The 57671-nt window shown below is 33.5% G+C and carries 46 protein-coding genes, 1 tRNA gene, 1 rRNA gene and 2 pseudogenes (1 of these 50 running past the window's edge); 32 read left to right on the top strand and 18 right to left on the bottom strand.

Features of this window, described 5'->3' with window-relative positions; genetic code table 11:
• The 6 genes from kynU to BM246_RS17050 form a co-directional block, all read left to right on the top strand.
• Positions 1-827, top strand: partial view of a kynureninase gene (kynU, locus tag BM246_RS17075; RefSeq protein WP_074939645.1) — the 3' portion only. It extends 445 nt beyond the left edge of the window; 827 of the gene's 1272 nt are visible here — the last part of the coding sequence; its start codon lies off the left edge, out of view; it ends in the stop codon at positions 825-827.
• A complete protein-coding gene (locus BM246_RS17070) occupies positions 820-2208 on the top strand; it encodes an FAD-dependent oxidoreductase (protein ID WP_074939642.1) in 1389 nt (462 codons plus the stop codon). The genes kynU and BM246_RS17070 overlap by 8 nt, the downstream gene beginning before the upstream one ends.
• Positions 2209-2308: 100 nt before the next feature.
• On the top strand, positions 2309-2842 hold the full coding sequence (locus BM246_RS17065) for a 3-hydroxyanthranilate 3,4-dioxygenase (RefSeq protein WP_042499819.1): 534 nt from the start codon (positions 2309-2311) through the stop codon (positions 2840-2842).
• An 87-nt stretch (positions 2843-2929) separates the two neighbouring features.
• Positions 2930-4012, top strand: a complete 1083-nt coding sequence (locus BM246_RS17060; RefSeq protein ID WP_074939640.1) for an amidohydrolase family protein — start codon at positions 2930-2932, stop codon at positions 4010-4012.
• 90 nt (positions 4013-4102) lie between these two features.
• The gene (locus tag BM246_RS17055; RefSeq protein WP_074939638.1) at positions 4103-4744 is read left to right on the top strand and encodes an O-methyltransferase; all 642 of its coding nucleotides are present in this window, start codon (positions 4103-4105) and stop codon (positions 4742-4744) included.
• A 50-nt stretch (positions 4745-4794) separates the two neighbouring features.
• On the top strand, positions 4795-5223 hold the full coding sequence (locus BM246_RS17050) for a DUF4268 domain-containing protein (RefSeq protein ID WP_074939635.1): 429 nt from the start codon (positions 4795-4797) through the stop codon (positions 5221-5223).
• An 8-nt stretch (positions 5224-5231) separates the two neighbouring features.
• Here BM246_RS17050 and BM246_RS17045 read toward each other — a convergent pair whose 3' ends face one another.
• Genes BM246_RS17045 through BM246_RS17035 form a run of 3 tightly spaced genes read right to left on the bottom strand, consistent with a single transcriptional unit; the run spans position 5232 to position 6991 of the window.
• Entirely contained in the window at positions 5232-5723 is a 492-nt protein-coding gene (locus BM246_RS17045; RefSeq protein ID WP_074939632.1) for a GNAT family N-acetyltransferase, read from the bottom strand.
• Positions 5720-6346 (bottom strand): PAQR family membrane homeostasis protein TrhA, encoded by a 627-nt coding sequence (trhA, locus tag BM246_RS17040; protein ID WP_042505706.1) that lies wholly within the window; start codon positions 6344-6346, stop codon positions 5720-5722. Before trhA ends, BM246_RS17045 begins: the two co-directional genes overlap by 4 nt.
• A 3-nt stretch (positions 6347-6349) precedes the next feature.
• Positions 6350-6991, bottom strand: coding sequence for a DUF4294 domain-containing protein (locus BM246_RS17035; protein ID WP_042499828.1), 642 nt, complete (start codon positions 6989-6991; stop codon positions 6350-6352).
• A 138-nt stretch (positions 6992-7129) separates the two neighbouring features.
• Between BM246_RS17035 and BM246_RS17030 the strand changes: the two genes are divergently transcribed.
• The 6 genes from BM246_RS17030 to BM246_RS17005 all read left to right on the top strand — a co-directional run bounded on the left by BM246_RS17030 (position 7130) and on the right by BM246_RS17005 (position 13223).
• Entirely contained in the window at positions 7130-8218 is a 1089-nt protein-coding gene (locus BM246_RS17030; protein ID WP_042499830.1) for a M42 family metallopeptidase, read from the top strand.
• 60 nt (positions 8219-8278) lie between these two features.
• A complete protein-coding gene (locus BM246_RS17025; protein ID WP_074939629.1) occupies positions 8279-8827 on the top strand; it encodes an NUDIX hydrolase in 549 nt (182 codons plus the stop codon).
• A gap of 36 nt (positions 8828-8863) precedes the next feature.
• Positions 8864-9544 (top strand): PrsW family intramembrane metalloprotease, encoded by a 681-nt coding sequence (locus BM246_RS17020; protein WP_042499831.1) that lies wholly within the window; start codon positions 8864-8866, stop codon positions 9542-9544.
• A gap of 163 nt (positions 9545-9707) precedes the next feature.
• Positions 9708-10193 (top strand): acyl-CoA carboxylase biotin carboxyl carrier protein subunit, encoded by a 486-nt coding sequence (locus BM246_RS17015; protein ID WP_074939626.1) that lies wholly within the window; start codon positions 9708-9710, stop codon positions 10191-10193.
• Positions 10194-10205: 12 nt separating this feature from the next.
• Positions 10206-11648 (top strand): acetyl-CoA carboxylase biotin carboxylase subunit, encoded by a 1443-nt coding sequence (accC, locus tag BM246_RS17010; RefSeq protein WP_074939624.1) that lies wholly within the window; start codon positions 10206-10208, stop codon positions 11646-11648.
• Between the two features lie 33 nt (positions 11649-11681).
• Positions 11682-13223 carry an acyl-CoA carboxylase subunit beta gene (locus BM246_RS17005; RefSeq protein ID WP_074939621.1) on the top strand — a complete coding sequence of 514 codons (1542 nt, stop codon included), beginning with the start codon at positions 11682-11684 and terminating at the stop codon, positions 13221-13223.
• Between the two features lie 2 nt (positions 13224-13225).
• Here the strand turns inward: BM246_RS17005 and BM246_RS17000 are convergent, their stop codons facing one another.
• The 3 genes from BM246_RS17000 to BM246_RS16990 form a co-directional block, all read right to left on the bottom strand.
• Positions 13226-13837 carry a DEAD/DEAH box helicase gene (locus BM246_RS17000; protein ID WP_042499837.1) on the bottom strand — a complete coding sequence of 204 codons (612 nt, stop codon included), beginning with the start codon at positions 13835-13837 and terminating at the stop codon, positions 13226-13228.
• A 128-nt stretch (positions 13838-13965) separates the two neighbouring features.
• On the bottom strand, positions 13966-14544 hold the full coding sequence (locus BM246_RS16995) for a YceI family protein (RefSeq protein ID WP_074939619.1): 579 nt from the start codon (positions 14542-14544) through the stop codon (positions 13966-13968).
• Positions 14545-14694: 150 nt separating this feature from the next.
• Positions 14695-15282: a Crp/Fnr family transcriptional regulator gene (locus BM246_RS16990; RefSeq protein WP_042499841.1), complete on the bottom strand. Its 588-nt coding sequence runs from the start codon at positions 15280-15282 to the stop codon at positions 14695-14697.
• A gap of 98 nt (positions 15283-15380) precedes the next feature.
• Between BM246_RS16990 and BM246_RS16985 the strand changes: the two genes are divergently transcribed.
• From BM246_RS16985 to aspS, 5 genes and pseudogenes are all read left to right on the top strand, one after another.
• Complete coding sequence (locus BM246_RS16985; protein ID WP_074939617.1) at positions 15381-16586, top strand: multidrug effflux MFS transporter; 1206 nt, start codon at positions 15381-15383, stop codon at positions 16584-16586.
• 262 nt (positions 16587-16848) lie between these two features.
• Positions 16849-17118: an Asp-tRNA(Asn)/Glu-tRNA(Gln) amidotransferase subunit GatC gene (locus BM246_RS16980; protein ID WP_042505694.1), complete on the top strand. Its 270-nt coding sequence runs from the start codon at positions 16849-16851 to the stop codon at positions 17116-17118.
• 2 nt (positions 17119-17120) lie between these two features.
• Positions 17121-18521: an amidase family protein gene (locus tag BM246_RS16975; protein WP_074939615.1), complete on the top strand. Its 1401-nt coding sequence runs from the start codon at positions 17121-17123 to the stop codon at positions 18519-18521.
• Positions 18521-19891, top strand: a pseudogene (gene gatB, locus BM246_RS20260) (Asp-tRNA(Asn)/Glu-tRNA(Gln) amidotransferase subunit GatB); the annotation flags it as partial. The gene BM246_RS16975 and the pseudogene gatB, both read left to right, overlap by 1 nt.
• A 135-nt stretch (positions 19892-20026) precedes the next feature.
• Positions 20027-21856: pseudogene (gene aspS / locus BM246_RS20255) on the top strand (aspartate--tRNA ligase); the annotation flags it as partial.
• Between the two features lie 175 nt (positions 21857-22031).
• Here the strand turns inward: aspS and BM246_RS16965 are convergent.
• Positions 22032-22334, bottom strand: coding sequence for a DUF202 domain-containing protein (locus BM246_RS16965; RefSeq protein WP_042499842.1), 303 nt, complete (start codon positions 22332-22334; stop codon positions 22032-22034).
• Between the two features lie 156 nt (positions 22335-22490).
• On the opposite strand from BM246_RS16965, the gene BM246_RS16960 reads away from it, so the two are divergent.
• The 7 genes from BM246_RS16960 (at position 22491) to BM246_RS16930 (ending at position 33523) form a co-directional block, all read left to right on the top strand.
• Complete coding sequence (locus BM246_RS16960; RefSeq protein WP_074939609.1) at positions 22491-23033, top strand: DUF2911 domain-containing protein; 543 nt, start codon at positions 22491-22493, stop codon at positions 23031-23033.
• A 204-nt stretch (positions 23034-23237) separates the two neighbouring features.
• Positions 23238-23651, top strand: a complete 414-nt coding sequence (locus tag BM246_RS16955; protein ID WP_074939606.1) for an HYC_CC_PP family protein — start codon at positions 23238-23240, stop codon at positions 23649-23651.
• Positions 23652-23768: 117 nt separating this feature from the next.
• Positions 23769-27512, top strand: a complete 3744-nt coding sequence (locus BM246_RS16950) for an efflux RND transporter permease subunit (protein ID WP_074939604.1) — start codon at positions 23769-23771, stop codon at positions 27510-27512.
• 16 nt (positions 27513-27528) lie between these two features.
• The gene (locus BM246_RS16945) at positions 27529-28770 is read left to right on the top strand and encodes a TolC family protein (RefSeq protein ID WP_074939601.1); all 1242 of its coding nucleotides are present in this window, start codon (positions 27529-27531) and stop codon (positions 28768-28770) included.
• Positions 28771-28772: 2 nt separating this feature from the next.
• Positions 28773-31277 carry a heavy metal translocating P-type ATPase gene (locus tag BM246_RS16940; RefSeq protein ID WP_074939598.1) on the top strand — a complete coding sequence of 835 codons (2505 nt, stop codon included), beginning with the start codon at positions 28773-28775 and terminating at the stop codon, positions 31275-31277.
• A gap of 4 nt (positions 31278-31281) precedes the next feature.
• Positions 31282-33051 carry an efflux RND transporter periplasmic adaptor subunit gene (locus BM246_RS16935; RefSeq protein ID WP_074939594.1) on the top strand — a complete coding sequence of 590 codons (1770 nt, stop codon included), beginning with the start codon at positions 31282-31284 and terminating at the stop codon, positions 33049-33051.
• Between the two features lie 73 nt (positions 33052-33124).
• On the top strand, positions 33125-33523 hold the full coding sequence (locus BM246_RS16930) for a heavy-metal-associated domain-containing protein (RefSeq protein WP_231961874.1): 399 nt from the start codon (positions 33125-33127) through the stop codon (positions 33521-33523).
• Positions 33524-33583: 60 nt separating this feature from the next.
• Here the strand turns inward: BM246_RS16930 and BM246_RS16925 are convergent.
• Positions 33584-33659 (bottom strand) — tRNA-Phe (locus BM246_RS16925).
• A 190-nt stretch (positions 33660-33849) separates the two neighbouring features.
• Here BM246_RS16925 and BM246_RS16920 point away from each other — a divergent pair.
• The 6 genes from BM246_RS16920 to BM246_RS16890 all read left to right on the top strand — a co-directional run bounded on the left by BM246_RS16920 (position 33850) and on the right by BM246_RS16890 (position 41854).
• Positions 33850-34578, top strand: a complete 729-nt coding sequence (locus BM246_RS16920; protein ID WP_074939589.1) for a type III pantothenate kinase — start codon at positions 33850-33852, stop codon at positions 34576-34578.
• The gene (locus tag BM246_RS16915; RefSeq protein ID WP_042505684.1) at positions 34578-35876 is read left to right on the top strand and encodes a BamG family beta-barrel-assembly machinery protein; all 1299 of its coding nucleotides are present in this window, start codon (positions 34578-34580) and stop codon (positions 35874-35876) included. Before BM246_RS16920 ends, BM246_RS16915 begins: the two co-directional genes overlap by 1 nt.
• 18 nt (positions 35877-35894) lie before the next feature.
• On the top strand, positions 35895-37277 hold the full coding sequence (locus BM246_RS16910; protein WP_042505681.1) for a tetratricopeptide repeat protein: 1383 nt from the start codon (positions 35895-35897) through the stop codon (positions 37275-37277).
• Positions 37277-37831, top strand: a complete 555-nt coding sequence (lptC, locus tag BM246_RS16905; protein ID WP_074939586.1) for an LPS export ABC transporter periplasmic protein LptC — start codon at positions 37277-37279, stop codon at positions 37829-37831. The genes BM246_RS16910 and lptC overlap by 1 nt, the downstream gene beginning before the upstream one ends.
• A gap of 316 nt (positions 37832-38147) precedes the next feature.
• The gene (locus BM246_RS16895) at positions 38148-39437 is read left to right on the top strand and encodes a hemolysin family protein (protein ID WP_074939580.1); all 1290 of its coding nucleotides are present in this window, start codon (positions 38148-38150) and stop codon (positions 39435-39437) included.
• Between the two features lie 287 nt (positions 39438-39724).
• On the top strand, positions 39725-41854 hold the full coding sequence (locus BM246_RS16890) for a peptidylprolyl isomerase (RefSeq protein WP_074939577.1): 2130 nt from the start codon (positions 39725-39727) through the stop codon (positions 41852-41854).
• 114 nt (positions 41855-41968) lie between these two features.
• Here BM246_RS16890 and BM246_RS16885 read toward each other — a convergent pair whose 3' ends face one another.
• The 6 genes from BM246_RS16885 to BM246_RS16860 all read right to left on the bottom strand — a co-directional run bounded on the left by BM246_RS16885 (position 41969) and on the right by BM246_RS16860 (position 47683).
• On the bottom strand, positions 41969-42877 hold the full coding sequence (locus tag BM246_RS16885) for a GYDIA family GHMP kinase (protein WP_074939574.1): 909 nt from the start codon (positions 42875-42877) through the stop codon (positions 41969-41971).
• Positions 42878-42900: 23 nt separating this feature from the next.
• The gene (locus BM246_RS16880; RefSeq protein WP_042499866.1) at positions 42901-43881 is read right to left on the bottom strand and encodes a YitT family protein; all 981 of its coding nucleotides are present in this window, start codon (positions 43879-43881) and stop codon (positions 42901-42903) included.
• A 12-nt stretch (positions 43882-43893) separates the two neighbouring features.
• Positions 43894-44451 carry a hypothetical protein gene (locus BM246_RS16875; protein ID WP_074939571.1) on the bottom strand — a complete coding sequence of 186 codons (558 nt, stop codon included), beginning with the start codon at positions 44449-44451 and terminating at the stop codon, positions 43894-43896.
• Between the two features lie 43 nt (positions 44452-44494).
• A complete protein-coding gene (locus tag BM246_RS16870; protein ID WP_074939568.1) occupies positions 44495-46033 on the bottom strand; it encodes a helicase HerA-like domain-containing protein in 1539 nt (512 codons plus the stop codon).
• A 102-nt stretch (positions 46034-46135) separates the two neighbouring features.
• Complete coding sequence (locus tag BM246_RS16865) at positions 46136-46909, bottom strand: hypothetical protein (RefSeq protein ID WP_139221920.1); 774 nt, start codon at positions 46907-46909, stop codon at positions 46136-46138.
• A gap of 75 nt (positions 46910-46984) precedes the next feature.
• Positions 46985-47683, bottom strand: coding sequence for a hypothetical protein (locus BM246_RS16860; RefSeq protein ID WP_074939562.1), 699 nt, complete (start codon positions 47681-47683; stop codon positions 46985-46987).
• Positions 47684-47784: 101 nt separating this feature from the next.
• On the opposite strand from BM246_RS16860, the gene BM246_RS16855 reads away from it, so the two are divergent.
• Positions 47785-48414, top strand: a complete 630-nt coding sequence (locus tag BM246_RS16855) for a 7-carboxy-7-deazaguanine synthase QueE (RefSeq protein WP_042499874.1) — start codon at positions 47785-47787, stop codon at positions 48412-48414.
• An 85-nt stretch (positions 48415-48499) separates the two neighbouring features.
• Complete coding sequence (locus BM246_RS16850; RefSeq protein ID WP_139221919.1) at positions 48500-50515, top strand: tetratricopeptide repeat-containing sensor histidine kinase; 2016 nt, start codon at positions 48500-48502, stop codon at positions 50513-50515.
• 218 nt (positions 50516-50733) lie between these two features.
• Here the strand turns inward: BM246_RS16850 and BM246_RS16845 are convergent, their stop codons facing one another.
• From BM246_RS16845 to rrf, 4 genes are all read right to left on the bottom strand, one after another.
• The gene (locus tag BM246_RS16845) at positions 50734-52254 is read right to left on the bottom strand and encodes a reverse transcriptase family protein (RefSeq protein ID WP_074939548.1); all 1521 of its coding nucleotides are present in this window, start codon (positions 52252-52254) and stop codon (positions 50734-50736) included.
• Between the two features lie 261 nt (positions 52255-52515).
• Positions 52516-54144 (bottom strand): SWIM zinc finger family protein, encoded by a 1629-nt coding sequence (locus tag BM246_RS16840; protein WP_074939545.1) that lies wholly within the window; start codon positions 54142-54144, stop codon positions 52516-52518.
• 4 nt (positions 54145-54148) lie between these two features.
• Positions 54149-57193 carry a WGR domain-containing protein gene (locus BM246_RS16835; protein ID WP_074939542.1) on the bottom strand — a complete coding sequence of 1015 codons (3045 nt, stop codon included), beginning with the start codon at positions 57191-57193 and terminating at the stop codon, positions 54149-54151.
• A gap of 171 nt (positions 57194-57364) precedes the next feature.
• Positions 57365-57472, bottom strand: a 5S ribosomal RNA gene (gene rrf, locus BM246_RS16830).
• Between the last annotated feature and the right edge of the window lie 199 nt (positions 57473-57671).

Here is a 57671-nt window from a genome sequence, read left to right as displayed (position 1 = left end):
ACGGATATGATGATAAAGAAGGTGTTGTACTTTGGAAACCTAGAGAAGGCGAAGAACTTTTAAATTATGATGATTTAGAAGCTATTTTAGAAGCTCAAGGCGATGAAATTGCCCTAATTATGCTTGGTGGCATAAACTATTATACCGGTCAATTTTTCGATTTAAAACGTATTGCAACGTTAGGCCATAAATATGGTTGTAATGTTGGTTTCGATTGTGCTCACGGTGCAGGAAATGTTCAATTAAATTTACACGATTCTGGTGCCGATTTTGCTGTTTGGTGCACTTATAAATACTTAAACGCTGGTCCTGGTAGCTTGGCGGGCTGTTTTGTACACGAGCGCCATGCCCATAATAGAGAGTTAAATAGATTTACAGGCTGGTGGAGCCATAATAAAAAAACACGTTTTAATATGCGTGGTGAATTCGACCAACTTCCTGGAGCAGAAGGTTGGCAACTTAGTAACCCGCCTATTTTATCTATGGCAGCAATAAAAGCTTCTTTAGATATGTTTCAAGAAGTTGGTATAGAAAAACTCACAGCAAAATCTAAAAAACTAACTGGTTATTTCGAGTTTTTACTTAATGATTTAAGCGAAGATGCTATTAAAATCATTACACCAACAAACCCAGACGAGCGTGGTTGCCAGCTTTCTATTCAAGTTAAAAATGCAAACAAAACATTACATAACAAACTCACCGAAGCTGGTGTAATTAGCGATTGGCGCGAGCCCGATGTAATTCGCTGTGCACCTGTACCTCTATACAATTCTTTCGAAGATGTATACCAATTAGTTGAAAAATTAAAAACTATTTTAAATGAGTAAACAGCAAAACGTAATTATTATAGGCGCAGGACTTTGCGGAAGTTTACTTGCTTTACGCATGGGGCAGCGCGGATATCGCGTTTCGGTTTTCGAAATGCGTCCCGATTTACGAAAAGTAGACATTAGTGCAGGCCGCTCTATAAATTTAGCCTTTTCCGATCGTGGTAACAAAGCCATGAAACTTGTTGGTTTAGAAGATAAAGCGCAAGCCTTATCCATTCCCATGCATGGCCGTATGATTCATGATAAAGAAGGTAACACCTTTCAATCTAATTACAGCGGAAGAACTCACGAATACATTAACTCCATTTCTCGTGGCGATTTAAACAGCCTTCTTTTAAATGAAGCCGAACGACACGAAAATGTATATATATATTTCAATAAAAAATGTAAATCAGTAGATTTTGAAAACACTTCTGCCTTATTTAAAGATTACGAAACCAAACTCGATTTTACAGAAAACGCCGATATTATAATTGCTACCGATGGCGCAGGATCTGCTTTAAGAAAAAGTTATTTTTTAGGTAAAAAATTCCTATTTAGTTTTTCGCAAGATTACCTATCTCACGGCTATAAAGAATTAAGCATACTTCCAACAAAATCGGGCGATTACAAAACACACAAAAACGCATTGCATATTTGGCCTCGAGGCGATTTTATGCTTATTGCTTTACCTAATTTAGACGGAAGTTTTACCGTCACTTTATTTTTAAGTTACAGCGAAGGCGAATATAATTTTGATAATTTAACCACACCAGAACGAGTAGAAACCTTTTTCCACAAAGAATTCCCAGATGCTTTAGAGCTCATGCCGAATTTAACACAAGACTTTTTTGAAAATCCAACCGCCGCATTAGGCACCGTAAAATGTTCGCCATGGCATTACAAAGGCAATACGCTTTTAATGGGCGATGCAGCTCACGCTATTGTCCCTTTTTACGGCCAAGGCATGAACGCTGCTTTTGAAGATGTTGTAGAATTTGATGCTATTTTAGATGACCATGAAGGCGATTGGCAAACCGTTTTTGAACGTTACGAAAACCATCGTAAAAAAGACACTGATGCTATTGCAGATTTAGCACTCGATAACTTTTTAGAAATGCGCGATCATGTGGCACATCCTGTTTTTCAAGAAAAGCGTAAAATAGAAATGGCTTTAGAAAAAGAGTTTCCTACCAAATACTCTTCAAAATATAGCTTGGTCACTTTTAACGAAAACATAGGCTATCAAGAAGCTATGCTAAAAGGGCGTGCTCAAGATAAAGCCATTCTTAGTCTTTTAAAGAATCAAAGTATAACGCCATCAGAAAACTTAAATAGTATTCTAAAAAAGGTGCAACAAGAAACCGAAAACATCTTAAATCTAAATTCTGCTTTTTAGAATATTATAGTTCCAAAAACCAATTAATATTTAACATTTGGAATATATAGAATTCATTATAAATTGTAACTTTATAAAAACTTAATTCAAAATATAAAAAATGAGTAAACTAGTTTCTCCTTTAAATTTTAAAGCTTGGATTGAAGAAAACAGACATTTATTAAAACCACCCGTTGGTAACAAAGTGGTTTGGAAAGATGCCGATTTTATTGTTATGGTTGTTGGAGGTCCAAACAGCCGAAAAGATTATCATTACAATGAAACTCCAGAGTTTTTCTATCAAATTGAAGGCGATATTGTTTTAAAAATTATTGATAAAGGCACGCCTAAAGATGTACATATAAAAGAAGGTGATATTTATTTATTACCAGCAAAAGTGCCACATTCTCCGCAACGTGGAGCCAACACTGTTGGTTTAGTTATCGAGTACAAACGCCCAGAAGGTACTAAAGATGCTTTAGTTTGGTTTTGCGAAAACTGTGTAACCAAACTTTACGAAGAAGATTTTACACTAGAGAATATTGAAACCGATATGCCTAAAATTTTCGATAATTATTACAGCGATCAGCACAAACGCACCTGCCCAAATTGCAGTGAAGTTATGCAACCTCCTAAAAAGGTTAAAATTGAATAGCACTTTTTAAAACTTTAGATATTCCTGTTTGAAGTCGTATTTTCTAAACAACATAAAACTTTTTTCGCTTTCGCTGAAACAAAACACATGAAACGTAAACTTAGAATTAACGGACATTCCCACTTACTTCCCTATCCGGAAGAAATACCTGATTACATGCAAGAAAAAGGCATTTTTTGGGTGGATAAAGACCGGAAATTTATGCTTCAAAAAGATTGGAAACGCCCCGTAACCGACTCTAGTTTTTTCCTAGACGAAAAATTAGAATGGATGGAGCGCAACAAGCTAGATCATGCTGTGGTGTTAAATCTATCGCAACTTTATGGCAATGGTTTACGTGTTGAAGAAATGAAAAAAGCGTTACGTTTTCAAAATGATTTTAACGCACGTATTCAGCGAGAACACCCTAGTAAATTCACTTGTGGCTTTGTGGTGCATCCAGGTTTTATTCGTAGTGCCTGTTGGGAAATTGAACGTTGCGTAGAAACGCATGGCATGCAATTGCTTTGCTTACCAACGCACTACATGGATACCATTGGCACATGGCGTTGTATTTTTGATGAAGAAAACGAACCTATTTTCGAGTTGGCTAACAAATACAATTTAGCCGTTGAAATTCACCCTTACGATGGTGAAAAATTTATAAAATTAGAAAACACATCTTGGCGTTTTCATCTTATTTGGATGTTGGCACAATGTGGCGATGCATATCATTTTTTAACATTAAACGGTTATCAAGAAAAATACCCAAATATACGTACTTGCTTTGCTCATGGTGGGCAATTGGCACAAATTAATTTAGGGAGACGTATACAAGGTTTCGATGGTAGACCCGATTTATTTGAAGGCAAACACCACCCTAGAAAAGCCGTGGGGCATAAAAACATATTTTTTGATACTTTGGTGCACGATACTGGCGGTTTGGAATTACTTATTAGAAATCATGGTTCTAAACAAGTTATCATGGGGCTAGACGATCCGTATCCTTTGGGAGAAATGGAAAGTGATAAACAATCATCATACCCAGGGAAAATTTTAGATTTAGCCGTAGAACGCGACATTATTACCACTACAGAATACGACGATATTTGGGAGAACAACGTGGTGCAATGGCTTTGTGGTGATGATGATATTGCAAAACAAAAACTACTCAATCGAATTTTAGGATAACCAAAACCTGCTTTTAATTATCAGAAGACTAAAGATTGTAAAAAAGTAATACTTTTGTGTTTTATTCATTACGAAAAGAACAAATTCTAAATGCACTTTTTACCCGAAGAATTAGACGCCTATGTTGTAAACCATTCTGAAGACGAACCTTCATTATTACAGCAACTTACCCGCGAAACGTATCAGAAAATTTTACAGCCTATTATGCTCAGCGGTCCCTACCAAGGGCGCGTTTTAAGCATGATTTCTAAACTTAAAAACCCAAAAAACATTTTGGAACTCGGCACTTTTACAGGTTACGCCTCTTTATGTTTAGCTGAAGGTTTACAAAAAGATGGTGAGTTACACACTGTTGATGTGAATGAGGAACTATTTGATTTTCAACGTAAATATTTCGATAAATCGGAATACGGAAACCAAATTTTTCAGTATCTCGGTAATGCTATTGATATTATTCCAACGCTCGATAAAACTTTCGATTTAATTTTTATTGATGCCGATAAACCTAACTACGTCAATTATTTTCATTTAATTATTGAAAAGCTAAATCCCGGTGGTATCATTATTTCCGATAATGTGTTGTGGCATGGTAAAGTAATCGAGCCTCTAGACCCTAAAGATAAATCGACTAAAGCTGTTTTGGATTACAACACACTTTTAAAAGAAGACCCAAGAATAGAAACCGTTGTTTTACCTATTCGTGACGGTCTGACTGTGAGTAGAAAACGATAAAAATTAATAAGATTTTCGCTTTCGCGGAAATTAGAAAACATATATTTTAAATGTTTAGTAAAGAAGAATCAAGAAAAATGAGAGAAGAATTCTGGACCAGTTTCGGAAAATCTTTCCCACGAAAGTGGATTTTATACAACACAAAATTAAAAGGGTTAAGCTTTAAATTTCATTTTGATAACCGAAGTGCTTTAATCGCTTTAGATCTTGAAGACGATTTGGAACACCGCATTAATCATTGGGAAAAACTAGAGGCTTTAAAATCTATTTTGTTAGATGAATACTTGCCTGACGCCATTTACAACGAAGCTTATTTTTTAGATAATGAAAAAGAAATTTCGAGAATTTATGTTCCGTTAGAACAAAAAGTTTCTATCCACAACAAAAACACATGGCGCGATGTGATGGAGTTTTTTAATGTAAACATGAATTTATTTGAAGCTTTTTTCGAGGAATACAAAGATGTTATTGAAGGTTAACACTTCAACTAAAACAACTTTTCCATTTCGAAATCGTCCATAACAAAGCCGTTTCCAATATCGGTAACAGATGCTTTTACGTTTTTAAAGCCTAATTTTTCGTAGGCTGCAATAGATGCTGTATTATATTTATTCACCTTCAACCTTATGCCTAAAAGTTGTTGTTTTTTTGCCTCTTCATCTATAAAATTTAAAGCAACCCGACCAACACCTTTTCCTCTAGAAGTTTCTGCAACGTACAATTTACTTAAAAATAAAAAATCGCCTTCTGGCTTAATTGCCATATAACCAACAGGTGTTTCGTTATGGGTTAAACAGTAAAACTGCGCACCTAAACCCACCTGATCTTCAATCGCTTTCGCGGAATTAAATTTTGCTAGCATATACTCTACCTGCTCTAAACCGATAATATCAGGATAATGCTGATGCCAAATTTGGCTCGCTAAGGTTTCTACTAACTTAAAATCCTCTTGAGTTTTTGCACTTTTAACTGCTATCATATCACGTAATTAAAAATCATGAAAAAATGAAAAACGGCTCCCGACAGAACAAACAAATGCCAAATAACATGGTTGTATGGAATTTTTTGAATGGCATAAAAAATAATACCGATGGTGTAAGATAAACCGCCTGCAAACAAAAACAAAATTCCATCGCTTCCTATGCCTTCAGATAAAGATGTGAAATCGAAAACAATAAGCCAACCCATGACTAAATATAGTAAGGTTGAAAAGAGTTCAAACCTTCCTGTAAAGAAAATTTTTAAAACAACTCCAAAAAGAGCAATACCCCAAACAACCCAAAACATTGGCCACCCAAAACTTTGGTCGAGTGTAATTAAACAAACAGGTGTGTAAGTTCCGGCTATAAGTACGTAAATACTAATGTGATCTATAATCCGGAATATATGTTTTTGCTTCTCTTTTATAACAGAATGGTACAATGTTGATGCGGTAAATAAAACAATAATAGAAATGCCATAAACAATAACGCTAAACAAACTCCATGGCGTTTTGTGCGCATTATATTTTATCAATAAAATTAACGCTACAACACCTAAAACAGCACCAATACCATGGGTTAGAGCATTCAGTTTTTCTTCAAAAGGTGTTTGAATTCGCATAATTTATGGTTTTTCGGGTGTGTTTCGCCACTTTTCTGTTAGGGTATAAAAATCGAACGGAATAGCCGATTTTTGACGCACTAATCGTCCGCTTTGAAAGTTTCGCTGTAGGATATCTTCAATTAAATAATCCTCTTTTTCATTTTCAGGATCGAATTCTCGTTTTAGTGAAATATCGAACATACTTGCCGTGGTATTATACCAAAAGGCACGCCAACCGTTTCGTAATTCTTTCACTAATTCAAACGTAGTAATTCCGGTTTGTCGATGTATTAATTTCACGAGTATTTGCCCTTCAGTACGACTCATTTTCTTTAATTCATCTGAAAATTCACCTTCAATATATTTCTGTATTTTTCTAGTATACTTTTTCTTTTCCCGATTTTTAGTAAGTGTCGCTAAATGCTTAGTTAGTGAATCTAATCGATCTGCAGCCATTTTTGCATACGGGTATACTTTTAACGTTTTTCGGCGCAAAATTAAATACCGAATACGTGCCTCTCTATTCTCAAATTTAAGCCGAGGTAAAATCATTACAGCATCTAAATCTATAGTGGTTCGCGGAATGCTATCGCCTTTTATTATTAAATATTTACCTACAGTAGTATCTTGCTCCACATCGCTAACTTGCGCGATAAGTAACATCGGGAATATGAAGAATATGTATTTAAAAAATGTCGTCAAAATATCACAAGATAATTAGTATGTCAAAATTAATAATTTACTCCCTTTAAAACATTTTTTTTCTATTTATATTATTATTTTAGTGCAAAACTTAATAAAATGGCAAAGAAGAGTATACTGAACGAAAAGTCTATGGACTTTCTTGAAAAATATTTAAATAATGCAGCTCCTACCGGATACGAATGGGAAGGACAGAAAATATGGATGGATTATTTAAAACCGTATGTAGATACTTTTATCACAGACACCTATGGTACTGCGGTTGGGGTAATTAATCCGGATGCAAAATACAAGGTTGTGATTGAAGGTCATGCCGATGAAATTTCGTGGTATGTTAATTATATTTCTGATGACGGACTTATTTACGTGATTAGAAACGGTGGTAGTGATCATCAAATTGCACCAAGTAAAATTGTAAATATCCATACTAAAAATGGTATTGTAAAAGGTGTTTTTGGTTGGCCAGCCATACACACAAGAAATAAAGCGAACGAAGAAGCTCCAAAACCTGACAATATTTTTATCGATTGTGGTTGCAAAACTAAAGAAGAGGTAGAAAAATTAAACATTCATGTTGGTTGTGTAATTACGTATCCGGATGAATTTCATATTTTAAATGGCGATAAATTTGTGTGTCGTGCATTAGATAACCGTATGGGTGGTTTTATGATTGCTGAAGTAGCTCGTTTACTAAAGGAAAATAAAAAAGAATTACCATTTGGACTATACATTACAAATTCTGTACAAGAAGAAATTGGTTTACGTGGTGCCGAAATGATTACCCAAACCATTAAACCAAATGTGGCTATTGTTACCGATGTAACACACGATACAACCACACCAATGATTGAAAAGAAATCTCAAGGTGACTTACAAATTGGTAGCGGACCTGTAATTGCTTATGCTCCTGCAGTACAACAAAAATTACGCGATTTAATTACAGAAACAGCCGAGGCTAAAGGCATTCCTTTTCAACGCTCTGCACTTTCTAGAGCCACAGGAACAGATACCGATGCTTTTGCTTACAGCAATGGAGGCGTAGCTTCTGCTTTAATTTCTTTACCACTTCGATACATGCATACTACTGTAGAAATGGTACATAGAGATGATGTTGAAAACGTTATTAAAATGATTTATGAAACGTTATTAAACATTAAAGATGGAGAAACATTTAGTTATTTCGACTAATTACATTTAAATATAACACAAAAAAGCCTCATTTACATGAGGCTTTTTTAATCTTAGTTTATGGACGAATATATCGATATTGTATCCGAAAATGGTGACCAAACAGGTAAAGTAGCTTTAAAGTCTGAAGCTCATAAAAACGGATGGTTTCACAATACCATTCACCTTTGGTTGTTTACGCGTCAAGGTGAAATTTTGCTCCAGCAGCGCTCTCATAAAAAAGCCATCTACCCGCTACTTTGGGATGTATCGGCTGCTGGCCATATTGATGCCGGCGAATCTATAGAAACCGCTGCCATACGTGAAACTCAAGAAGAATTAGGTTTATTACTTAAACCAACTGATTTAATTAAAATAGGCGTTAATAAACATTTAACAGCTTATGCAGATGGAGCTATCCATGATAATGAATTTCACCATGTTTTTATTGCTGAACTAAAAGTCGACATCACAGAACTTACTGCACAAGAAGAAGAAGTTGAAGCATTAAAACTCGTTTCTTTCAGTCAGTTTAAATTACACTTAGAAAACAGTACCGACAATCATTTTATCCCCTCAAACAAAGCATACTATCAATTTGTACTCGATAAAATAAAAGCACAAATTTAATTTACTTATCGAAAATCTTATTTAAAAAACACCTTAATGGCATTACTACTTTCGGCAATTGCACCTGTTTTTCTAGTTATTATTTACATCTACATAAAAGATAAATACGAGAAAGAACCAAAGCGGCTTATGCTTATCGCTTTTTTATTAGGCGCCGTAATTAGCATTATTATTACCTCGTTAATGTATTACGTTTTCGATTATATTTTACCACTAGACGACCACACGAGTCTACTTCAATTATTTATAAAAGCCTTTTTGGTTGTTGCCTTAACCGAAGAATTCAGCAAATACGTTATTGTGCGCTATTTTGCTCAAACTCAAAAAGCTTTTAACGAACCATTCGATGGTATTGTATATGCTGTAATGGTCTCCATGGGTTTTGCTGCTACCGAAAACATTGTTTATGTTTTTGACAGTGGTTTTGAAACAGCTTTTTTACGTGCCATAACAGCAATTCCTGCGCATGCTACTTTTGGCATTTTAATGGGCTATTTTATGGGAAAAGCTAAATTCTCTAAAAACAAAATAGTTTTAAACTTAACCGGTTTACTACTCGCTGTAATTTTTCATGGTGCTTATGATTTCTTTTTATTCATCGATTTTATTCCAGGAATTTGGATAGGTGCTTTCGTTTCACTTTTTATCGGAATTTTACTTTCTAAAAAAGCAATAAAACAACATCAAGAAAACTCTCATTTTAAAATTGAATTATAACATAATTTTCCTCTAATAAAAGTAAACTCATTCTAAAAAATATAAGTCCGAAAGTGATTTAATTACTTTTTAAACATCTTGATATACTTTTATTGATTCAATAAAGTAAACATAACATTGAATCTTAAAATCCTTATATTTACTACAAACTAATCTGGATTTTATGAGTAAACAGTTTATAACGAAAGTGAACAATAATCAGGTTTTTGAAATTTCGAAAGAAGATACATACCAACTAGATGCTATAAATACTTCCGAAAACAGCAGACACATTCTTCATAATAACAAATCGTATCAAGTTGAAATTTCAGAAAGCAATTTCTTAAATAAAACTTATACTATACAAGTTAATAACAGCACTTATAGAGTTGAAATTTCTGACGATTTAGATAGATTAATAACAGAAATGGGGTTTGAAAACAACGCTTCTAAACACATTAATGAATTAAAAGCGCCAATGCCTGGATTAATTTTAGAGGTTTTTGTTAAAACAAGACAAGAGGTTAAAGAAAACGATCCGCTATTAATATTAGAGGCCATGAAAATGGAAAATATAATTACTTCACCACGAGACGGAATTATCAAATCGATTTCTGCTGTAAAAGGTGATGCCGTAGAAAAAAACTATTTATTAATTGAATTTGAATAATTAATATAAAACATGAAGAAAATATTAATTGCAAATCGAGGAGAAATAGCCATTCGTATAATGAAAACGGCTCAGAAAATGGGTATAAAAACAGTAGCCGTATTTTCTAAAGCAGATCGAAATGCACCACATGTTAAATTTGCAGATGAAGCCGTTTGCATTGGCGAACCACCATCCAACCAATCATATCTACGAGCCGATAAAATTATTGAAGTTGCTAAAAGCCTTAATGCCGATGCCATACATCCTGGCTATGGTTTTTTAAGTGAAAATGCCGCTTTTGCGGAAGCATGCGAGGCTAACAACATTATTTTTATTGGTCCAAAATCGAAAGCCATTAAAATAATGGGGAGTAAATTAGCTGCAAAAGATGCCGTAAAGCATTATAATATCCCAATGGTTCCAGGAATCGACGAAGCCATAACCAATGTTGAAAAAGCGAAAACCATTGCAAAAGAAATTGGTTTTCCTATTTTAATAAAAGCATCGGCAGGTGGTGGCGGAAAAGGCATGCGCGTTGTAGAGCAAGAAGCCGATTTAGAATCGCAGATGAATCGCGCTATAAGCGAAGCCACATCTGCATTTGGAGACGGCTCCGTTTTTATTGAGAAATATATAAGTTCCCCACGACATATAGAAATTCAAATTATGGCGGATAGTCATGGTAATGTGTTGCACTTTTTTGAAAGAGAATGCAGCATACAACGCCGTCATCAAAAGGTTATTGAAGAAGCTCCATCATGTATTTTATCGCCAGAACTTCGTGAAAAAATGGGAGAAGCCGCTATAAAAGTGGCCAAATCTTGTGATTACTTGGGAGCAGGAACTGTTGAGTTTTTATTAGATGAAAATCAAAATTTTTATTTTTTAGAAATGAATACACGTTTGCAAGTGGAACATCCGGTAACGGAACTTATTTCTGGAGTGGATCTAGTTGAACTACAAATAAAAATTGCACGAGGCGAAGCACTTCAAATAAAACAAGACGATTTAAAAATTAAAGGCCACGCATTAGAGTTAAGGATTTATGCCGAAGACCCATTAAATAATTTTCTGCCAAGCGTAGGTAACTTAGAAGTTTACAAACTACCCGAAGGTGATAACATTAGAGTAGACAACGGTTTTGAGCAAGGCATGGATATCCCTATCTATTACGACCCCATGTTGGCAAAATTAATAACCTACGGAAAAACGAGAGAAGAAGCCATTCAGTTAATGATAAAAGCTATTGATAATTATCACGTTGAAGGCGTACAAACCACATTAAATTTTGGAAAGTTTGTTTGTAACCATGAGGCTTTTCAATCTGGAAATTTCGATACGCATTTTGTAAAACAACATTATAATCCGGAAGCTATTAAAGCTGAATCGGAAACTGAAGCCAAAATTGCCGCACTCATTGCCGTTAAACAATATTTAGAAGACCAGAAGATTTTACGATTACCTATTAAGTAGGCAACATTAAAACCTCGGAATAACAAAAAAGCCATGGATTCAAAAGTAGACCAACTCAACAAACGTATTGCCGAAGCTCATTTAGGCGGCGGACAAAAACGCATAGATAAACAACACGCCAAGAAAAAACTAACCGCGAGAGAACGTGTAAATTACATAATGGACCAAGGTTCTTTTGAAGAAACTGGTGCATTGGTAACGCACCGAACCACAGATTTTGGTATGGAAAACCAATTGTATTATGGCGATGGTGTTATTACAGGCTATGGCACTATTAATGGTAGATTGGTATATATTTACGCCCAAGATTTTACTGTTTTTGGTGGTGCCTTATCGGAAACTCATGCTGAAAAGATTTGTAAAATAATGGATTTGGCTGTAAAAGTAGGCGCTCCTATTATCGGTTTAAATGATTCTGGTGGCGCTCGAATTCAAGAAGGTGTACGCTCACTTGGTGGCTATGCCGATATTTTTTACAGAAATGTACAAGCCTCGGGAGTTATTCCTCAAATTTCGGCTATTATGGGGCCTTGTGCTGGTGGAGCAGTCTATTCTCCTGCCATGACGGACTTCACTTTAATGGTAGAAAACACAAGCTACATGTTTGTTACGGGTCCAAATGTTGTAAAAACGGTAACTAATGAAGAAGTAAGTAGTGAAGATTTGGGTGGCGCACAAACCCATGCCTCCAAATCGGGTGTTGCTCATAAAACCTCAGCAAATGACATTGAATGCTTAGATGATTTAAAAACACTTTTAAGTTATTTACCACAAAACAACACCGAAACCGCAAAGCCTTTAGATTATAATTTACAAGATGAAGTTCGAGATGTGCTCGCCACTATTGTTCCTGATAACTCAAATAAACCTTATGACATGCATCAGGTTATTTCGGGAATTATCGACACCGATTCTTTTTACGAAATACATAAAGATTATGCCGAAAATATTATTGTAGGTTTTGCTCGCTTAGGCGGAAAAAGTATTGGTATTGTTGCCAACCAACCGCAATTTCTTGCAGGAGTTTTAGATGTAAACAGTTCTAAAAAAGCAGCAAGATTTACACGTTTTTGCGATTGTTTTAATATACCATTGTTAGTGCTAGTAGATGTGCCTGGTTTTCTACCGGGAACAGACCAAGAATGGAATGGTATTATTGTAAATGGTGCTAAACTGTTATATGCCTTAAGTGAAGCTACAGTGCCACGAGTAACCGTAATTACCAGAAAAGCTTATGGTGGCGCTTACGATGTTATGAATTCTAAACACATTGGAGCCGACTTAAACTTTGCTTGGCCAGGTGCCGAAATTGCTGTTATGGGAGCCAAAGGTGCCAGTGAAATTATATTTAAAAAAGAAATTTCTAATGCCGAGAATCCTTCAGAAAAACTTGCAGAAAAAGAAGCCGAATACGCCGAAAAATTTGCAAATCCATACCGTGCTGCTCAACGTGGTTTTATAGATGAGGTTATTCTTCCTGAAGATACAAGAAGAAAATTAATTAAAGCTTTTGCTATGTTAGAAAATAAAGAAGTTAACGTTCCAAAACGTAAACACGGTAATATTCCGTTGTAACACTACAACATATTTACAATCTCGGCATTATACATAAAGGTATCTTGCCAGCGCGCGTATCTAGCGTCCGGTTTTTCAGCAAATACTAAATATTGACATTTGCCAATACTTTCTGGCGTTCTAGTTACTTCAGCTAAATTATTATTTCTAAATAAAAATTCAGAGTCGTCTACAATACACATTTGTAGTCTATTTAAATTTACTGCATTTAAGTAAAACAATCTATTCAATCGCTTTGGTGTAGCAATTACAATATCGGTACCGTAATAGATTTCATCACGTTGATCGTCAATATTTTTTTCATCGTAAGCACAATAAACACGCAAATCGGTACCACGCTTATAGCTATTAAATTCTAACTCCAAATCTAATGCTGTTTGCTTGTCTTTTACAAAAATAAGGGCTCGTGGCGCATCTTCATGAGCGTTTTTCAGTTTCTGAATAACACTTATAATTATGCTCGATGTTTTCCCTGAACCTTTTGGCGCATAAACATACATGCTCGAACCACCTTTAATTCTGGACAAAATTTTCTTTTGAAGAGGCAATGGCGTTTCAATGCCTTTGGTTTTAAGCGTATCTTTTAATGGCTCAATTAGTTTTTTAAATGACATAAAATGAAGTTTCTTTTAATAGATTTTCAAAGATAGGCTTTTCATTATCTAAAAGAGAAACCTTAAAAACAAAAAAAGACGTTCATTACTGAACGTCTTTCTCTTTTACCTAAAAAATTAGGCTGCTATTAAAACTCTAAATCGGCAACTAAATCGAATTCATCGTAAATAGCCTTATCTTTCAAATCATCAAAAAAGCTTGCAGAACCATACTTTACACCGTATTTCGTTCTATCTACTTTTAAGTTTGCGGTTGCTTTATTTCCATAAATAGAAATTGTAAATTTTACTGAATTTGTTTTTCCTTTAATGGTTAATTTTCCAGTAACATCATACGAGTTTTTACCTGAAGCCTTGACCTCTGTAAATTCTAAAGTTGATGTATTATGAGTATCAACACCAAAGAAATCATCAGATTTTAAATGACCTTCAAGTTTTCCTTTATACTCGCCTTCTAAATCGGTAGATACTAAAGTTGTCATATCTATAGTGATGTTTCCGCCAATTAATTTATCGCCATCAAAATCTAAAGCACCAGACTTAATATCGATAGTACCTTCGTGAGAACCTGTAACTTTATAACCTTTCCAAACCACTTTACTACTTTCTGTTTTAATCTCTTTTTTATCCTTTTCAATAGTTGTAAAAGAAAATGTAAAAAGCGCTACAAAAGCAACAAGTGCTATATTTTTCATTGAATTTTTCATTGTGATATAAATTTATTTATCTGTTTATATATTATACCACAAAGGTGCGACGCTTTTAAAAACTATACATTGAAGTAGATTATTAAATGATGTTAATCTAGTTTAACATTTACTTTTACTCTGAAGTTATATTTTTTTTAAGATGAAGAATTATTGGCTTTTTTGAGCCAGCTGACTTTTAATTTTACTAAGAAACTCTTTAGTAATACCAAGGTATGATGCTACTAAATATTGCGGAATACGTTTTTCGATTTTTGGATATTCTTTTTTAAAGATTATATAACGTTCTTTAGCAGTAAGACTAAAACTGCGCACAATTCGCTTTTGCGAAGCTGTATATGCACGCTCCACTATTTGTCTAAAAAACCGTTCTAGTTTAGGTATTTCGGTATATAATATTTCCGAATTATCGTAAAGAAACATAACAACTTCTGTATTCTCTAAACATAGCACATTATAATCGGCAGGTGTTTGCGAAATAAAACTCCCCATATCGGAAGTCCACCAATTTTCTATTGCAAAAGATAACACATGCTCCTGACCTTCTCTATCTAAATAAAAGGTTTTGGTACAACCCGAAATAACAAAACAAACATGTTTACACACATCGCCTTGCTGTATAATATATTGCCCTTTTAAATATTTTCTACAAACCACTTTAGACTTTAAAAACGCTTCTTCTTTAGGCGTTAAATCTACGTGGTTTTCTATATAATCTAAAAGCGGTTTTATATTCATTTATATGTAATTATTCGAATCAAATTTAGTGATAATATTATAACGTTAATAAATGTTAATTGAATACCTGTAGATTTATAATATTTTACCTTTGCCCGATGGAAAAAATCAAAAAAGTAAAGTTTGAATTCGTGGCTTTAATGGCATCCTTAATGTCTATTGTTGCCTTAACGATCGATGCGCTTTTGCCAGCTTTACCCGAAATTGGAGCCTCGCTAGGCGCTACAAGCTCAAGCCAGAATCAGCTTTTGATCACCATGATTTTTTTAGGCATCGGTTTTGGCCAACTTATTTTTGGACCTATTTCAGATAGTTTTGGTCGTAAACCCATTGTTTACGTTGGGTTTATTGTTTTTATTATTGCCAGTATTATTTGTGTAACAACAGAAAGTTACGAAATGATGCTTTTTGGACGTATTCTACAAGGTATTGGCTTGTCTTCACCAAGAAGTTTAAGTACCTCTATGGTGCGTGATGAATTTAGTGGCGATTACATGGCTAAAATTTTATCTTTTGTAGTTATGTTTTTCATTTTAGTCCCGGTTATAGCTCCTATGTTTGGTCAATTTTTAATGAACCTTTTTAATTGGCAAGCTATATTTTACTTCAACCTAATTTTTGGTTTAATCATCATGATTTGGTTTTGGCTGAGACAACCCGAAACTTTACCAAAAGAAAAACGTATAAAATTCTCTTCGCATCTATTTGTAAATGGAGCTAAAGAGTTTTTTAAATATAAAGAATCTGTAGCATTTACTCTAGTTTCAGGTTTTATTACCGGCTCGTTTATGGTATATTTAAGTACCTCGCAACAAATTTTTCAAGAGCAATATGATTTAGCTGAAATGTTTCCATATATTTTTGCCAGTCTTGCGATCTCTATTGGTTTTGCCACATTTTTAAATAGCCAACTTGTTGAGCGATTTGGCATGATGAAAATTGCATATTACTCTACTCTAGCTTATGCTTTTATTTCGGTATTATATGTGGTTTTATTTTCATCTGGACAAAACCCAAGTATTTATACTCTTATCTCATTTTTAGCTTTACAGTTTTTTGCTGTTGGTTTTTTATTTGGAAATTTACGAGCATTAGCCATGCAACCTATCGGGCATATTGCAGGAATTGGAGCTGCAATAAATGGTTTTTTATCAACTGTTTTAGCGGTACCTATTGCACATTATATTGGCACTTTTGTAAAAACATCGGTTTTACCACTGTTTATTGGATTTTCACTTTTTGGTATTTTATCTATTCTTGTTTTTGTTGTTTTGAAAAGAAAAACACGTTTAGCAGCAGCATAAAACGCATCTTTTTTAGATCATAAAACCACATAAACTATAGGGTTTAACATTTCCACCAAAAGGTTAATACTTTCATATTTTTAAATAATACCATTTTTGAATATAAATTTATCATCAATTTCGGGAATAACCTGCATTTTCATAGGGCATTTCATCAATAAAATAGCATTCTAACTTTACATTGCATAAGCTTCCGCACCAATAAAAACTTTCGTAATTTTGCTAGCTTATAAGTTTCACTTAGTAATATAAAAATTAAGACATGAGTAAAATTATGACCGTCGACATTCTGTCGAGTATTAAAGGTGCACAACCCTCCGAGGCTGTCAACAAATTATTTGATGTGATTAAAAATGCACAGCCAACAAATAATAATACCTTTAATAATAATCATAATAATTCTGTCTCAATAAACGATTTAAGAGACGATGTTGTTATTGAAAGTTCTGTAATTGAAAAACAGATCATCATCGAAAACTTTCCGAAGGAAAAAAACGGATATTTAGTAGTCTCTAAAGTGATAGAAGAATAAATATGGATTCTCAAATACTCAAAATCCATCAGCAATTGGTGGATAAAGAAATAACTTGCACAGCATTAGTGCAAGACAAATTAGCCCAATTAAAACAAAATACGCACAACACGGTTAACGCCATGTTAGATACTATGGCGCTAGATTTAGCAGCCAAAGTAGATGCTAAAATTGCCAACGGCGAAACTATTGGTTTGCTAGAAGGCATTCCTTTTGGTATTAAAGATGTTTACATGGTTCAGGGCACGCTAACAACGGCGAGTTCTAACCTGTTAAAAAACTACAAAGCTGCATATACGGCAACGGCCATTCAAAATTTATTGAATGCAGGAGCTATTCCTTTGGTAAAAGAAAATTGCGATAGTTTTGGTCATGGTTCATCTTCAGAAAACACCATTTTTGGCGCGGTAAAAAACGCTATAAACCCCGATTTAGTTGGTGGTGGTTCTAGTGGTGGTTCTGCAGTAAATGTTGCAAAAAATTACACCGTTTTTTCTATTGGTGGAGATACAGGAGGTTCGGTTCGCCAACCTGCTGGCTACAATAATGTTTATGGTTTAAAACCAAGTTACGGTCGTATTTCTCGTTATGGTTTAATGGCTTATGCATCGTCTACAGACTGCGTTGGACCTATTGCACAATCTATCGAAGATATTCGTATTGTACTAAACGTAATGAGTGGCAAAGATATTAAAGATCAAACCTCTTACGCTTCCGCGGAAATATCTCAGGCGCAACTTTTAAATTCCGAAGGTATCAAAACCGTTGGATACTTTAAAAACTTTATTGAAAGCCCAGCGATTGATCCCAAAGTAAAAGCTGATTTTTTACAAGCTATCGAAAAAATTAAAGCAAAAGGTATTGAAGTTAAAGCATTAGACTTCTTTGAATCTGAAACTTTAGTATCTACATATTATACTTTGGCTATGGCCGAAACCGCTTCAAACCTATCGCGTTTAGACGGTACAAATTACGGTAACAGAATTGAAGGTGATAATCTAAAAGAAACCTATTCGGTAACACGTTCGGAGAATTTTTCCGAAGAAACAAAACGCCGTATCGTTGGTGGAAATCAAGTATTATCTCAAGGATTTTCCGATGAAATTTATTTGAAAGGTTTAGCACTTCGCGATACCATTTCGGCTAATTTCGAAGATGATTTTAAAGATGTAGATATCATACTTTCACCGGTAACACCAAATACGCCTCCAAAAATTGGCGACAGTTTAAAAGATCCGCACGCCATGTATTTATCCGATGCTTATACCGTTGGTTTCAGCTTAGGGCAATTACCCACTTTAACTGTTCCACAAGGTACAGCAACTGGTTTACAAATTACGGCAGCAAAACATAATGACGAACTCGTTTTGAAGTTTGCTAACTTCTTAAAAGATACGATATAATGGAATTAGAGCAATTAAACGAGCTACTTAAAAAGCACGAATTAGAGTTAGTAATCGGTCTGGAAACACACGTACGATTAAACACAAAATCAAAATTATTCTGTTCTTGTCCAAACGAAGAAATAGACACACCTAACCAAAACATTTGTTCGGTTTGTACTGGCCAAATGGGTGTTTTACCATCGATTAATAAAGCAGCTATTACAAAGGCTATTTACTTTGGTAAAGCGGTGAAATCTACGTTTGAAAACGAAGTGATTTCTTGGGATAGAAAACATTACGAATACCCAGACAACCCGAAAAACATACAAATTACACAGTTTCATAATCCTGTTATTCCTGACGGACAAGTATCTTGTTTCAGAAATGATGGATCGCAATTTACGGTGAATTTAACGCAAGTTCACATTGAGGAAGATGCTGCGAAATTGATGCATGAGAAAAAAATATCTCTAGTTGATTTCAACAAAGCAGGTGTTCCACTTATTGAAATTGTTACAGAACCTTGTATTCGCCATATTGAAGATGCTTCAACCTATGCGCAATACATTCAGCGTATTGTTCAAAACTTAAAAATATCTGAAGCTAACCTTGAAAAAGGAGAGTTTAAATCGGATGTTTCTGTATCGCTTCGTAAAAAACAGAGCTACGAACTAAACCCGAGAACTGAGATTAAAAACTTAAACTCGTTTAAGTTTATGATTGATGCTTTGAAGGAAGAAGTAGAAAAGCAACTTAATTATTACATCGAGAATAAAGCTTTTAGACCAGACCAAACTACGGTGCTTTGGGATGCCGATTTAAAGCAAACTAAAACCATGCGAAAAAAGGAATTTGAGGCCGATTACCGTTTTATTTCGGAGCCAGATTTACCTTTTGTAAGCATTAAAGACGTTGTAGAATCTATTGATGTTGATTTAAGCACACTCCCTTTTGCTGTAGAATCTATTTTAATAAAGGGTGGTGTTTTACCACAGGATGCTAAGTTTTTTACAGCCGATTCATTACGTTCGGAAACCTTTGTTGCGATTAATAATGAATTGAAAGATCCATCATTCGTTGCAAAAACGTTAACCAATAATATTAAAGCAGAAGACTATACAAGCATTGAAAATATTGCTGACTTTATAGAAATTTTTAGCTTATTTAAAAACGAAAATGTAACGCCTGTTTTAGCTCAAAACGCTATTAAGTCGTTGTTAGAAGATTCAAAATTCGATTACAAAACGTATTTTGAAGCCAATACTATTTCCGAAGAAAAAATAGAGAATGCCATTGCTAAAGTCATTTCTGAAAATGAAGCTGTTGCCAATGATATTAAATCTGGAAACCAAGGAAAAGCAGGTATTTTAGTAGGAAAGGTAATTGCTATAATTGGTAAAGGTGCTTCAGGAAAAGTAATTCGTGAAGGGATTTTAAAACAAGTTCAAACTTCTGGAGCTAATATTGAAGCCGTTGCCACTAGTCAACAACCAGATACGAACAAAGTTCAAACTGTAAAACAAAAAGAAGAGGAAGTTCTACCAGAAATTCCTTTGATTATAAAAGACGAATATAGAACGCATTTAATCTCAGATGTATCTGAAGATAACATTGCAGAAACGGTTACTTTTTCTGGATGGGTTTCTTCTGTACGAGATCATGGTGAATTAATGTTTATTGATTTACGCGATTCGAGTACTCAAATTTTCCAAGTCCGTTTAAGCCGAGAATCTTTCGCCAATTTAGACGAGCTTGTAAAACTTAAGCCAGAATCTGTTATTACCGTGACTGGTACTATTGTTCAACGTAAAGAAGACGACTATAATGCGGCTTTAAAAACAGGAACTATAGAATTAGAAGCAACCGATTTAGATATCTTGAACCTCTCTAAAACGCTTCCTTTTGAAATTAAACGCGCTACAAAAACAAATGAAAATGTTCGTTTTCAATATAAATATTTAGATCACAGAAATGATGATGTACGTCGTGTAATCGTGAATCGCCATAAGGTGATTAAAATGATGCGTGATATTTTAGACGATCAAGAATTCCTTGAAATTGAAACCCCTATTTTAAGCGCTGGTACCGATGAAGGCGCTCGTGAGTTTATTGTACCAACTCGTAAACAAGCTGGCGCATTTTACACGTTACCACAAGCCCCACAACAGTTTAAACAAATGTTGATGGTTAGTGGTTATGAGAAATATTTCCAAATTGCACGTTGTTTTAGAGATGAAGATTCTCGTGGTGATCGCCAACCAGAATTTACACAGCTCGATATAGAAATGGCTTACGCGAGTATGCAACAAATTATCGATTTAAACACGAAAATGTTTAACGCGATTGTGAAGAAAATTTATGGAAAAAAATGGGTTTTACATCCGTTTGAAGTAATTACATATAAGGAAGCCATGGATTTTTACGGTTGCGACCGTCCAGATTTACGTTTCGGATTAAAATTACAAGATATTACAGAAATTGTAAAAGACACTAGTTTCCAAGTATTTAGCAAACCTATTGATGAAGGTGGTATTGTAAAATGTATAAAAGTTTCTGCCGAAGAACAAGGCAAAAAACGTTTATCTAAAGGACAAATTGAAAAACTTACCGGCATTGCACAACAACATGGTTTAGGCGGTTTAGCATATATTATTGTAAATGAAAATGATTTACAATCGCCAATTATCAAGTTTTTAGGTGAAGATATTGCTGCTGGAATTATAAAAACTACCAACGCTAAAGTTGGTGATATTGTGTTTTTCTCGGCTGCCGATTATGAAACAGCTAACAAAGCTTTGGATGCGGTGCGCCAAGAGTTAGGAAGCATGTTACGTTTGATTAACCCTAAAGAATTACGACCTGCTTGGGTGGTAGATTTTCCGATGTTTGAAAAAACAGATGAAGGCCGTTGGACGTTTACGCACAACCCGTTCTCAATGCCTGCAATATATGATATTGAGAAGCATATGAATGGTAACGAAGATGAAATTGGAAGCATTATTGCACAGCAATATGATTTAATTCTGAATGGTTACGAAATTGGAGGAGGCTCTGTTCGTGCACACAAACCAGAAATTTTAGAAGCCACATACAAGAATATGGGTTACAACAAGGAAGAAATGCTTAAAAGCGTTGGTACTATGTATAAAGCCTTCCATTATGGAGCACCACCACACGGCGGAATTGCTTGGGGTGTAGACCGATTAATGATGATTTTAGAGAAAAAAGCATCTATTAGAGAGGTTATGGCATTTCCAAAAACAGGAACTAGTGAAGATTTACTTTTTGGAGCACCTTCATTATTATCTGATAGAAAAATAGAAGAAATGAATGTTAAAGTGATGCGCAAGTAGCACTTTTAAATTTCATTTAAAATAAAACTAAAAGCTTCAGTTAATTCTGAGGCTTTTTTTGTTATAAAGAACTAAGAGACAACATTAACAAACATCGAAAAAACTAGAGATACTAAAGTAACCAAGCGAATACAATCACCTCACAACCAAAAATTATTAACAAACAACTACCACACTACTTCTCCTCTGCCATATAATACAGACGCTTTAAGCTTCTTTTAAGCATGGAGAACCTGTACACTCCAATAATAAAAAATAAGACACTAAAAACTAAACCGATAATAGTTAAATATTTAAAGTTTGGAAATTCTTTAACCTGATACAAAGCGAGACTTCCTAAGAGTAAATAAAGCGACGAACGTATGTAGGATAGCAATGTGCGTTCATTTGCTAAACGTGTACGTTCTATGGCTAGGTAATCTCGTAGAATAACTTGTTGATCGGGTTTAAAATCGCGACCAAAACTTAAAAGTTTCATGTTTCTAAATTTTCATATAAAAATACATATTTTTCATCGAAATCTAATTAATCGCATGATTTACAATTCAAATTAAAAAAGGTTAACCAAGTATTGTTAACTTTAGCAAAGTAAAACGACTGTTTAAAATCAAAAAAAACATTTAAAATTAAAATCATGAAAAAAACAACCCTATTAACAAGTCTTGTATTTGTATTCGCACTTTTATTATCAACAAATGTAAGCGCACAAAAATTCGCGAAATTAGACAAAAGCCCAATGGATGCTGCTGCTTTCCCTACAAATTACAAAGAGGCTAATAAATTAATAAAAATAATTTATAGCCGTCCACAACTTAAAGGAAGAGACTTAGCAACTTTAGCACCAAATGGTAAAGTTTGGAGAGTTGGAGCAAACGAAGCTGCAGAATTAACACTTTTTACAGATATGAAACTTGGAGATTCTAGTGTTAAAGTTGGAACATATACTTTTTATTTAATTCCTGACGAAAAAGAATGGACTGCAATAATCAGTACAGATTTAAATGTTTGGGGTTCTTATTTTTATAATGAAGCTAACGATGTTGCACGATTATCTGTACCAGTAACTTCTGGAGAAGATTTAGATGCTTTCTCAATTGTTTTTGATGAAGCTGATGGTGCAATCAACATGCATTTAGGTTGGGGAACTACTCGTATAGCAGTACCTTTTACTAAATAAGAAAAATATAATTTTATTAAATAATAATAAAATCCCGAAAGCATAAGTTTTCGGGATTTTTTAGACTCTTAAATCTAGTCGAAATACTTCATTTATAAAAAAACAAAATGGACTAAATGGTAACTCTTTCAACAGTTGCTTTACTATAAACTTCTGTTAAACAAAATTGCCAATTACTTAAAAACATTACCTTTGCAATTAATTATGAAGCAAGTATTCCATAAAATAATGTCTTTTGCAATGGCTTTTGTAGTGTTATTCTCTACACTGTCATTCACTATGAACATGCATTATTGTGGCGATACTTTAGTAGAAACTGCATTGTTTAACAAAGCAGAAGGTTGCGGCATGAAAATGGAAAAACCTGCAACTAAAAAATGTTCTATTACAAAGAAAAACTGCTGTAATGATGAACAATTAGTAGTTGATGGTCAAAATGAATTACAACTACAAGTAGACCAAATTTCTTTTGAACAACAAGTTTTTATAGCTTCATTTGTTTATACGTATATCAATCTTTTTGAAGGTGTCGAAAATAACACCTCTACGTTTGAAACGTATCACCCACCACTCGTCAGAACTCAAATCTTTAAGTTAGACGAGACTTATTTAATCTGATTTTAAAACAATAGACTGTATTATCCAGTGATTTATATCATTAGGATAATGTACTGTATTCGGTGTTTTCCTATTTGGAATAACATCTCTTTCTAATTGTTTTAAACATCAAACCTTATGCTAAATAGAAGCATTAAATTTCTAATAGAAAATAAACTCGTAGCCGTATTATTACTCGCCCTTTTTATTGGTTGGGGAACTGTAAATGCACCATTTAATTGGGACACTGGCTTTTTACCAAGCGATCCTGTTGCTGTGGATGCCATTCCTGATATTGGCGAAAACCAACAAATTGTATTCACAAAATGGGATGGCCGATCGCCTCAAGATATTGAGGATCAAATTACCTATCCATTAACTTCTTCCCTATTGGGAATTCCTGGAGTAAAAACCATTCGTAGCTCGTCTATGTTTGGATTCTCTAGTATCTACGTCATTTTTGAAGAAGATATTGAGTTTTACTGGAGTCGTAGTCGTATTTTAGAAAAGCTAAATTCTTTACCAAGTAACTTATTGCCAGAAGGTATAAATCCTGCTTTAGGACCTGATGCCACAGGTTTAGGCCAAATATATTGGTACACACTTGAAGGTAGAGATGAAAATGGAAACGTAACTGGCGGTTGGGACTTACAAGAACTAAGAAGTATTCAGGATTACTATGTAAAATACGGTTTATCTTCTGCTAGTGGTGTTGCTGAAGTCGCTTCTATTGGTGGTTATGTTCAAGAATATCAAGTCGATGTTAATCCCGAATTAATGCGCCAATACAATATTGGTTTAAACCAAGTTGTAAAAGCAGTTAAAAATAGTAATCAAGACATTGGAGCACAGACGTTAGAGATTAATCAAGCGGAATATTTAGTACGTGGTTTAGGGTATGTAAAATCTGTTAAAGATATTGAAAATGCTGTAGTGACTTCCGCCGACTTTACGGCTATTAAAATTAAAGATATCGGTAAGGTTACCTTAGGTCCTGCTGCACGAAGAGGGATTTTAGACAAAGAAGGTGCAGAAGTTGTTGGTGGTGTTGTAGTAGCAAGATATGGAGCCAATCCTATGGAAGTCATTACCAATGTAAAAGCTAAAATTAACGAATTAAAAGGTGGTTTACCTTCTAAGGTTTTAGCAGATGGACGTACATCGCAATTAACGGTGGTTCCTTTTTACGATCGTACAGAATTGATTGTAGAAACCTTAGACACCCTTAACGAAGCATTGACATTAGAGATATTAATTACCATTTTGGTGATTATAATAATGGTTTTTAATTTAAGAGCTTCCATTTTAATTTCAGGATTATTACCAGTTGCAGTCTTAATGGTTTTTGTTGCCATGAAACTATTTGACGTAGATGCCAATATTGTTGCGCTTTCTGGTATTGCTATTGCTATTGGAACTATGGTTGATGTTGGCGTCATACTTGCCGAAAATATGATTCGACACCTCGATGATGATGCTTTAAGACTTCGCGAAGATGGTACAGCATACACTATAAATGAGGTTATTTATAACGCTACTGCAGAAGTTTCTGGAGCTATATTAACTGCAGTTTTAACTACCATTATCAGTTTTGTACCTGTATTTACGATGATTGGTGCCGAAGGAAAATTATTTAGACCCTTAGCCTTTACAAAAACGATGGCTTTATCAGCATCTTTGGTTATTGCCTTGTTTTTAATTCCACCATTTGCAGCGTATTTATTCAGAAAAACAACATTAAAAAATTCATTTAGATATTTTTTAAATGGCGTTTTAATACTTGCGGGAATTGCAATTATTATTTACGGGTTTTGGTTAGGTTTACTCTTAGTGGCTTTCGGAATCACTGGTTTATTAGGTGTTTTAGGTAAAATAGATAAGAAGCAAATCAACCTCATAAATATTATTATTTCCTCGATTGCAATTGTTTTTCTACTTGCCGAATATTGGAGACCATTAGGTTTTAACCGCAGTATCATTGTCAATCTTATTTTTGTCGCCATTATTTGCTTCGGAATTTTAGGTGTGTTTTCTATTTTCAGAAGGTATTATAGTCAGATTCTAAACTGGGCTCTAGCCAATAAAGTATTGTTTTTAATAATTCCTGCGACCGTTCTGGTATCTGGATTTTGGATTATGAAAAATACAGGAAAAGAGTTTATGCCTTCCTTAAATGAAGGCTCATTTTTATTAATGCCAACCTCCTTGCCTCATGCTGGTGTTGAAGAAAATAAACGTGTGCTTCAGCAATTAGACATGGCGGTTGCGACTATTCCAGAAATTGAAACTGTAGTAGGAAAAGCTGGTAGAACAGATTCGCCTTTAGATCCTGCGCCTTTATCCATGTATGAAAACATGATTCAATATAAATCGGAATACATGCGCAATTCCGAAGGAAAAAGACAGCGTTATAAAGTTAATGCTGATGGGATGTTTGAATTGAAAGATGGACGTTTTATTGCAAATCCAAATAGCACCAAAAATGTCACCTTGAGCGCAGTCGAAAGGTCTCAACTTATCGAAGATAATAACGGTGAATATTACAGAAACTGGAGACCAGAAATTAAAAGTCCTGATGATATTTGGAACGAAATTGTACGTGTCACCAAATTACCAGGCGTGACGTCTGCACCAAAATTACAACCTATTGAAACCCGATTGGTCATGCTACAAACCGGTATGCGTGCGCCAATGGGAATTAAAGTAAAAGGTCAAGATTTAAAACAAATTGAAGCGTTTGGCTTAGAATTGGAACGACTACTAAAACAAGCGGAAGGCGTTAAAATAGAAGCTGTTTTTGCAGATAGAATTGTTGGTAAACCCTACTTATTAATTGATATCGACAGAGAAAAAATAGCACGTTATGGTATTTCAATAGCAGATGTACAAAGTGTTTTAAAAGTAGCCATTGGTGGTATGGCATTAACACAAACCGTTGAAGGACGAGAACGTTATGCTGTAAGAGTACGTTACCCAAGAGAGTTACGTGGTAATCCGGAAGATTTAAAAGACATTTATATTCCTGTAGAAACGGGTAGTCCAGTTCCTTTAAGTGAATTGGCAACTATTAAATACGAACAAGGTCCACAAGTCATAAAAAGTGAAGACACCTTTTTAGTTGGGTATGTCTTGTTTGATAAATTGGATGGTTTTGCAGAAGTTGATGTTGTCGAAAATGCACAAGCCTTGTTTCAACAAAAAATAGAATCTGGAGATCTAATGATTCCAAAAGGAATCAGTTATAAATTCACAGGTACTTATGAGAATCAATTGCGTGCAGAAAAAACATTGTCTGTGGTCGTTCCGTTAGCATTGGCTATCATCTTTTTAATACTTTATTTTCAGTTTAAATCTGTTAGCACATCATTAATGGTATTTACCGGAATTACAGTTGCATTTGCTGGTGGTTTTATTATGATTTGGTTATATGGTCAAGATTGGTTTTTCAATTTTAGCTTGTTTGGCGAGAATATGCGAGACCTCTTTAACATGAAAACCATTAATTTAAGTGTCGCTGTTTGGGTTGGTTTTATTGCACTATTTGGTATTGCTACCGATGATGGTGTGGTTATGGCCACCTACCTAACACAAACTTTTGATCGCGAAAAACCTGCTGACAAAAAAAGTATTAGAGCTGCTGCCTTACATGCTGCCGAAAAACGTATTCGTCCGTGTTTAATGACTACAGTAACCACCATTTTAGCGTTGTTACCCGTTTTAACATCCACCGGTAAAGGAAGTGATATCATGATTCCGATGGCAATTCCAATATTTGGAGGGATGGTTATTGACATTACCTCCTACTTTATTGTCCCGGTTTTATATAGCTGGAGAGAAGAGTTGAAAGTAAAAAGACTTCAGAAAAAAGAAAATATAGCTTAGACTAAAAAAACATAAAATGAAATACAATAAAAATCATATCAAACATAAAGTTGTCTTGCTTCTTTGTTCTTTATTCTTTGTTATACAAGGTAATTCACAAGAACTAGAAACTTACATTGCTACTGCTTTGGAAAATAATCCTGAGATTCAGAAATTTGAATTACAATACGCTATTGCTACAGAAAAAGTGAATGAAGTTAATACGCTTCCAAACACCGATTTTAGTTCTGGCTATTTTGTAAGTGAACCAGAAACACGCACAGGAGCACAACGTTTTAAAGTGTCAGCAAAGCAAATGTTTCCTTGGTTTGGTACTATTACGTCTCGTGAAAATTATGTAAGCGCATTGGCTGATACAAAATATGAAGACATTGTAATTGCTAAACGAAAGCTTGTTGCTTCGGTGTCCCAATCGTATTATAATCTTTACGCTAATAAAGCAAAGCAAGAAGTTTTAAACGAGAATATTAAATTATTAGACACCTACGAAACATTAGCTTTAACCTCTGTTGAAGTTGGTAAAGCATCTGCAGTAGATGTAATGCGATTGCAAATCCGTCAGAATGAAATGCAACAATTATTAGACATCTTAATTCAACAATTTTTAGCAGAGCAAACTAATTTTAATAAGCTACTAAATCGAGATAAAACCATTGCTGTAAATGTTGTAAATGCATTGCATATGCCTTCAGAAGATTTTGAAATAAATTTGGAAAATTTAGTATTACATCCAGAATTGTTGAAGTATGATAAACTGTTTGCTTCCGTAGAAAAATCAGAACTAGTAAATCAGAAAGAAAGCAATCCAATGATTGGTTTTGGTTTAGATTATATCGCCATTTCAGAAAGACCAAATATGAATTTTAATGATAACGGAAAGGATATCGTTATGCCAATGGTTTCGGTTTCAATCCCAATATTCAATAAGAAATACAAATCACAAACCAAACAAAACAAATTGCAACAACAAGAAATTGAATTTCAGAAACAAGATCGCTTAAATACGTTAGAAACACTTTTAGACAAAGTAATAAACGATAGAAAATCAGCTAGAATAAGTTACAATACACAAGTAAAAAACTTAAAACAAGCTAAGGATGCCGAATCGATTTTAGTAAGAAGTTACGAAACTGGCACTATTGATTTTAATGATGTATTAGACATTCAGGAACTGCAATTAAAGTTTCAAATGAATCAAATAGAATCTATTAAAAGTTACTATTTACAAACGACAATTATTAATTATTTAATTCAATAATAATGAAACATACATATCACATACACGGAATGACTTGCAACGGATGTCGTAGTCATGTGGAAGACACGCTTTCAAAAGTAAAAGGTGTTTTAAAAGCTACAGTTGATTTAGAAAAAGCAGAAGCTACGATAGAAATGGATTCACATATCGCCTTAGAAACCTTTCAGGAGGCTTTAAAAAACGATAGTGGTCGATACAGCATACATAATTTAGGAGACCATAATCATACTAAGGAAAATAGTACCACGTCCGTAGACATAAAAAAAGGACATGGTACCGGTACTTTTTACTGTCCGATGCATTGCGAAGGCGATAAAACCTATGACAAATCTGGCGATTGCCCAGTATGCGGAATGGATTTAGTGGAAGAACAAAACCTATCAAATACCACAACAACGCAATGGACGTGCCCAATGCATCCTGAAGTTATTACAGGCGAACCCGGAGCGTGTCCCATTTGCGGAATGGATTTAGTGCCATTGGAAGCAGATGCTTCAGCAGAAGATAAAACCTATAATAAACTATTAAAAAAATTCTGGATTGCAGTCGCTTTTACTGTGCCCATATTTTTAATAGCCATGTCAGAAATGCTCAGCAATAATCCGTTGTATACTGTTTTAGAGCAAAAAACATGGCATTGGATTCAGTTTGTATTATCTATTCCTGTTGTGTTTTATGCCACATGGATGTTTTTTACACGTGCTTGGACTTCAATTAAAACAAGAAACTTTAACATGTTTACGCTTATCGGAATAGGTTCTGGTATTGCCTGGTTATTTAGTGTATTCGCTATGTTATTTCCAGACGTATTTCCTATAGATTTTAAAACCGCAGATGGCAATGTTTTTGTGTATTTTGAAGCTGCAACAGTGATTCTAACTTTAGTATTATTAGGACAACTATTAGAAGCAAAAGCGCATAGTCAAACTAGTGGTGCAATAAAGGAATTACTAAAATTAGTACCCGCAACCGCAACATTGGTAACAGAAGGCGAAGACAAAGTTATTGCAATTGATAAGATTGAACAAGGCAATTTATTACGTGTAAAACCTGGAGAGAAAATACCTGTAGATGGTAGTATTGTTGAAGGACAGAGTAGTATTGACGAATCTATGATTACCGGAGAACCTATTCCTGTAGATAAGATTGTAGCAGATAAAGTAACCTCAGGAACCATAAATGGCACAAAGTCGTTTGTAATGAAAGCTGAAAAAGTAGGTTCGGAAACATTACTTTCTCAAATCATTCATATGGTTAATAACGCCAGTCGTTCTAAAGCACCCATACAGAAACTGGCAGATAAAATTGCTAAGTATTTTGTACCTACCGTATTACTAGTTTCTATAATTACCTTTATTCTTTGGGCAGTCTTTGGTCCAGAACCAGCGTATGTATTTGCGTTTGTAAATGCCATTGCTGTATTAATTATTGCCTGTCCTTGTGCATTAGGGTTAGCAACACCAATGTCTGTTATGGTTGGTGTTGGTAGAGGTGCACAATCTGGTGTCTTAATTAAAAATGCAGAAGCTTTAGAGACAATGAATAAAGTAGATGTGCTTATTGTAGATAAAACAGGAACGATTACAGAAGGAAAACCATCTGTTGAAAAAGTAATTGCTGTTACTAAAATTGAACAAGAGCTACTACTCCACTACATTGCTTCTTTAAATCAATATAGCGAGCATCCTTTAGCAGAAGCTATTGTCAATTATGGTAAATCAAAACAGGTCGCTATTACCAAAGTAAACGATTTTGAAGCTGTAGCAGGAAAAGGCGTTATTGGTACCATTGATAATAAAAAAGTAGCTTTAGGAAATGCTAAATTATTAGAACAATTCTCTATTTCTATATCAGAAAGTTTAGCTAGTCAAGTAATTGCAGAGCAAGAACAAGGAAAAACAGTGTCTTACATCACCGTAGAAAATGAAGCTGTAGGATATGTTACTATTTTTGATGCCATTAAAAAGACAAGTCAAGAGGCTATAAAACAACTTCAGGACAATGGTATTGAAGTTATTATGCTTACTGGTGACAATAAAAACACAGCTAAAGCAGTCGCAGAACAATTAAAACTAAAACATTATAAAGCAGAATGTCTTCCTGAGGATAAACTAAACGAAATAAAAAAATTGCAACAACAAGGAAAAGTAGTTGCTATGGCTGGAGATGGTATTAATGATGCACCAGCTTTAGCACAGTCGGACGTTGGTATTGCAATGGGAACAGGAACCGATGTTGCTATTGAAAGTGCTACAATTACTTTAGTTAAAGGAGATTTACAAGGCATTGTAAAAGCTAAAAACTTAAGTCATGGCGTAGTTAAAAACATACAACAAAACTTGTTTTTTGCTTTTGTTTATAATGTTATCGGTGTACCGATTGCAGCAGGAATATTATATCCATTTTTCGGATTGTTATTATCTCCAATGATTGCTGCTTTAGCAATGAGTTTTAGTTCAGTATCAGTAATAGCCAATGCGTTACGTTTAAGAAATATTAAAATATAGTCAAATGAAAAAATATATAATTTATACAGCAGTATTAGCGGTTGGGTTACTATTGGGATGGTTTCTTTTTGGAGGCACTTCTAATACTGAAACAGAACATAAGCATGATGCTGCAGCAGAAACTAACCAAATGTGGACCTGCTCTATGCATCCACAAATAATGCAACCCGAATCTGGCCCATGCCCTATTTGCGGTATGGATTTAATTCCTGCAGAAAGTAGCGCTAAAGGGTTATTAGCCGACCAGTTTAAACTGACTGAAAATGCTATGGCATTGGCCAATATTCAAACGTCAATAGTTGGTAATGGTAATACGGAAGATAATGCCATAACATTATCAGGTAAAATTGTAGCAAACGAAGACAATACAGCCATACAACCTGCGCATTTTGACGGAAGAATAGAAAAATTATATGTTAAGTCTTTAGGCGAAAAGGTTAATAAAGGACAAGCTATTGCTAAAATTTATTCGGCAGATTTAATTGCAGCACAGCAAGAATTGATAACGACGTATAGTATTAGAGCATCCCAGCCACAGTTATACAAAGCAGTGCAAAACAAGTTTAAAAACTGGAAAATTCATGGTTCTCAATTAGACGACGTTTTAAAAACGGGACAAGTAAAAACAAGTTTTACAATCTATTCTCATGTGTCTGGTGTTGTAACAGAAATTGCAGTGAGTGATGGTGCACATATCATGGATGGAAAACCCATTTTTAAAGTTTCTAATTTAGCAACAGTTTGGGCAAACTTTGATGTGTATGAAAACCAAATTAGTCAATTCAAAAAAGGACAAAAAATTGATGTCGTTACTAATGCTTACACGAATAAAGTATTTAAAGGCACTGTAGATTTTATAGATCCTATTTTAGATACTAGAACAAGAACAGTAAAATTAAGAGTAGTACTTAATAACAAAGACCAAATATTAAAACCTGGTCTGTTTGTAGAAGGGACAATAAAAGGAGTCACCGCGACTAAAGCAACTGCTTTATCTATACCAACAACAGCCGTTTTATGGACAGGAAAACGCTCTGTAGTCTATATTAAATCGAAGCTTAATGAACCTGTTTTTGAAATGCGTGAAATTACATTAGGTAATCAAATTGGTGATAAGTATCAAGTTTTAGAAGGTTTAAACGCTGGTGATGAAGTGGTAACCAACGGAACCTTTACAGTAGATGCTGCTGCACAGTTACAGGGCAAAAAATCTATGATGAATAAAAAAGGAGGTAAAGTTATGACGGGCCATGAAGGCCATTTAGGAATGGAAACTACCACAAATACAACGCGTCAAAAAGGCCCTAATACGGAACGAATAGACGTTTCAAAACAATTTCAAAACCAATTAAAAGTCGTCTTTAATGATTATATCCAATTGAAAGAGGCTTTACTTAAAGATGATATAAATACAATTAAAGCAGAATCAAAACAACTACTAAATGATTTGCCTAAAGTAGACATGACATTACTAACAAGTCAAGAGGCGCATAAACAATGGATGTCACTTGAAAAAGAACTAAAATCTGTTACTACGTCACTTTCAAATACTTCAGAAATTGAAGATATAAGATTACATTTTAAAAATCTGTCTTCGAAATTAACAGAGGTAATTGAAGTTTTTGGAATAAACGAAAAAGTATATCACCAGTTTTGTCCTATGGGAGATAATAACAAAGGTGCTTTTTGGTTGAGTAAGGAAGAAAAAGTAATCAATCCTTATTTTGGAGGTAAAATGCTGACTTGCGGAGAGGTAAAACAAATTATAAACTAATTAATAACCAAAATTTAAAACAATGAACTTTTCAAAGAAAAATCACAAACACAAAATTATTAATATGAACAACATGAGTAAAAAAGTAATTTTAAGCTTAGCTATTATGGCTACAATGGGTTTAGTAAGTTGTAAAAATGAAACTAAACAAGAAACAGAAACAACAACGGAAGTCTCTAAAGCTATGGTCAATGCAGATGTTTCTTTTGGAGTAAGAGGAAATTGCGGTATGTGTAAAAGCACAATCGAAAAGGCTGCAAAGAAAGTGGAAGGTGTCGCAAATGCCGTTTGGGATGTTGAAAAAAAGAAAATTGATGTCGCTTTTGATAATACTAAAACAGACGCCATGTCAATACACAATGCTATTGCTGCTTCTGGTTACGATACAGATAAGGTTTTGGGTATCGAAGATGCTTACAAAGGTTTACCAGCATGCTGTCAATATGATCATGATATGCCTCTCAACCAATAAAAACAACTACGAATAGTATAAAACCAAAAAAACCGATTCAAAAATGAATCGGTTTTTTTATGGTGGTGCCTCCAGGAATCGAACCAGGGACACAAGGATTTTCAGTCCTTTGCTCTACCAACTGAGCTAAGGCACCATTGCTTTGCTAAGCGGTTGCAAATATATACTCAATTTTCGTTTCTGCCAAAGGTTTTTTTATAAAAATTCAAAATATTTTATATTCAACTGATGTTCTTCGTTTTACAAATGAAATTAATTTTCAATATTATAAAATAATTAAGATTTAATTTCGTGTTGCTTTTGTAATTTTACGTTTTTATATGTTTATGTATTTAATAATAGATGTTGGCAATTCGTTTGTAAAGCTTGCTGTTTTTGAGAATGACACTCTTAAAAGCAAACAAGTTGTAAAGCTAAATGATGTTATAAAAGAAGTTAAATCTTTAAGGAAGAAATATTTAGAAATTGAAAAAGCTATAATTTCATCGGTTGGAAGATTAACTGAAAGTGACACTTTAGTATTAAGTACGCTTTTCGATCTTACTATTTTAAATAGCGAAACAAAACTTCCGTTTACCAACTTATACCAAACACCAAAAACTCTAGGAGTAGATCGTATGGCTTTAGTTTGCGCGGCCGTTAAACAATTCCCAAAACAAAACACATTAATTATTGATGCTGGTACTTGCATTACTTACGATTTTGTAAACGCCAATAATGAGTATTTAGGTGGCGCAATTTCCCCCGGTTTACGTATGCGTTATGCATCATTGAATAATTTAACGGCAAATTTACCGTTACTAAATACAGAAATGCCTGAATCTATTATTGGAGATTCAACTAAATCATCCATACACTCAGGTGTTGTTCATGGTGTTTTAAATGAAATTGACGGAAATATTGCAGACTATAAAGAAAAATATTTAGATTTAACAATTATTTTAACAGGTGGCGATACTAATTTCTTGTCTAAACAATTAAAAAGTAGCATATTTGCCAACTCTAATTTCCTTTTAGAAGGACTTTACTATATTTTAAAATTTAACTCAATTTAATGATAAAAAAACTTGTACTCGTTTTTATTGCAATAATTGCAATGCAAAGTTACGGACAAGAAGGAACGGCATCTCCGTATTCTTTTTATGGTATTGGAAGCCTTAAATTTAAAGGAACAGTGGAAAACAGAAGTATGGGTGGCTTAAGCATCTATACTGATAGTATACACGTTAACCTAAGAAACCCGGCATCTTATGCAGGCAAAAACTTAGATATATTAAACAATGAAAGCCGACCAGTAAAATTTACAGTTGGTGGAACATATAATAGTACAACCTTAAAGAGTGACACAAGCAAAGACAATGCATCGTCCTCTACCTTCGATTATTTAGCTATGTCTATCCCAATGGGAGATTTTGGTTTTGGTTTTGGTGTTATGCCCTACACAGCTGTTGGTTATAAACTAGAAGCTTATAATGACGATGGTGAAACTATATCTAATAGATTTAGAGGTGAAGGTGGTTTAAATAAGGCTTTTTTAGGTTTTGGTTATCAAATTAGTGAAGGGTTCAGCGTTGGTATAGATTTTCAATATAATTTCGGAAACACTCAAAATAGCACCATCGAATATGTTTACGATAGCGAAGGAAACCCTGTGCAATACCAGGCTAGAGAAAATAACAGATCGGATTTAAGCGGACTAAACATTAACTTAGGAGCATCGTACAGAACCATGCTAACCGAAAAATTAGAACTTATTTCTGGAATTACTTATACACCCGAAAGTAACTTATCTTCTAAAAACCAACGTTCTTTTTCTACAATAACAACAATTGCAAGTGGATCTGAATTTGCTTTAAATACTATTGAAAGTGATTTAGGAGATTTAACAGAAACAGAATTAGTACTACCATCTAAACTTACTTTTGGAGTTGGTATTGGCCAACCAAGAAAATGGTTTGTAGGTATAGAATCTGAATATTTAAAAACAAGTGACTTCACAAATGCGTTATATAGTAATGGCGCAACCTACGAAGATCAATCTGCAATTAAACTTGGTGGATTTTTTATTCCGAAGTACAATTCTTTCTCAAGTTACTTACAACGTGTAGTTTACAGAGCCGGTGTACACTTCGAGAACACAGGTTTAAATATAGAAAATGAATCGATAAACGAGTTTGGCATGTCTTTTGGATTAGGATTACCAGTTGGAAGTTTTTTCTCGAATGCTAATTTAGGTGTAGAAGTTGGTAAACGCGGTACCACAAACAGTAATTTAATACAAGAGAATTTCATTAATTTCCAATTAAGTTTATCTTTGAACGATAGATGGTTCAGTAAAAGAAAATTTGACTAACAACATAAAATTTATATCATGAAAACTAAAATTACACTACTATTAACGCTTTTATTTGTTGGGGCAAATATTGGCTTCGCACAACAAGATGAAGAGTGCATGTCTAAACTTTCGATTTTTCACGAGTATGTGAAATCGAAAAACTATGATGCCGCTTACGAGCCTTGGATGGCAGTAAGAAATAAATGTCCTAAATTCAACAACGCCATTTATATTGATGGAGAAAAGATTTTAGAAGATAAAATCGATAAATTAGAAGGTGCTGCAAAATTACCTTTCGTTAACGATTTACTTAAACTTTGGGAAGAACGTGCCGAGCATTTTGCTAGTAAAACACCAACAGGTAAATATGGTGCTATGGCTTGCCAATTAAAATACGATAACAGAGACATATTAAATTTAGACAACGCGGCATTATACGCTTGTTATGATGAAATATATAAAGCTGATAAAGATAACTTCACAAACCCTCAAAGTTTGTATACATACTTTTCTTTAATGGTTGATTTGTATGATGCAAAACAAAAAACTGCTGCAGAATTATTTAACAAATATGATGATGTTGTTGAAAAAATTGAAGATGAAGTAAAAAACACTTCAGAAAAACTTAACACATTAATTGCTAAAGAAGATGCTGGAACTGAATTAACTAAAAAAGAAGGTCAGTATAAAAGATATTATGGTCAAATTTTAGGAGCATTCGATCAAGTTTCTTCTGGAGTTGATCAAAAATTAGGAGAGCGCGCAAACTGTGAAAACTTAATTCCTTTATACCAAAAAGATTTTGAAGAAAACAAAAACAATGCGGTTTGGTTACAAAGAGCTGCTGGAAAAATGTCTGAAAAAGATTGTACAGACGACCCATTATTCTTTAAGTTAGTAAATGCTTATCACGAAATTTCTCCTTCTGCGAACTCTGCATACTACTTAGGTATCTTAAAAGATAAAGAAGGTAAAAACAGTGAAGCTATTGCATTCTACAAACAAGCTATTGATTTAGAAACTGATAACTTCAAGAAAGCTAAATTAAATAACAAAATTGGAATTAAATTAAAATCTAGAGGAAGCTACGGTCAAGCTAGAGGTTACTTTAGACAATCATTACAGTTAAACCCATCTAACGGTCGTCCACACTTATCTATTGCAGCTATGTATGCAGCAAGTGCGAACAGCTGTGGAGATACAAACTTTAACAAAAGAGCTGTATATTGGTTAGCTGCAGACGAAGCTAGAAAAGCGGCGCGTGTAGATCCTACTTTAAAAAAGGCTGCTGCTGCATCTGTTGCAAACTATTCTGCAAAAGCACCACAAAAAGCTGAAATCTTTAACTGTTCTTGCTCTGGACAAAGCATTAAAATTGGATGTTGGATTGGAGCTTCAGTTACCGTACCAAATATTTAATGAATAAGAAAATCACATATAATATTTCTAACATAGTCATGCTTATTTGCATGGCTATGTTTTTTTCATGTAACAACAGTTTAAAGGAAGTTCAAAAAATTGGAGTTTCGGAAAACGAACCTATTGGTGTTGCCGAAAATATTAATTTAAAGCATACCGATTCTGGTCGTGTTACTGCTAATTTAATCAGTACTAAAATGCTCGATTACTCTAATCGAGATTTCCCTTATAATGAATTTGTTGACGGCCTTACCCTTTACTTGTACGATGACAAAAACCAAAAAAGCACTATTGTTGCAGACTATGCAATTATTTATGCTGAAACCGATTTGATAGACTTGCAAGGTAACGTAGTAATAACAACTCAAGATGGTAATATCTTAAAATCCGATCAACTATTTTACGATCAAAAAAAGGAATGGTTATTTACCAATAATGCGGTTACATTTCAAACCAAAACGGACGTTATTCATGGTAACGGATTTGACTCTGACACTAAATTCACCAAAGCCGAAGTATTAGAAGTTACCGGTATTATCACTATGGAAGACTAGTAAAAAGATTACTTCTACTCTATTTCCTCTTACATTTTACACCACAAATAATTCAAACTAAAACAGTATTATAAATAAAATCGTACTGCTAATATTTTAATTATCTTTGTGCTAGAATAAAATTCAACTGATGAACTATTTGAAATTTTCAAAATTTTTATATTTAGCATTCGCTATTTTCTTAATATATGATGTTTTTAAAACATGGAGTATCGATAGAAGTCGCGCATACTTAAGTCTCTTTCTAATGGCTATAGCGATATTCATGTTCTTTTTTAGACGTCGATTTGAAAATAAAGGCAACAACTCTAAATAAATGAGCATTTATGTTATTATCATAATTGTATCATTAATCCTTTCTGCTTTTTTCTCAGGGATGGAGATTGCATATGTATCTTCAAACAAAATTCATATAGAAATTGAAAAAAAACAAGAAGGCTTACTTGCTAAAATACTTAGTAAACTTACAGTAAAACCATCAAAATTTATAACCACCATGCTTATTGGGAACAATATAGCCCTAGTTATCTATGGTTTTTTCATGGGGGATTTATTAGTAGATTGGTTCCGGTCTATGTTGCCAACCCCTTATTCTCCTCTCAATTACTTACTTAATGATTTAAGTTTACTAACCCAAACTATAATTTCTACCATAGTCATTTTAATAACTGCGGAATTTTTACCGAAAGTCTTCTTTCAAATTTATGCGAATAAATTAATTAAAGCTTTAGCCATACCCGCATATATTTTTTACATCCTATTTAGCCTGATATCCGATTTTGTTATCTGGATTTCCGATAATGTTCTAAGAGCTTTTTTTAAAACCGAAGGCGATCAAATTCAACTGGCCTTCACAAAAGTAGAACTAGGTAATTATATCACCGAACAAATGGAATCTGTAGAAGAGCATGACGATGTAGATACCGAAATTCAAATATTTCAAAATGCATTAGAATTTTCCGAGGTAAAAGCCCGGGAAGTTATGGTGCCAAGAACGGAAATTATTGCCGTAGAAATTAACGAATCTATTAAAAGTCTAAATGCGCTTTTCACTGAAACGGGTTGTACAAAAATTTTAGTTTACAAAGAAACCATTGACGATATTTTAGGTTACGCGCATTCTTTCGAACTCTTTAAAAAACCAAAAACTATAAAGGCCATGATGCTGCCTGTAGAGTTTGTACCCGAAACCGTTTTAATAAAAGACGTACTTGGTGTACTTACAAAAAAACACAGAAGCATAGCTGTTGTTCTAGATGAATATGGGGGAACCGCAGGTATTATGACGGTAGAAGATATTGTAGAAGAACTTTTTGGTGAAATTGAAGACGAACACGATACTGTAGATTTAATTGAAGAAAAGCTAGAAGATGAAACTTTTAATTTTTCAGCACGTTTGGAAGTAGATTATTTAAATGAAACCTATAAAATTAATTTGCCGGAAAGTGAAAACTACGAAACTTTAGGCGGTTTAATTGTAAACCATACTCAGCAAATTCCGGCACAGAACGAAGTGGTAAGAATGGAAAACTTTCAATTTACAATTTTAGAGGTTTCAAACACGAAAATTGACTTAGTTGAGCTTAAATTAGTTGAAGAAGATTAACATTTCAACAATTTTAAACTTATAATTTAAAGACAATTTCATTATTATTTTCCCTTTTTAAAAAGTGATTCTTTTTTAAATAAACCCTTCAACTTACTACCAATAACGCCATTAATTACACTTACAAATCACGACATTACACAAAACACAAAATAACCCTTTCATTATTAAATAGAAAATGGTATTTTCGCGCACGATATTTTCATCAATTTAGTCGTAAATTGACAACCAATAATAACAAGCTAAATCCTATATAACGGATTTATTATAAAACATTTTAATTACAGATGGCAGTTTTAAATAAAATCAGACAACGTTCATTATTCTTAATCTTGATAATAGCGTTAGCGTTATTTTCCTTTGTATTAGCAGATTTATTTAAAAATAGTGATGCACTTTCAGCAAAATCGCAAAATATTGTTGGTACTGTTAATGGTACAGATATTACTCGCGAATCGTTTCTTCAAAAAGTAGATGTAGCGCAACGCCAAGCTGGTGCAAGTGCAACAAGTACTCAGGTTATGAACCGTGTTTGGGATCAAGAAGTACGTGAAGCTGTAATGGGTGCTCAATTTGAAAAATTAGGGATTTCTGTTGAAAAAGACCAAATGAAAGATTTACTAAAAACAGCGCTAGCATCTAGCCCTGAATTTTTAAACGAAGCTGGTTTGTTTGACGAAGCAAAACTTAATGAATATATCGCTAACCTAAAAGAAACATCGCCTGCAGGTTATGAAAGTTGGGTTAATTACGAAAAACAATTAGCAAACAATGCGTTACAACAAAACTACTTTAACTTAGTTAAAGCTGGTTTAACAGGAACACTTGCCGAAGGTGAACTAGACTACATGCTTGAGAATAACAAAGTAGATATTAAATATGTACAAGTACCTTATACTTCTATTGCTGATAGCTTAGTAAAAGTTTCTAAATCTGATATTTCTAGCTACATTAGTAAAAATGCTAAGAAATACGAAGTTGAGGCATCTCGCGATATTCGTTTTGTTGAGTTTAAAGAAGTAGCAAGCGTAGAAGATGAAAATGCAATAAAAGCAGAGTTAACAAAACTATTATCTGATCGTGTTGAGTATAACGACGGTACTAAAACTAACGAAAATATCACTGGTTTTTTAAACACAAAAAACAACGAAGATTTTATCAATTCTAATTCTGATATTAAATTTGACGATCGTTTTGTATTTAAATCTAGTTTACCATCTGCTGTAGCAGATACTCTTTACAACTTAAATGAAGGTGGTGTTTATGGTCCTTATAAGGATAATGGATACTACAAAATCTCAAAAATAGTTGCTGTAAAACAAATTCCAGATTCAGCTAAAGTTCGTCATATCTTAATTCCTTTTATCGGAACAAGAAGTTCTGGAGCTCAGGCAACTCAAACAGAAGCACAAGCGAAAGCAACTGCAGATAGCCTTTTAACAATTTTAAAATCTAACCGTTCTAAATTCCCTGAATTTGTAACAGAATTCTCTACAGACCAAGGAAGTATTGAAAATGGTGGCCGTTACGATTGGCATGCATACAATACTATGGTTCCAGAATTTAACGACTTTGAATTCGAAGGTTCAACTGGAGATTTAGGAATTGTAAAAACAATGTTCGGTTTTCATATTATTGAAATTGAAGGACAGAAAAATAAAACTAAAGCTGTAAAAGTAGGAACATTAGCTAGAAAGATTGAACCATCTGACGCTACTGTTGATAAAGTATTTAGAGATGCTTCTAGTTTTGAAATCTCTGCGGTAGATAAAGATTATGAAGCTTTAGCTAAAGAAAAAAATTATACAGTACGCCCTGTTAACGGGATTAAAGCTCTAGATGAAACTATACCTGGTGTTGGTAACCAAAGACCAATTGTACGTTGGGCATTTGAAGCTGACGCTGAAATAGGTGATTTAAAACGTTTCAACATTACTAACGGTTATGTAATTGCTCAATTAGTTGCAAAACATGATGCAGGTTTAATGTCTGCAGATGATGCTACAGTAACTGTTTTACCAATTATAAGAAAAGAGAAAAAAGCAGCAATGCTTAGAGATCAAATTTCTGCAACAACTTTAGATGATTTAGCTGCTGAACAAAAGAAAAGTATACGTACAGCTTCTGCTATCAACATGAAAAACCCAACTATTTCTGGAGCTGGTAGAGAGCCATTAGTTGTTGGAGCTGCATTTGGATTAAAAGAAGGTGAAACGTCTAAATTAATAGATGGTGCCAACGGTGTTTACATGATTCAAGTTACTAAAGTAACTCCTGCTGCTCCCTTAGACAACTACCAAGCTGCTGCTAATAGAGTTGAACAACAAAAATCTAATGTTGTAAATTCTAAATTATACAACGCATTAAAAGATGCTGCTGCAATTGAAGATAATAGAGCAAAATCTCAAGTTCAATAAAACGAACCGATTTTAATTATATAAAAAAAAGCCTCATTAGTTTGAGGCTTTTTTTTTGCGTTATATTTAAATAATTATTTGTTCTTATTTAAGTTAATGTTTCTTTTATAAAAACTAAAGCACCATATCTTGATAAGCTAATACGGTATTATAACCTTTAGCTTTAAAATACGCAGTTGGATCTTGTTTAGTTGTTGCTAAAACAAAATCTCCACCCCAAGCACCAAGACTTTTAACAGCACCTTTAAAATCGCTAAATAATCGATCTTTAACAGGAACTTGTTTTGTTATTTCTGCAATTATAGATTCATGCTTTTCTATCAAAACTTCAAATGCCGTTAAAGTTTCTACATGTATTATCTGCTCCGTAATACTATTAATTTCATTAATTGAAACCAGTAAATCGCCTTTATGTTCACGATAATGCTTAATACCATCGCGACTATTCTGTTTCTTATTTAAATGAATAAAATAAAGATTCTTCATAAATATTGGATTAAAGCTTAACGGAATAACATCTATAGCTTTCGATTTTAATTGATAAGTGATTGCAGAATTATTTTGAGCGCAAGCAATATCATAACCACTACCTCCAAAAGTTTTTTCTAAAAGTTGATACGCATTCACTTTTGCCCAATTAGCTATATTATTAATTAAGGTTGATGATGTACCTAACCCCCAATTTTTAGGAAAATCTAATTTCGTCGTTACCTTATATCCTATTCCATCTCTCAAAAACTCTGGATTGAGCGCTTTAGCTGCTTTTAATATTTCTATTAACCTAATAGAAGTCTCATCGGTTTCACTTGAGTTTTGAATAGTGTGATTTACTAACTCAAACTCTTTTTCGAACCAAACCAATCCCTTTTCATCTAAACTTCTCCAAATAATTTTGGCTTCATTTATGTTTTCAACTGTTAACGATTGTCCATACTTAGTTGGTACAGCCAAAGAAATGGCACCATCTAAAACGACGTATTCCCCTGAAATTAATAATTTTCCGTTGCTAAAATACTCCTTCACACTATCTGTTTAAATTATAACTTTTATTTCATAGGTTTTCGCTTAATCATACCACCTTTTAAATCTTTTACAATCCCCATAACAATAAACGCGTTTCTGTCTATTTTATCTATTTCGGTTTGTAACCTAGCGAGTTCTAATCTCGTAACTATGGTGTAGATTATATCTTTATCATAACTATCGCCATTTGTTCCATAACCACCCTTTCCTGCATAAATAGTACAAGCTCGACGTAACTTTTCAGTTAGCATAATGCGCAATTCTTCATGCTTATTAGAAATAATAGTAACGCCCACATATTCCTCAACACCATCTACAACAAAATCTACTGTTTTTGCCGCAGACAAATAGGTTAATATCGCGTAAAGAGCAATTTCAATAGATAGCACATAAGCACCTATTGAAAATATAACGATATTAATTAACAACAATACATCTCCAATGGTTAGAGATAATTTTCGTCCTAAATATATAGCCAATACTTCAGTTCCATCAATAACACTTCCACCACGCATAGACAATCCAATACCTAAACCAAGGAAAAAACCACCAAAAACGGCTATTAATAATTTATCTTCCGTTATGATTGGGTATTCTACAAAATGTACCACAAAAGCTAACAATGTAATAGCTGCAATACTTTTTAAGGCAAATTTATTTCCAATAGTTTTAGAAGCGAGAATTAAAAAAGGAATGTTTACTAAAACTAATAATAAGCCCAACTCTATAGAAGTTACGTTTTCTAACAATAAAGAAATACCTGTTGCACCACCATCTATAAATTGATTGGGCAATAAAAACCCTTTTAAACCAAATCCTGCCGAAAACACACCTATTACTATAAAAATATATTCTTTTATAGCATGCGATAGCTCGACCTGAAATTTGCGAACCAAAGGCACAATTTGTTTTATACTTACGGCTTTACCCTCAGCATTAGCTTGTTTTTTTTTGAGCTGTTTTCGGGCAACATCAACTAATATTTTGGATAAAAATGGATTCATTTTTGAGCTTTTTTAATCCAACCAGTTAATAAAGAAATACTTTATTCTAGCCTGATCGGGAATATGAGCACTCTCAAATTTCAAGTTCATATCGAACCTTAGATTGGCTGGTAATTCCTTTTTATCAATAGTAAAACTTGCATTAATATCTTCTACTATAACAACAATAGAATTAATTAAATTACTAATACGTGAAATTTTGTAATGGTTTCTAATATCCTTGAATACACTTATAGTAGATAAATTTTTATTGGTTGCAAAACGTGGATCCATAATACGAATACCAGATATTGTAGATGTAGAATCTAATGCATGTTTAGGCATTAAGGTTAATAATTTCTTACCTCCTTTTTCGAAAATCTCTATATTATTCACGTTTCCTAAAAACTCATCACCACCTATAAATCTCACAATAGAATCGTTGGCATAAATGTGTTTTATGTCTTTAACTTGAGTAGAATCAGTTAATAAACCTATGTGGTGTTTTGAAATCTCAAAAGGATCTTGATCTTTCTTGCAGCTCTTAAAAACGACTGCTAAACAAAATAGGCTACAAAGTATTTTATACATAATAATATTTCGTTTATTTAATTTCTATTATAATAAAAGTTACTTATTTCTTTAACACTTTGGTTAAAATACCAAAAACCGAACGAATAAACGTAGCGCTTGTAAGCACTTTAACTATAGGATTCATGGCTGTACTTCTACGTCTTGTTGTAGTTTTTCTTTTAGATTCTGCTTTCTTAAGAGCCTCTTGTTCTTTTTTCGCTTTTTCTTTAGCTTCGTCAGCTTCAGCTTCTTTTATCTTTTCATTAAGCATTTCGTAAGCACTCTCTCTATCAATAGTTTCATTGTATTTTTTAACCATTTTAGATTTTGACAACAAACTACTTAGTTCCATATCGGTTAGTACATCCATTCTACTCATAGGTGCTCGCATCATGGTGGCTGCCAATGGTGTTGGACGTCCTTTTTCGTCTAGTGCAGAAACTAATGCTTCTCCAATTCCTAGAGATGTTAAAACTTCTGTAGTATCATAATATTCGGAATCTGGATAGTTTTGTGCCGTTAACTTAATAGCCTTTCTATCTTTAGCTGTAAAAGCTCTTAAAGCATGCTGAATCTTTAAACCTAATTGGCCTAATACCGCTTCGGGAACATCGGTTGGGTTTTGCGTAACAAAATATAAACCAACACCTTTACTTCTAATTAGTTTTACAATGCTCTCAATTTGATTTAATAAAGCTTTTGAAGCTTCGTTAAAAATTAAATGCGCTTCGTCTATAAACAAAATAAGTTCTGGTCTATCACTATCCCCTTGTTCAGGGAAGGTCGAATATATTTCAGCCAACAAACTCAACATAAAAGTTGAAAATAATTTTGGTCGATCTTGAATATCGGTTAAACGAAGGATGTTTATATAACCACGACCATTATCATCAATACGTAATAAATCTTGTGTATCGAAAGATTTTTCACCAAAAAACAAATCGGCACCTTGTTGTTCTAACTCAATAACTTTACGTAAAATAGCTCCAGTAGATGCTGTTGAAATACGTCCGTAAGATTCCGTAAATTCAGCTTTACCTTCTTGCGTAGTGTATTGAAGTATTTTTTTAAAATCTTTTAAATCTAATAAGGGCAGTTTATTATCGTCGCAGTACTGAAAAATGACAGCCACTACTCCCGATTGTGTATCGGTTAAATCTAAAACTCGAGATAATAATACAGGGCCAAATTCACTAACCGTAGCACGAAGCCTAACACCATCTTGTTCAGATAAGGTTAAAAGTTCTACAGGAAAAGCTTTGGCATCAAAAGGTAAACCAATTTTTTCGTGACGTTCATCAATTTTTGCATGACCCGGACTTGGTTGTGCCAACCCACTTAAATCACCTTTAATATCCATTAATAACACAGGAATACCTTTATCACTTAAATTTTCTGCTAAAACCTGAAGCGATTTTGTTTTACCCGTACCGGTGGCACCAGCAATTAAACCGTGACGATTCATGGTTTTTAAAGGAATTTTCACATGGGCACCTGTAACGGTTTCACCATCTAACATAGCAGAACCTACAGCTATAAAATCTCCTTTAGTAGCGTTTCCTTCTGTTATGTATTTAAAAAAAGTATCTGTCTTACTCATACTGTATATTTTGCATAAAAATACAGTAAATAAGATGAAGAAAAAAATATGGTTTCAATGGAAAGACATAGAACCGTTGATTTCTATCTGCCTCAAAGTTTATTACCTATAAGCTTCATAAATAACAATAATGTCCTCTGTTTTATCAGTAACATTGATAGTAAAACCATCGGCATTAAAGCTTGTTACTTCAGCTGCTGTTAAACCCAAATTATCCCCGTTTTGATTTCCATAACGAATACCTATGGCTCTAGAACTAGAAGCGTATCTAGAAATATCATTAATAGAGTTACCATTTCCTCCGTTAAAAATAACTTGTTGATCTATTACGCCATAGTTAGTAGCATAACCTTGCATAGATCCAAATGAGTTTTGGAAACTATTGTCGTTATTAGATGTTCCGTTATCACCATTTATATTTTCAGTCTCTACGTTGGCATAAGCCGAAAACTTAATCGAGCTTGGTTCAAATGGTAAACCTGTAATAGTTTGAGTTCCGGTATTGGTAATAATAAATTTACCGATATAGGTTGTAACACCTATATATGCACCAGAATCTGTTCCTGAACCTAATATATTTCCAGGGTCAGCACTTACCGTAGCATGAGAGTTTATCGGATTCCATATTGGAGTTACTACCGATCCAGAATTAAACTCAAACTTACTTGTTGTAGTATTGAATATCAATAAACCTATAGCAGGTGATACTATGCTATTTCTTTGGGTAGTAGTTAATCGAGGAATTAAAATACCTTTACTATCTGAGTCAACATCTAAAATTGAAGAATTGTCTGGACTTGTAGTACCGATACCTACCTGAGATTGCGCACAGAAAAAACTAGCGCATAGCGCGAGCATGAGGGAGATTTTTTTCATTTTAATATAGCCTTAGGGAGCTAGTTTATTTTAATTATTCATCGAATATAGCTAGAAAACTTGTTAATAACAAAATTAATTAAGCCGACTGATACCAATATTAATAAATTTAGCGTTTAAAGGACTGCCGCCATTATTCAATACATATTTCAACGTTATCACGTCGTTAGCTGATATAGGATACATAACATTTCCGCTTGTTCCCCAATAATCTGTACCAGAAGCAGGCAAGCTAGAAAAACCTCTTGTTAAATATGCTACTAATGCCCCATTAACATCAAGCGCTATAATATATTTTTTATTACCACCTGGCATATTACTCGTTGATAGCGCAGCACTAAACCAATAATTCCCGGCTTCTTTTATTTTAACCGTGCCATTAGCAGTAACATCGTATGTGCTGGAGTTTGTAGCAATTATATCTGACGGCCCTATAGGAAAATCAACATAAGTATCATTTGGTGCAGAAAGCGCACTATTCCCTACTGGATAATTTTTATTTAATATTAAGCTCGCATTTGTTTGACTAGACCAAACACCATTTCTATATACAAAATAAGTGTTGTGGGTTGTATTAAAAACCAAAGCACCATCTAAAGGAGTTGTAATCGCAGACATTTCACTAAATGTCATTCGTGGAGGAACAAAAGCACCTACTTTACTATCTATTTGTAAAACTGATCCGTCATCTGGAGTTGTTGTGCCAATTCCTACTTGAGATTGTGCAAAGAAAAAGCTAACGCATAGCGCAAGCATGAGGGAATACCTTTTCATTTTTATTAGTTCTTTTGAGAGAATAAAGATTACTATATGTAACATCGAATGTAAAACAAAATTTCTATAAAAACTAACGAAATCCGTATCTTTGCCAACTTATGAAGAAAGAAATACAACAATTAGTTGATAAAGGAGAAATGCTTCCATTAATGGAAGAATTTTATACTATTCAAGGTGAGGGTTTTCACAAAGGTACCGCGGCATATTTTATTCGAGTTGGTGGATGCGATGTAGGCTGCCATTGGTGCGATGTAAAAGAGAGTTGGAATGCCAATCTGCATCCGCCTACATTAATCACTAACATTGTTGAAAATGCTAAAAAACATAGTGATACTATTGTAATTACCGGAGGTGAGCCATTAACTTGGGATATGACCCCTTTAACAACACAGCTTAAAGCTGAAGGATTACAAGTACATATTGAAACATCGGGAGCTTATAAACTTACTGGTATTTGGGATTGGATTTGCCTGTCTCCAAAAAAAATGAAACTTCCTACTAAAGAAGTTTACGATAATGCCCATGAACTTAAAGTAATTATTTACAATAAAGATGATTTTCGCTTTGCGGAAGAACAAGCTGAAAAAGTAAACAACGACTGCATTCTATACCTACAACCAGAATGGAGCAAACGTGATAAAGTGGTTCCAGAAATTGTAGATTACGTCATGAAAAATCCGAGATGGAAAGTATCATTACAAACCCATAAATATTTAAATATTCCATAATATTATTAGCCTCGAAGTTTTTTCGAGGCTTTTTTATTTTTTGTCGCACAAATCGCATATATTTAAAGAAACAAACCTAACTACCATGAAGTTAGCACTTTTCTATATTTCCCTTTTTATAGTATTTGGTATAAGCGCGCAACAATCGGACATAGAGAAATCTATTTCCAAAATACATTCAAACATCCAACAATCTCAAAATGGACAGCGCTTAAAATGGATGGATAGCCTGGTTTCTATTGTTAAATACAAAACCGATTTACAGTATGATACTATTGTAAATCAAACCATAAATCTTGCTCTAAAATTAGATTCTTTAGAGCTCGCCGGCAACCATATTGCCGATTTAATCTACTACAAAAACAATATAATAAGTAACCCATCAGAAGGGCTAAAGCTGTATAAGAAACACATTAAAACCTACGAACACATGCAAAATAGCCATGCATTAACCAGGTTTTATTTAAATGTAGCCGATAGTTACTACTATCTAAACGATGTAGATACAGCCATTAAATTCTACAACAAAACTATTGTATACGCACAAAAATATAATGAAACACGGTTAGCAGGTTTCGCTCACTTATATTTAGGTTACACAGAATCTGATTTAGGTAAATTTCCCGAAGCTTCAAAAAGTTTAAAAACTGCTATAGATATATTTACCGAAGTAAAAGATAACTTCAACATACTATCTTCAAAAAATGCTCTATCCGTTTTATACAGTAAAAATGCTTTTTTTAAAGAAGCCGAAAAAGAACGAAATGAAGCCATAGAACTCGCTAAACAAGACGACAGAAACGACCACCTTATTAGTCTATACTTCAACGCTGCAACCGATTACAGAAAAATAGCCGACTATAAAAAACAAATAGCATACTTAAAAAAATCTATTGATTGCAATGCCAAATCTGAAAACGAGATGTATTTAAAGTCGACTATTTTAGCCGAATTAGTAATAGCATATGCCGAAAATAATAATTTAGATTTAGCCGAAACTAACTTTAAAGAACTTAAGAAAATCTATTTAAATAATAAGTCTAGTAAAAATCGTGAATCATATATTTTTGCATTAAAATCACTAGAATACCAAAAAGGCAACTACTCTAACGCACTTGCGTATGGAAAAGAATATTTAACCCTAAGAAAACAAAAACGAGGTTATGAAGAAATTATGCTTGCAGAAAAATTTATAGCCAAAGTATATCAAGCAACCGATAACCCACAAAAAGCGAATCAACATTTAGTAAATTATTACACTTTAAAAGATTCCATTACTAGTGTGCAAAACACAAAAACGCTTGCCTATTTCCAAACACTTTACGAAACCGAAAAACGAGATCGAAAAATAGAAGCTCAAAATACCAATATAGAGTTACTCAATGTTGAAAATAAAAACAAAACGCAACAATTAACCTTCCGAATAATTAGCATGCTAGTTTTATTTGCCTGCATATTATTTTATCGCTCTTACGCCAATGCCAAACACCGCGAATTTGTACAGCAAGGCTTTTCTCAAGAACTAATAAAAGCCCAAGAACAAGAACGCACACGTATTTCTAAAGATTTACACGATAGTGTTGGCCAACAACTAGTACTTCTAAAATGGAAAACCCAAGCATTAGATCAACCAGAATTATCCTTGCTCGTGCAAAATACTCTAGAAGAAGTCAGGCATATATCGCGAGATTTATACCCAATTACATTAACAAAACTAGGTTTAACCAGTAGTATTCAAAAATTATTATTCGAATTAGACGAAACCACAGACCTTTTTGTAACCCTAGAAATAGATGATGTTAACACGCGTTTCGATGATGTGGAAACGCTCAATTTTTATAGATTTATACAAGAATCTGTTAGTAACGTTATTAAACATGCTAATGCCAGCACCTTATTTGTAAATATTTTAAAACAAAAAAACGGTATTAAAGTGTTAATAAGAGATAACGGAAACGGTTTCGACATCGACGACACCATAACCCTAAATAGCCTTGGATTAAAAACCATGACCGAGCGCATTAATATCTTAAAAGGGCAACTTTCAATAAAGAGCAAAAAAAATAAAGGCACTGCTATTTTAGTTCAAATTCCAACTTAAGCTAAAATAACAAAGATTTTTTGGGCGGGTTTTTAAGAAAAATAAAAACCGTGCTATCCACTATATCTTTTTTAGAGGGTTATTAAAGTGACCTTCAAAGCAATATTAGAAATCTAATTTCTAATTTGCATAATAAGGCTTATCAAATAAAAAAGGATGCCGTTTCTATCACTCCCGCAACCATCCGCAAAGTAAATCCTATCAATTAATGAATATTTCTATTTTCTAAAGAAAGACATGATTTTATTAAAAATACCGCCAACAGAATCCGGTTTATTAGCCTTCTCACGTTTATCTAAAACTTTTGGTACATAAGTTGCTTTATGTTTTTCCTTGTAATTATATTTTTCTAATATAACATTTACACGTTTTTTATACAATACACCCTTTTCTGGTTCTATCTGAAAAATATAATTTGCATAACCATCTATTTGAGCCAAAACATTACCTCCTTTAGTCCAATATTTACCTTCTATACCATCTTTCTCTATCTGGAATAGAAGTGCTCTAAAACGTTTTAAATCTCCTTTTGGAATATTAGTTTTTTCGTTAACAACAACACCTGTAACCTCTTGTTTAGCATTACGCTTCATGATGCGTAATTTTTCGGGATGTAAATTAAAATTCTCACTATTTACAACGTATCTAGAGTATTTTAAAAGCGGTGTTATTTTGTCAAAACTATCATGAGTGCCAGAAAATGTAATATCATCTACATAGCGCGTGTATGTAAAACCGTATTTATTTGCTAAACCCGTTAATCTAAAATCTAACTTTTCACAAAGAATATTTGTAATCGCCGGACTTGTAGGGGCGCCTTGCGGTAAAAAACGTTCGCCACGTTGCGCGTAATAATCTTCACCTAAAAGGGAAACATCTAGTATTTTAGGTTCCGAACATAAAAGAGAAAAAATAGTTGCAACCTGATTAGAATAACCTAAAGCTAAAAACACACCTTTAATTCGCGCATAAGTAACAGAAGGAAAAAAATTCTTAAAATCCTGATTAATAACAACAGCTTTCCCAACATGTGGTTCGGCATTGGTTTTAATCGATCTTCCTATAACGCAACCATGTGCATTTGAGTGAACAGATACTATATTTAAAACCGATTCTAACACCCAGTGCTGTGCCTTTTTTAACTTAGGCATAGGTGCTGAGATTAAACGATATCCACCAGATTTTTTAGCCATTTGAAATCTTTTGTAATGACTAATTTTGGAGTTTTTTCTTGAAAACGACAAAAACCTTAACTCACCAATAGAAATATTCATAGCTTTCGCTAAATCTTCGGCTGTATGTAAAACAGGTAAGTTTTTAGATTTTAAACGTTCGGTATTAGATATCTGCTCATTTAATTGATGCGAATAATTTTCACCCAAATAAATAATATCTTTCTCTTTAGAAACACGCCATCTCTCAGCCTTTTCCAAACGTTCTTTTTCACGACGTTCTTTAGTTGCTTTTTGAGATTGTTTAGAAGCAAGCTTGCGTTCTTGGTGTTTTTTAGCCAAAAAAGCTTCCGGATCTTCTATAACTTTTTTTTCTTTTAAAAGTTTTTGAAGTTTCTGAGATAATTCTCTTTCTTCGTTAAAAAACGTATTTACAGCTTTAAAATCAAGTTCTCCCTCATTCCAAAACCCTAAGCGTTTCATTTCCGAAAGGATATATTCTTGTTTAGAAGATGCCTTTATTTTATCATAAATTTCTTGTCTTCTTTCCGTAGAATTATTTCTCATATAACAAAAAAAAGGTAGCAATAAGATGTATTTTGAATGCCCTTCGTACGATTCTCAAGACTGAATTGAACAACTCCAGTGAAATAGGTACCATAGTACTATTTCACTTCGTAGAAGTCTAACCGGAAATGGTACTATGGTACCTATTTCACAAGTTAAGTTCGAGTCAGTGACGCGTTCGGTATCTGTAAGCAAGATTGGCGATCCACCAATCAAAATGCAAGGTTTTTATCTTATTACTACCATGGTTTAAATATAATATTATTTTTTATCAAAAGTGATTCTTGTAGCCAAAATATGCGCACAAGGTCCTTTTGTCATTTTATTTTTATAAAACTCATTACAGTTGCACTTAGCATCTGTAATTTTTAAATCTTTATCTATTAATACAACTGTATTATAATTATTACTTACTGTGGCGGTTAACAATACTTTGCCGTTCTGTTCTGTAATTTTTAAGTTAGCAACCGCTCCTTGTTCCATTAACCTATATGCGTCCTTATCTGTTTCACTAGAAAAACGAAGCGATTCTATATCAATACCATCACGTTTTAATTCGCGTACACGATAAACTTTATTTTTCAGATCATAAATTACTTTGCCTGCTTGCGCAAAAGTTTCCATCGATTTATTAACTGTGGTAACATCTAAATTTAGATTTTTAGCCAAATCTGTTTCGCTTGCAAACCACGTATTTCGTAATTCTAAATAAATACTTTGCATAGTTGTAGCAGGCACTAACGCACGAGGTGCTAATAATTCTAATTGGCTTGACTGTGTCCAATCGTTCGCTGTCCATCCAGAAAGCCCCAATGTAAAATACATATCATTGGTTAAATGTGCCGTGTAAAATGAAGGCATGCCGTTACCTAAAAGATGAACGCTAAATTTGTTGGTTATTGGCAGTAATCGTTCTAAAAGTAGAATACGTCTACGTCCCCAAACTCTAATTTCCTCATACTCATCTCCTTTATAAATCGATTGATTACAGACTATTTCAATATTCCAAGGTTCAAAAACTGCAACAATAGGCTCATTTGGTTTCAGAATGTATTTAATAGACCGAGGACCCCTACGTTCTTTATTTCTTTTTAAAACTGAAATAAAATTGGCAATATCGATAGCTTCTAGTTCAAAAGATACTTTTTTAGTGGTCATTGCTGTACTCACTTGTAAAAAGCCACGAACCCAACTATCAGGCAAATCAATTTTTACTTCTCTATAATTAACTTCACCTGTTGTTTTAACATCAAAACCCTTAGGATCTATTTTAAAATCTGTCTCTTTATAAGTTCTTATTTTCTGAAACTCTTCATATAATTTCTTAGAATAATCAATGTTTGTGGTACCACACTTAAATTCATTAATATCTTTAAAAACATCATATCCACATGATAATTTACCGTAAACAGATTCATCTTTACTAAAACATTCAAAAAATACTTGATCGGGATGCACCGTAATTACTGGGTCTAAAACCATCCAAGCATCCATATCTCTTTTATATAAAAACTTAAAATAGGCACTTTGTGCTTTATAATAAGGTTTCATTATAGAGTCACGCTCTTTACGAAGTCCATCCATTTTTGCACGTACCTCGTGAATTTCTGAACGCAATTTCGATAAATCGGAACTAGCCTCCGATAACCAAATCTCTTCCTGACCTTTTAACCAAGCCAAATAAGCCGAATTATCTTTTGGTTGAAAATTAAAATCTGCAACCACAACATGATGCAATGCAGAGATAGCTTCTCTAAACGGAATTTTTTTATCTAAAGTCCCTACAAAAAATGTAGGATCGCGAAGTACATCTGGAGCAAAACTAACATTAGTGCTAGATACTCCATTATTAACAGCACTTCCGCTTCCGTATTTATAATTAAATTGCATGTTTTTAATTTGATTTTATTAATAACGGAACTTCAATTTCTGGAAAAACATCATATATACTCAGTAAAACATCAATGTTATTACTTCTATCTTTTATGGTTTTTGTCCCAAGAATACTATTTATTAAACGTACAGTCATTTCTGCAACCACCTTACTTTTAACAGATTCTTGTTCTAAAAAAGCATAAATTCTTGTTTTAGTTGAACGATGTGTATTAATATTAAATAAGCTCGTTTTAAAATATGTTTCCAGTTTTAAAATAACATCTGGACTATCTTTAGCATATGTTTCTAAATAGTTCGTTACAAAAAACTGCATATCCTTTGTAGGATGCTCTTGTAGTTTAATAAGTAACGGCAAACCTTTCTCCTCCCTAAAATGAGCTGTTATCATTTTTCTACCAAAAGCTTGTACTTCGTTTTTAGTATGATCGCAAGCGTATAACAGCATGTTAACTGTCCAGTTTTTTTCTTCAATGCTTCTTTCAAAATAATCGCAAGCCCAATCTATAATATCTTGCCAACTTGAATTAAAAATTAATAATGCCTTTTCTAACTCATAATTAATCTTCGGAATATGTAACTGAAAATAATCTTGAAGCATTTTACGTATTTCAAAAATGTCTGAATTACCTAAAGAGACAAGTTTCTCAACAGGTAACGTGTTTAAATCTATATGTTGTTTAAATAAAGGAAGGCCAAGTTTTTGAGCATATTCGTAATGAGAAAGCACAAGTTTAAACATAAACTCATGAGAAATATCATTTAAATAATGCTTATAGTTTTCTGTTAATAGGCTGTAACAGTTAGCATGTAAACCATCATATTTTTCTGCTTCAATCAATACTATAAGTAGGCTATTAAAAAGACTTGTTTTGAAATCAGTGTCTAAATTAACCAACCGTTCTATAGTTGGTTGTATTGCTGTCCTTACTTCTTCGTATTCAGAAAAACAAAAACCGCTAATCTTTTTACTATTCTCTAGCAAAAAGTGATCAGGAAACTGAGATAATAACTCAATACCAACTTGCCTTAATCTAGCTTCATCAGAATTAATATATTTATCTATCGAATCTTTAAATAATAGGAATGTTTCTATTTTATTGTGCTTAGCTAAATAAGCCGCAAATAATTTATTTGTAACACTATTAGAAGATGCCAATTTATTAATCTCCTCCAAAGATACATCACTCAATAAGCTCCCAAAAGTCGTATTTCCTATTAAATTGTTTACCTCTAAAAGATAAGCTTCAGTATAGATAGAATGTGATTGAAATAAGCCTTTCAAAGCATTTAAATTAAGTATAAAATTATATTTAGGAATACTGCCATATAAAGTTTTTAAATAATCAATAACCTTTACTTCACCAGTTAGTAATAAACCGATTACAAATTCATCTCGAGAAAAGTAATCCCGTTCATAAAAATTAAGCCAACCAAGCCCTAATTCTATAGCTCTTTCATTTTTAGAACTTAATAATGCCAACATGATAGCATCTTCAGGTTGTATGTTTTTATATTTATTTTTTATAGATTCTAAAATCACGTCCAAAACTTTAGGATGATAATGAGAAACTAAACGTTGTAAATCATCTAACAAAAGTGAATCTAAAATATTCTTTTTCACTTTTATAATTCGTAATGCGAAAAACACAGCCTCTTCACTCTTAGCATGGCTTAAAACATACAGTACTTTCTCAGGGTTGCTATTCCAAACTTCTGGAAGAATTTCTGCTCGTTCTAGATCTTCCAACTTAATATCTTCAGAATAAAACCATTTAGTATTATCTCTGTTTAACAAAGTAGAATTACCATAAAGCACATACATTAGTGCAGTAAACTCATGATATCTTGGAAAGATTCGACGCTCAGTAATATAGCGTCTTTCTACAGAATCATAAATATAATTGTATTGCACATTAGAAGCGTTTCTATCCGTTTTATCATTTAACGAAACTAACATAGCCACTGCATAATCCAAATAACCAGGTATGTCAGTTTTACTTAATTTATAAACTAAGCTATAGGTGTTTTTATTAAAATATTTTCGTGTTTTAGATGAAAACGCTACAGAAGGATTCTCTTTTTTCTTTTCAATATCTACTGAAGTCCATTGCTGACCGATATATATATAATTAGAAGTATATCCAGGTGTACTAACACCCATTCTTTTAGATAACAAGCCTAAAAACTGATAGTCGTCTAATAAGTGGGCCACTCGATAAATATATCTAATAGATTTAAATGTATTTACTTTTAACGGAATACTTTCAAGGAATTGATATAGCTCTTCCCTATCGAAATTTTCTATATCACTATATAAATAAACATAATATAAAACTGAAGCATCAATATTCTCTTCTTTGAGGTAATAATCTTTTAATGCAGCGTAAAATAATCTAGGATGTTTTATATGATTTCCTAATTCTGATGGAAGCGTGTTTAAAATCTTATTTTGAATTTCCTTCTTTACATTATCGTTACCATATTTAAGACAATATGCAACAGCAACACGACCACTTTTATTTGAAAAATTCTCAGTTTTGAAAACATTATAAATCGAATCAACATGTGTATCATCTTCTAAAATACAAAGCGTATATATAGAAGCATATTGCTCAAATTCGCCATTAGAATTAATAAAACGAGCTATAAGTGTCGATGCTAACTTAATATTAAGTTCTGCACATCTTAAAATAATTTTAGAGACTTTCCAATCTCTAGAATAAGTACCAACAATTGCTTGCTCCAAATACTTTAAAATAGTGTCTTCTCGAGCAGTGTTCTGTTTAACAGGAATAGATACTGAACCGCTCTCACTATATCCTTTTTTCTTTTTACTTTCGACTAACTTATTAAATATAGACAGTGCATCTTCATAATCTACAGGAAAAACTGTTTTAGTTCCTTCTCTTAAAGTTGCTCCTCTACGACCATATCGAAAATTTACCACGAATAAGTCTCCACCAGATTCACATAAATCCACTTCGTATACTTTATCGGATTTGCCTTCTGTAAAATATAGTTTTTTTTGCTGTTGTATCTTCAATTCCAAAACGATTTGTAAGTAAATATACAGAATTATACAATCAACTCATATTGAAGAAAATAAAAAAGCAATTATAAATTATAAACAACTCATTCAATACACTTTACCTTTGGTTATTTAGGTTGAGTTTAGCACAAAAAAAATCCTCAACAAATAAATGTTGAGGATTAAAAAAGGCAACGACCTACTCTCCCACAAATGCAGTACCATCGGCGCTAATGGGCTTAACTTCTCTGTTCGGAATGGTAAGAGGTGAGCCCCATCGCTATAACCACCTTAAGTTATAGCTGCTCGCTATTAGATCTAAATCCTTTAGCATACAGCGTTTATCACGTAGGATAAACAAATATCTTAACATATTGAAATAAGAGACATGACTTGTAAATAATATAATATATTGTTCTCGTTTTAAAAAAACAGGCGTACAATAAGCCTATGGGTTATTAGTACTACTTGGCTATGACATTACTGCCTTTAC

Origin of the sequence: Algibacter lectus (assembly GCF_900112395.1) — a bacterium.
GTDB lineage: Bacteria > Bacteroidota > Bacteroidia > Flavobacteriales > Flavobacteriaceae > Algibacter > Algibacter lectus.
Note: the sequence above shows the minus strand (reverse complement) of the source record. Positions and strands in the feature narration are given on the sequence as shown.

Excerpts from the sequence above, each read along its gene's own strand:
- BM246_RS17070 (WP_074939642.1), top strand. The coding sequence starts at position 820 with ATGAGTAAACAGCAAAACGTAATTATTATAGGCGCAGGACTTTGCGGA.
- BM246_RS17065 (WP_042499819.1), top strand. The coding sequence starts at position 2,309 with ATGAGTAAACTAGTTTCTCCTTTAAATTTTAAAGCTTGGATTGAAGAA.
- BM246_RS17060 (WP_074939640.1), top strand. The coding sequence starts at position 2,930 with ATGAAACGTAAACTTAGAATTAACGGACATTCCCACTTACTTCCCTAT.
- BM246_RS17055 (WP_074939638.1), top strand. The coding sequence starts at position 4,103 with ATGCACTTTTTACCCGAAGAATTAGACGCCTATGTTGTAAACCATTCT.
- BM246_RS17050 (WP_074939635.1), top strand. The coding sequence starts at position 4,795 with ATGTTTAGTAAAGAAGAATCAAGAAAAATGAGAGAAGAATTCTGGACC.
- BM246_RS17045 (WP_074939632.1), bottom strand. The coding sequence starts at position 5,723 with ATGATAGCAGTTAAAAGTGCAAAAACTCAAGAGGATTTTAAGTTAGTA.
- trhA (WP_042505706.1), bottom strand. The coding sequence starts at position 6,346 with ATGCGAATTCAAACACCTTTTGAAGAAAAACTGAATGCTCTAACCCAT.
- BM246_RS17035 (WP_042499828.1), bottom strand. The coding sequence starts at position 6,991 with ATGTTACTTATCGCGCAAGTTAGCGATGTGGAGCAAGATACTACTGTA.
- BM246_RS17030 (WP_042499830.1), top strand. The coding sequence starts at position 7,130 with ATGGCAAAGAAGAGTATACTGAACGAAAAGTCTATGGACTTTCTTGAA.
- BM246_RS17025 (WP_074939629.1), top strand. The coding sequence starts at position 8,279 with ATGGACGAATATATCGATATTGTATCCGAAAATGGTGACCAAACAGGT.
- BM246_RS17020 (WP_042499831.1), top strand. The coding sequence starts at position 8,864 with ATGGCATTACTACTTTCGGCAATTGCACCTGTTTTTCTAGTTATTATT.
- BM246_RS17015 (WP_074939626.1), top strand. The coding sequence starts at position 9,708 with ATGAGTAAACAGTTTATAACGAAAGTGAACAATAATCAGGTTTTTGAA.
- accC (WP_074939624.1), top strand. The coding sequence starts at position 10,206 with ATGAAGAAAATATTAATTGCAAATCGAGGAGAAATAGCCATTCGTATA.
- BM246_RS17005 (WP_074939621.1), top strand. The coding sequence starts at position 11,682 with ATGGATTCAAAAGTAGACCAACTCAACAAACGTATTGCCGAAGCTCAT.
- BM246_RS17000 (WP_042499837.1), bottom strand. The coding sequence starts at position 13,837 with ATGTCATTTAAAAAACTAATTGAGCCATTAAAAGATACGCTTAAAACC.
- BM246_RS16995 (WP_074939619.1), bottom strand. The coding sequence starts at position 14,544 with ATGAAAAATTCAATGAAAAATATAGCACTTGTTGCTTTTGTAGCGCTT.
- BM246_RS16990 (WP_042499841.1), bottom strand. The coding sequence starts at position 15,282 with ATGAATATAAAACCGCTTTTAGATTATATAGAAAACCACGTAGATTTA.
- BM246_RS16985 (WP_074939617.1), top strand. The coding sequence starts at position 15,381 with ATGGAAAAAATCAAAAAAGTAAAGTTTGAATTCGTGGCTTTAATGGCA.
- BM246_RS16980 (WP_042505694.1), top strand. The coding sequence starts at position 16,849 with ATGAGTAAAATTATGACCGTCGACATTCTGTCGAGTATTAAAGGTGCA.
- BM246_RS16975 (WP_074939615.1), top strand. The coding sequence starts at position 17,121 with ATGGATTCTCAAATACTCAAAATCCATCAGCAATTGGTGGATAAAGAA.
- BM246_RS16965 (WP_042499842.1), bottom strand. The coding sequence starts at position 22,334 with ATGAAACTTTTAAGTTTTGGTCGCGATTTTAAACCCGATCAACAAGTT.
- BM246_RS16960 (WP_074939609.1), top strand. The coding sequence starts at position 22,491 with ATGAAAAAAACAACCCTATTAACAAGTCTTGTATTTGTATTCGCACTT.
- BM246_RS16955 (WP_074939606.1), top strand. The coding sequence starts at position 23,238 with ATGAAGCAAGTATTCCATAAAATAATGTCTTTTGCAATGGCTTTTGTA.
- BM246_RS16950 (WP_074939604.1), top strand. The coding sequence starts at position 23,769 with ATGCTAAATAGAAGCATTAAATTTCTAATAGAAAATAAACTCGTAGCC.
- BM246_RS16945 (WP_074939601.1), top strand. The coding sequence starts at position 27,529 with ATGAAATACAATAAAAATCATATCAAACATAAAGTTGTCTTGCTTCTT.
- BM246_RS16940 (WP_074939598.1), top strand. The coding sequence starts at position 28,773 with ATGAAACATACATATCACATACACGGAATGACTTGCAACGGATGTCGT.
- BM246_RS16935 (WP_074939594.1), top strand. The coding sequence starts at position 31,282 with ATGAAAAAATATATAATTTATACAGCAGTATTAGCGGTTGGGTTACTA.
- BM246_RS16930 (WP_231961874.1), top strand. The coding sequence starts at position 33,125 with ATGAGTAAAAAAGTAATTTTAAGCTTAGCTATTATGGCTACAATGGGT.
- BM246_RS16920 (WP_074939589.1), top strand. The coding sequence starts at position 33,850 with ATGTATTTAATAATAGATGTTGGCAATTCGTTTGTAAAGCTTGCTGTT.
- BM246_RS16915 (WP_042505684.1), top strand. The coding sequence starts at position 34,578 with ATGATAAAAAAACTTGTACTCGTTTTTATTGCAATAATTGCAATGCAA.
- BM246_RS16910 (WP_042505681.1), top strand. The coding sequence starts at position 35,895 with ATGAAAACTAAAATTACACTACTATTAACGCTTTTATTTGTTGGGGCA.
- lptC (WP_074939586.1), top strand. The coding sequence starts at position 37,277 with ATGAATAAGAAAATCACATATAATATTTCTAACATAGTCATGCTTATT.
- BM246_RS16895 (WP_074939580.1), top strand. The coding sequence starts at position 38,148 with ATGAGCATTTATGTTATTATCATAATTGTATCATTAATCCTTTCTGCT.
- BM246_RS16890 (WP_074939577.1), top strand. The coding sequence starts at position 39,725 with ATGGCAGTTTTAAATAAAATCAGACAACGTTCATTATTCTTAATCTTG.
- BM246_RS16880 (WP_042499866.1), bottom strand. The coding sequence starts at position 43,881 with ATGAATCCATTTTTATCCAAAATATTAGTTGATGTTGCCCGAAAACAG.
- BM246_RS16875 (WP_074939571.1), bottom strand. The coding sequence starts at position 44,451 with ATGTATAAAATACTTTGTAGCCTATTTTGTTTAGCAGTCGTTTTTAAG.
- BM246_RS16870 (WP_074939568.1), bottom strand. The coding sequence starts at position 46,033 with ATGAGTAAGACAGATACTTTTTTTAAATACATAACAGAAGGAAACGCT.
- BM246_RS16865 (WP_139221920.1), bottom strand. The coding sequence starts at position 46,909 with ATGAAAAAAATCTCCCTCATGCTCGCGCTATGCGCTAGTTTTTTCTGT.
- BM246_RS16860 (WP_074939562.1), bottom strand. The coding sequence starts at position 47,683 with ATGAAAAGGTATTCCCTCATGCTTGCGCTATGCGTTAGCTTTTTCTTT.
- BM246_RS16855 (WP_042499874.1), top strand. The coding sequence starts at position 47,785 with ATGAAGAAAGAAATACAACAATTAGTTGATAAAGGAGAAATGCTTCCA.
- BM246_RS16850 (WP_139221919.1), top strand. The coding sequence starts at position 48,500 with ATGAAGTTAGCACTTTTCTATATTTCCCTTTTTATAGTATTTGGTATA.
- BM246_RS16845 (WP_074939548.1), bottom strand. The coding sequence starts at position 52,254 with ATGAGAAATAATTCTACGGAAAGAAGACAAGAAATTTATGATAAAATA.
- BM246_RS16840 (WP_074939545.1), bottom strand. The coding sequence starts at position 54,144 with ATGCAATTTAATTATAAATACGGAAGCGGAAGTGCTGTTAATAATGGA.